The organism is Vibrio intestinalis (genome assembly GCF_025195085.2).
Taxonomy (GTDB): domain Bacteria; phylum Pseudomonadota; class Gammaproteobacteria; order Enterobacterales; family Vibrionaceae; genus Vibrio; species Vibrio intestinalis.
In genome coordinates this window covers 57,672-112,728 of record NZ_JANAVY020000013.1, presented here as the reverse complement: position 1 = coordinate 112,728, position 55,057 = coordinate 57,672, and the positions used below count along the sequence as shown (strand labels likewise).

The 55,057-nt window shown below is 45.4% G+C and carries 49 protein-coding genes and 14 tRNA genes (1 of these 63 running past the window's edge); 15 read left to right on the top strand and 48 right to left on the bottom strand.

Features of this window, described 5'->3' with window-relative positions:
- The 9 genes from MU515_RS15550 to fkpA form a co-directional block, all read right to left on the bottom strand.
- Positions 1 to 160, bottom strand: a 160-nt coding sequence (locus MU515_RS15550) for a GTP-binding protein (RefSeq protein ID WP_241907056.1), incomplete at its 3' end; no start/stop codon positions are given.
- Between the two features lie 153 nt (positions 161 to 313).
- Positions 314 to 2,413: an elongation factor G gene (gene fusA, locus MU515_RS15545; RefSeq protein ID WP_260261320.1), complete on the bottom strand. Its 2,100-nt coding sequence runs from the start codon at positions 2,411 to 2,413 to the stop codon at positions 314 to 316.
- Positions 2,414 to 2,547: 134 nt separating this feature from the next.
- The gene (gene rpsG, locus MU515_RS15540) at positions 2,548 to 3,018 is read right to left on the bottom strand and encodes a 30S ribosomal protein S7 (RefSeq protein WP_004737195.1); all 471 of its coding nucleotides are present in this window, start codon (positions 3,016 to 3,018) and stop codon (positions 2,548 to 2,550) included.
- A 97-nt stretch (positions 3,019 to 3,115) separates the two neighbouring features.
- Positions 3,116 to 3,490, bottom strand: a complete 375-nt coding sequence (gene rpsL / locus MU515_RS15535) for a 30S ribosomal protein S12 (protein ID WP_004399892.1) — start codon at positions 3,488 to 3,490, stop codon at positions 3,116 to 3,118.
- A gap of 181 nt (positions 3,491 to 3,671) precedes the next feature.
- Positions 3,672 to 3,947, bottom strand: coding sequence for a sulfurtransferase complex subunit TusB (gene tusB / locus MU515_RS15530; RefSeq protein ID WP_260261319.1), 276 nt, complete (start codon positions 3,945 to 3,947; stop codon positions 3,672 to 3,674).
- A 21-nt stretch (positions 3,948 to 3,968) separates the two neighbouring features.
- Positions 3,969 to 4,325: a sulfurtransferase complex subunit TusC gene (gene tusC / locus MU515_RS15525; protein ID WP_260261318.1), complete on the bottom strand. Its 357-nt coding sequence runs from the start codon at positions 4,323 to 4,325 to the stop codon at positions 3,969 to 3,971.
- Entirely contained in the window at positions 4,322 to 4,729 is a 408-nt protein-coding gene (tusD, locus tag MU515_RS15520) for a sulfurtransferase complex subunit TusD (protein WP_260261317.1), read from the bottom strand. The genes tusC and tusD overlap by 4 nt, the downstream gene beginning before the upstream one ends.
- Positions 4,729 to 5,448 carry a helix-turn-helix transcriptional regulator gene (locus MU515_RS15515; protein WP_260261316.1) on the bottom strand — a complete coding sequence of 240 codons (720 nt, stop codon included), beginning with the start codon at positions 5,446 to 5,448 and terminating at the stop codon, positions 4,729 to 4,731. The genes tusD and MU515_RS15515 overlap by 1 nt, the downstream gene beginning before the upstream one ends.
- 221 nt (positions 5,449 to 5,669) lie before the next feature.
- Positions 5,670 to 6,461, bottom strand: a complete 792-nt coding sequence (gene fkpA, locus MU515_RS15510; RefSeq protein ID WP_260261315.1) for an FKBP-type peptidyl-prolyl cis-trans isomerase — start codon at positions 6,459 to 6,461, stop codon at positions 5,670 to 5,672.
- 135 nt (positions 6,462 to 6,596) lie between these two features.
- Here fkpA and MU515_RS15505 point away from each other — a divergent pair, with 135 nt between their 5' ends.
- On the top strand, positions 6,597 to 7,574 hold the full coding sequence (locus tag MU515_RS15505) for a WD40 repeat domain-containing protein (protein ID WP_260261314.1): 978 nt from the start codon (positions 6,597 to 6,599) through the stop codon (positions 7,572 to 7,574).
- A 4-nt stretch (positions 7,575 to 7,578) separates the two neighbouring features.
- On the top strand, positions 7,579 to 7,806 hold the full coding sequence (locus tag MU515_RS15500; RefSeq protein WP_260261313.1) for a SlyX family protein: 228 nt from the start codon (positions 7,579 to 7,581) through the stop codon (positions 7,804 to 7,806).
- Positions 7,807 to 7,837: 31 nt separating this feature from the next.
- Here the strand turns inward: MU515_RS15500 and MU515_RS15495 are convergent, their stop codons facing one another.
- From MU515_RS15495 to tsaE, 9 genes are all read right to left on the bottom strand, one after another.
- Positions 7,838 to 8,023 carry a DUF2065 domain-containing protein gene (locus MU515_RS15495; protein ID WP_260261312.1) on the bottom strand — a complete coding sequence of 62 codons (186 nt, stop codon included), beginning with the start codon at positions 8,021 to 8,023 and terminating at the stop codon, positions 7,838 to 7,840.
- A 72-nt stretch (positions 8,024 to 8,095) separates the two neighbouring features.
- Complete coding sequence (gene hflC, locus MU515_RS15490; protein ID WP_260261311.1) at positions 8,096 to 9,067, bottom strand: protease modulator HflC; 972 nt, start codon at positions 9,065 to 9,067, stop codon at positions 8,096 to 8,098.
- 2 nt (positions 9,068 to 9,069) lie between these two features.
- Positions 9,070 to 10,266 (bottom strand): FtsH protease activity modulator HflK, encoded by a 1,197-nt coding sequence (gene hflK / locus MU515_RS15485; RefSeq protein ID WP_260261310.1) that lies wholly within the window; start codon positions 10,264 to 10,266, stop codon positions 9,070 to 9,072.
- A 45-nt stretch (positions 10,267 to 10,311) separates the two neighbouring features.
- Complete coding sequence (gene hflX / locus MU515_RS15480; protein ID WP_260261309.1) at positions 10,312 to 11,601, bottom strand: ribosome rescue GTPase HflX; 1,290 nt, start codon at positions 11,599 to 11,601, stop codon at positions 10,312 to 10,314.
- 44 nt (positions 11,602 to 11,645) lie between these two features.
- A complete protein-coding gene (gene hfq / locus MU515_RS15475) occupies positions 11,646 to 11,912 on the bottom strand; it encodes an RNA chaperone Hfq (protein ID WP_260261308.1) in 267 nt (88 codons plus the stop codon).
- A gap of 187 nt (positions 11,913 to 12,099) precedes the next feature.
- Positions 12,100 to 13,047 carry a tRNA (adenosine(37)-N6)-dimethylallyltransferase MiaA gene (gene miaA / locus MU515_RS15470; RefSeq protein ID WP_260261307.1) on the bottom strand — a complete coding sequence of 316 codons (948 nt, stop codon included), beginning with the start codon at positions 13,045 to 13,047 and terminating at the stop codon, positions 12,100 to 12,102.
- Positions 13,044 to 15,020 (bottom strand): DNA mismatch repair endonuclease MutL, encoded by a 1,977-nt coding sequence (mutL, locus tag MU515_RS15465; RefSeq protein WP_260261306.1) that lies wholly within the window; start codon positions 15,018 to 15,020, stop codon positions 13,044 to 13,046. Before mutL ends, miaA begins: the two co-directional genes overlap by 4 nt.
- 13 nt (positions 15,021 to 15,033) lie before the next feature.
- Positions 15,034 to 16,755 carry a LysM peptidoglycan-binding domain-containing protein gene (locus MU515_RS15460; protein ID WP_260261305.1) on the bottom strand — a complete coding sequence of 574 codons (1,722 nt, stop codon included), beginning with the start codon at positions 16,753 to 16,755 and terminating at the stop codon, positions 15,034 to 15,036.
- Entirely contained in the window at positions 16,749 to 17,213 is a 465-nt protein-coding gene (gene tsaE, locus MU515_RS15455) for a tRNA (adenosine(37)-N6)-threonylcarbamoyltransferase complex ATPase subunit type 1 TsaE (RefSeq protein ID WP_260261304.1), read from the bottom strand. Before tsaE ends, MU515_RS15460 begins: the two co-directional genes overlap by 7 nt.
- Before the next feature lie 200 nt (positions 17,214 to 17,413).
- On the opposite strand from tsaE, the gene queG reads away from it, so the two are divergent.
- Entirely contained in the window at positions 17,414 to 18,535 is a 1,122-nt protein-coding gene (gene queG / locus MU515_RS15450; protein WP_260261303.1) for a tRNA epoxyqueuosine(34) reductase QueG, read from the top strand.
- Between the two features lie 537 nt (positions 18,536 to 19,072).
- Here the strand turns inward: queG and MU515_RS15445 are convergent.
- From MU515_RS15445 to MU515_RS15400, 10 genes are all read right to left on the bottom strand, one after another.
- Positions 19,073 to 19,148, bottom strand: a tRNA-Gly gene (locus tag MU515_RS15445).
- 54 nt (positions 19,149 to 19,202) lie between these two features.
- Positions 19,203 to 19,278, bottom strand: a tRNA-Gly gene (locus tag MU515_RS15440).
- A 32-nt stretch (positions 19,279 to 19,310) separates the two neighbouring features.
- Positions 19,311 to 19,387: transfer RNA gene (locus MU515_RS15435), tRNA-Met, on the bottom strand.
- 56 nt (positions 19,388 to 19,443) lie between these two features.
- Positions 19,444 to 19,519 (bottom strand) — tRNA-Gly (locus MU515_RS15430).
- Positions 19,520 to 19,551: 32 nt separating this feature from the next.
- Positions 19,552 to 19,628: transfer RNA gene (locus MU515_RS15425), tRNA-Met, on the bottom strand.
- A gap of 42 nt (positions 19,629 to 19,670) precedes the next feature.
- Positions 19,671 to 19,746, bottom strand: a tRNA-Gly gene (locus MU515_RS15420).
- A gap of 32 nt (positions 19,747 to 19,778) precedes the next feature.
- Positions 19,779 to 19,855: transfer RNA gene (locus MU515_RS15415), tRNA-Met, on the bottom strand.
- A 42-nt stretch (positions 19,856 to 19,897) separates the two neighbouring features.
- Positions 19,898 to 19,973: transfer RNA gene (locus MU515_RS15410), tRNA-Gly, on the bottom strand.
- Positions 19,974 to 20,005: 32 nt separating this feature from the next.
- Positions 20,006 to 20,082: transfer RNA gene (locus MU515_RS15405), tRNA-Met, on the bottom strand.
- Between the two features lie 42 nt (positions 20,083 to 20,124).
- A tRNA-Gly gene (locus MU515_RS15400) sits at positions 20,125 to 20,200 on the bottom strand.
- 406 nt (positions 20,201 to 20,606) lie between these two features.
- Here MU515_RS15400 and MU515_RS15395 point away from each other — a divergent pair.
- Positions 20,607 to 21,278, top strand: coding sequence for a hypothetical protein (locus tag MU515_RS15395; RefSeq protein ID WP_432816156.1), 672 nt, complete (start codon positions 20,607 to 20,609; stop codon positions 21,276 to 21,278).
- A gap of 49 nt (positions 21,279 to 21,327) precedes the next feature.
- On the opposite strand, the gene orn is transcribed toward MU515_RS15395, so the two are convergent.
- The gene (orn, locus tag MU515_RS15390; RefSeq protein ID WP_260261300.1) at positions 21,328 to 21,873 is read right to left on the bottom strand and encodes an oligoribonuclease; all 546 of its coding nucleotides are present in this window, start codon (positions 21,871 to 21,873) and stop codon (positions 21,328 to 21,330) included.
- 111 nt (positions 21,874 to 21,984) lie between these two features.
- Between orn and rsgA the strand changes: the two genes are divergently transcribed.
- From rsgA to MU515_RS15355, 7 genes are all read left to right on the top strand, one after another.
- Positions 21,985 to 23,040: a small ribosomal subunit biogenesis GTPase RsgA gene (gene rsgA, locus MU515_RS15385; protein ID WP_260261299.1), complete on the top strand. Its 1,056-nt coding sequence runs from the start codon at positions 21,985 to 21,987 to the stop codon at positions 23,038 to 23,040.
- A 99-nt stretch (positions 23,041 to 23,139) separates the two neighbouring features.
- Positions 23,140 to 24,006: an archaetidylserine decarboxylase gene (gene asd, locus MU515_RS15380; protein ID WP_260261298.1), complete on the top strand. Its 867-nt coding sequence runs from the start codon at positions 23,140 to 23,142 to the stop codon at positions 24,004 to 24,006.
- 175 nt (positions 24,007 to 24,181) lie between these two features.
- Complete coding sequence (locus MU515_RS15375; protein ID WP_260261297.1) at positions 24,182 to 25,597, top strand: SLC13 family permease; 1,416 nt, start codon at positions 24,182 to 24,184, stop codon at positions 25,595 to 25,597.
- 287 nt (positions 25,598 to 25,884) lie between these two features.
- Positions 25,885 to 27,765: a methyl-accepting chemotaxis protein gene (locus MU515_RS15370; RefSeq protein WP_260261296.1), complete on the top strand. Its 1,881-nt coding sequence runs from the start codon at positions 25,885 to 25,887 to the stop codon at positions 27,763 to 27,765.
- A gap of 92 nt (positions 27,766 to 27,857) precedes the next feature.
- Positions 27,858 to 28,745: a DMT family transporter gene (locus MU515_RS15365; protein WP_260261295.1), complete on the top strand. Its 888-nt coding sequence runs from the start codon at positions 27,858 to 27,860 to the stop codon at positions 28,743 to 28,745.
- Between the two features lie 272 nt (positions 28,746 to 29,017).
- Positions 29,018 to 30,550: a 2,3-bisphosphoglycerate-independent phosphoglycerate mutase gene (gpmM, locus tag MU515_RS15360; RefSeq protein ID WP_260261294.1), complete on the top strand. Its 1,533-nt coding sequence runs from the start codon at positions 29,018 to 29,020 to the stop codon at positions 30,548 to 30,550.
- 176 nt (positions 30,551 to 30,726) lie between these two features.
- Positions 30,727 to 31,863: a murein hydrolase activator EnvC family protein gene (locus tag MU515_RS15355; RefSeq protein ID WP_260261293.1), complete on the top strand. Its 1,137-nt coding sequence runs from the start codon at positions 30,727 to 30,729 to the stop codon at positions 31,861 to 31,863.
- A 14-nt stretch (positions 31,864 to 31,877) separates the two neighbouring features.
- Here MU515_RS15355 and MU515_RS15350 read toward each other — a convergent pair whose 3' ends face one another.
- The 4 genes from MU515_RS15350 to nudC all read right to left on the bottom strand — a co-directional run bounded on the left by MU515_RS15350 (position 31,878) and on the right by nudC (position 35,884).
- Positions 31,878 to 32,834 (bottom strand): DHH family phosphoesterase, encoded by a 957-nt coding sequence (locus tag MU515_RS15350; RefSeq protein ID WP_260261292.1) that lies wholly within the window; start codon positions 32,832 to 32,834, stop codon positions 31,878 to 31,880.
- A 128-nt stretch (positions 32,835 to 32,962) separates the two neighbouring features.
- On the bottom strand, positions 32,963 to 33,598 hold the full coding sequence (locus MU515_RS15345; RefSeq protein WP_260261291.1) for a TetR/AcrR family transcriptional regulator: 636 nt from the start codon (positions 33,596 to 33,598) through the stop codon (positions 32,963 to 32,965).
- Positions 33,599 to 33,770: 172 nt separating this feature from the next.
- Positions 33,771 to 34,838: a uroporphyrinogen decarboxylase gene (gene hemE, locus MU515_RS15340; RefSeq protein WP_260261290.1), complete on the bottom strand. Its 1,068-nt coding sequence runs from the start codon at positions 34,836 to 34,838 to the stop codon at positions 33,771 to 33,773.
- Between the two features lie 275 nt (positions 34,839 to 35,113).
- Positions 35,114 to 35,884 carry an NAD(+) diphosphatase gene (nudC, locus tag MU515_RS15335; RefSeq protein WP_260261289.1) on the bottom strand — a complete coding sequence of 257 codons (771 nt, stop codon included), beginning with the start codon at positions 35,882 to 35,884 and terminating at the stop codon, positions 35,114 to 35,116.
- 178 nt (positions 35,885 to 36,062) lie between these two features.
- On the opposite strand from nudC, the gene rsd reads away from it, so the two are divergent.
- Positions 36,063 to 36,557, top strand: a complete 495-nt coding sequence (gene rsd, locus MU515_RS15330; protein WP_260261288.1) for a sigma D regulator — start codon at positions 36,063 to 36,065, stop codon at positions 36,555 to 36,557.
- A gap of 190 nt (positions 36,558 to 36,747) precedes the next feature.
- Here rsd and rpoC read toward each other — a convergent pair whose 3' ends face one another.
- The 13 genes from rpoC to MU515_RS15265 form a co-directional block, all read right to left on the bottom strand.
- Complete coding sequence (rpoC, locus tag MU515_RS15325; RefSeq protein ID WP_260261287.1) at positions 36,748 to 40,950, bottom strand: DNA-directed RNA polymerase subunit beta'; 4,203 nt, start codon at positions 40,948 to 40,950, stop codon at positions 36,748 to 36,750.
- A 90-nt stretch (positions 40,951 to 41,040) separates the two neighbouring features.
- The gene (rpoB, locus tag MU515_RS15320; protein WP_260261286.1) at positions 41,041 to 45,069 is read right to left on the bottom strand and encodes a DNA-directed RNA polymerase subunit beta; all 4,029 of its coding nucleotides are present in this window, start codon (positions 45,067 to 45,069) and stop codon (positions 41,041 to 41,043) included.
- A 238-nt stretch (positions 45,070 to 45,307) separates the two neighbouring features.
- The gene (rplL, locus tag MU515_RS15315; protein WP_237485425.1) at positions 45,308 to 45,676 is read right to left on the bottom strand and encodes a 50S ribosomal protein L7/L12; all 369 of its coding nucleotides are present in this window, start codon (positions 45,674 to 45,676) and stop codon (positions 45,308 to 45,310) included.
- 57 nt (positions 45,677 to 45,733) lie between these two features.
- Complete coding sequence (gene rplJ, locus MU515_RS15310; RefSeq protein WP_004415880.1) at positions 45,734 to 46,228, bottom strand: 50S ribosomal protein L10; 495 nt, start codon at positions 46,226 to 46,228, stop codon at positions 45,734 to 45,736.
- Between the two features lie 307 nt (positions 46,229 to 46,535).
- Positions 46,536 to 47,237, bottom strand: coding sequence for a 50S ribosomal protein L1 (gene rplA / locus MU515_RS15305; RefSeq protein WP_053397182.1), 702 nt, complete (start codon positions 47,235 to 47,237; stop codon positions 46,536 to 46,538).
- 4 nt (positions 47,238 to 47,241) lie between these two features.
- On the bottom strand, positions 47,242 to 47,670 hold the full coding sequence (rplK, locus tag MU515_RS15300) for a 50S ribosomal protein L11 (RefSeq protein WP_006957115.1): 429 nt from the start codon (positions 47,668 to 47,670) through the stop codon (positions 47,242 to 47,244).
- A gap of 164 nt (positions 47,671 to 47,834) precedes the next feature.
- Positions 47,835 to 48,383, bottom strand: coding sequence for a transcription termination/antitermination protein NusG (gene nusG, locus MU515_RS15295; protein ID WP_260261284.1), 549 nt, complete (start codon positions 48,381 to 48,383; stop codon positions 47,835 to 47,837).
- Between the two features lie 13 nt (positions 48,384 to 48,396).
- Entirely contained in the window at positions 48,397 to 48,777 is a 381-nt protein-coding gene (secE, locus tag MU515_RS15290) for a preprotein translocase subunit SecE (protein ID WP_260261283.1), read from the bottom strand.
- A gap of 276 nt (positions 48,778 to 49,053) precedes the next feature.
- Positions 49,054 to 50,238, bottom strand: coding sequence for an elongation factor Tu (tuf, locus tag MU515_RS15285; protein WP_260261282.1), 1,185 nt, complete (start codon positions 50,236 to 50,238; stop codon positions 49,054 to 49,056).
- Between the two features lie 133 nt (positions 50,239 to 50,371).
- Positions 50,372 to 50,447 (bottom strand) — tRNA-Thr (locus tag MU515_RS15280).
- Between the two features lie 12 nt (positions 50,448 to 50,459).
- Positions 50,460 to 50,534 (bottom strand) — tRNA-Gly (locus MU515_RS15275).
- A 35-nt stretch (positions 50,535 to 50,569) separates the two neighbouring features.
- Positions 50,570 to 50,654: transfer RNA gene (locus MU515_RS15270), tRNA-Tyr, on the bottom strand.
- Positions 50,655 to 50,690: 36 nt separating this feature from the next.
- Positions 50,691 to 50,766: transfer RNA gene (locus MU515_RS15265), tRNA-Thr, on the bottom strand.
- Positions 50,767 to 50,974: 208 nt separating this feature from the next.
- Between MU515_RS15265 and coaA the strand changes: the two genes are divergently transcribed.
- Entirely contained in the window at positions 50,975 to 51,898 is a 924-nt protein-coding gene (gene coaA / locus MU515_RS15260; RefSeq protein ID WP_260261281.1) for a type I pantothenate kinase, read from the top strand.
- Positions 51,899 to 51,970: 72 nt separating this feature from the next.
- Here coaA and MU515_RS15255 read toward each other — a convergent pair whose 3' ends face one another.
- On the bottom strand, positions 51,971 to 52,396 hold the full coding sequence (locus tag MU515_RS15255; RefSeq protein ID WP_260261280.1) for a DUF805 domain-containing protein: 426 nt from the start codon (positions 52,394 to 52,396) through the stop codon (positions 51,971 to 51,973).
- Positions 52,397 to 52,422: 26 nt separating this feature from the next.
- Entirely contained in the window at positions 52,423 to 52,770 is a 348-nt protein-coding gene (locus tag MU515_RS15250; RefSeq protein WP_260261279.1) for a 5-carboxymethyl-2-hydroxymuconate Delta-isomerase, read from the bottom strand.
- Positions 52,771 to 53,028: 258 nt separating this feature from the next.
- Here MU515_RS15250 and tpiA point away from each other — a divergent pair, with 258 nt between their 5' ends.
- Positions 53,029 to 53,799 carry a triose-phosphate isomerase gene (tpiA, locus tag MU515_RS15245; RefSeq protein WP_260261278.1) on the top strand — a complete coding sequence of 257 codons (771 nt, stop codon included), beginning with the start codon at positions 53,029 to 53,031 and terminating at the stop codon, positions 53,797 to 53,799.
- Positions 53,800 to 53,947: 148 nt separating this feature from the next.
- Positions 53,948 to 55,057, top strand: partial view of an MATE family efflux transporter gene (locus tag MU515_RS15240; protein ID WP_260261277.1) — the 5' portion only. It continues 234 nt past the right edge of the window; the window shows 1,110 of its 1,344 coding nt (coding positions 1-1,110); its start codon is at positions 53,948 to 53,950; its stop codon lies beyond the right edge, outside the window.

The following is a 55,057-nucleotide window of genomic DNA, read 5'->3' as shown; positions in this document are numbered from 1 at the left end:
GAGCGTTATCGATAGATGCGAAGTCTTTAGCTACACCGCCGTAAACTTTAGCAAGAGTAGTACAGATAGCTGCAGTTAGAGTTGTTTTACCGTGGTCAACGTGGCCGATAGTACCAACGTTAACGTGCGGTTTAGTACGTTCAAATTTTTCTTTAGACACGATCGTGTTCCTTCCTAGTTATGATTCGCCACGATCATTATTGATCGAGACGCGCCAGAAATTGCTATTTTATGCGCCAACGTCCGTCAGCGCAATATTTGGACGCATTGATCTTAAAAAAAGTCAGCGACTTTATTAGAACAATCCGTCAGATTAGTAACCACGCTCTGCGACAATCTTGTCAGCAAAGGTTTTAGGTACTTCAGCGTACTCATTAAACTCCATAGAGTAAGACGCACGGCCTTGAGTAGCACTACGTAGATCAGTGGCATAACCAAACATCTCAGATAGAGGTACTTGAGCACGGATGATCTTAAGACCAGCCACACCTTCATCCATACCTTCAATCATGCCGCGACGGCGGTTGATATCACCTACTACGTCACCCATCCAGTCTTCTGGAGTGGTTACTTCTACATTCATCATTGGCTCTAGAAGCACAGGTTGCGCTTCAAGTGAACCTTTCTTGAATGCCATTGAGCCAGCGATTTTAAACGCCATCTCGTTTGAGTCAACATCGTGGTAAGAACCATCAAACAGAGTCGCTTTGATGTCTAGAACTGGGTAACCAGCTACAACACCGCTGTTCATCTGCTCTTCGATACCTTTCGCTACCGAACTGATGTATTCCTTAGGAACAACACCACCCACGATTTCGTCAACAAAGACAAAACCTTCACCTTGCTCAGAAGGCTCAAGTTTAATCCAGACATGACCATATTGACCACGGCCGCCTGACTGACGAACGAATTTACCTTCAACTTCAGCAGAGCCACGAATAGTTTCGCGGTAAGCAACTTGAGGTTTACCCACGTTACAGTCAACGCTGAATTCACGCTTCATACGGTCAACGATGATATCTAGGTGAAGCTCACCCATACCTGAGATCAGAGTCTGACCCGTTTCGTCATCCGTTTCCACGCGGAACGATGGATCTTCAGCCGCTAGTTTACCTAGGGCGATACCCATTTTTTCTTGATCAGCAACAGAGCGAGGCTCTACTGCGATTTGAATTACTGGCTCAGGGAATTCCATGCGCTCTAGAATCACTTTGTGGTTCTGGTCACATAGAGTGTCACCTGTAGTCACGTCTTTAAGACCGATTGCAGCAGCAATGTCACCCGCGCGAACTTCTTTTACTTCTTCACGCTTATTTGAGTGCATCTGTACAATACGACCAAAACGCTCTTTCTTCTCTTTAACAGAGTTGTAAACCGCATCACCTGAGTTTACGACACCAGAGTAAACACGCATGAAAGTTAGCGTACCTACAAATGGGTCAGTTGCGATTTTGAATGCGAGTGCTGAGAACGGTTCGTTGTCGTCTGCATGACGCTCAACTTCATTCTCTTTTTCATCAACGCCCTTGATAGCAGGTACGTCGATTGGTGATGGCAAGTATTCAATTACTGCATCCAGTACCGCTTGTACACCTTTGTTCTTAAACGCACTACCACAAGTAGCCAGTACGATTTCGTTATTTAGTGTGCGAGTACGTAGAGCTTGTTTGATTTCAGCTTCAGTCAGCTCACCTTCTTCAAGGTACTTATCCATCAACTCTTCGCTTGCTTCAGCAGCAGACTCAACAAGATTGCTGCGCCACTCTTCCGCTAGCTCAACCATATCGGCAGGAATGTCTTCGTAAGTGAAAGTCATACCTTGGTCAGCTTCGTTCCAGTTGATTGCTTTCATCTTGATAAGATCAACAACGCCGCGGAATTCATCTTCTGCGCCGATATTCAGCTGGATAGGCACTGGTGTTGCACCTAAGCGATTTTTAATTTGATCAACAACACGTAGGAAGTCTGCACCAGCACGGTCCATTTTGTTTACGAACACTAGACGCGGTACATGGTACTTATCTGCTTGACGCCATACTGTCTCTGACTGAGGTTCAACACCTGATGAGCCACAGAACACAACCACAGCACCATCAAGTACACGAAGAGAACGTTCTACTTCGATAGTAAAGTCTACGTGTCCTGGGGTATCAATGATGTTTACGCGATGGTCTTGGAATTGCGCTTCCATACCGCGCCAGAAGGTCGTTGTTGCCGCAGATGTGATTGTAATACCACGCTCTTGCTCTTGCTCCATCCAGTCCATGGTAGCAGCACCATCGTGAACTTCGCCGATTTTATGAGAGAGACCAGTGTAGAACAGAATACGTTCTGTAGTGGTAGTTTTACCTGCATCTACGTGAGCACAGATACCGATGTTACGGTAGCGCTCAATAGGAGTTTTGCGAGCCACGATTGAATCCTCTTATTAGAGACTTAGGGACTATTGCTATATCAAAAAGTGGTCCCCTAGATATAGCAATAGTTCCTAGCATACGCATAGGAACTAAAAAGTGCTGCAAGGAACCTTGCAGCACTGAAAAGGTATTACCAACGGTAATGAGCGAACGCTTTGTTTGCGTCAGCCATGCGGTGAACGTCTTCACGTTTCTTAACCGCAGTACCTTTGTTCTCAGACGCATCTAGCATTTCAGCAGCTAGGCGTTGAGCCATAGATTTTTCACCACGCTTACGCGCAGCTTCAACTACCCAACGCATAGCAAGTGCGTTACGGCGAACCGGACGTACTTCTACAGGTACTTGGTAAGTTGAACCACCTACACGGCGAGATTTAACTTCTACCGCTGGGCGAACATTTTCAAGAGCTTCTTCAAATACAGCTAAGTGATCTTTACCAGATTTCTCAGCCATAGCATCTAGTGCAGTGTAAACAATTTTCTCTGCAGTAGATTTCTTACCGTCAACCATTAGGATGTTAACGAATTTTGCCAGCAGTTCAGATTTGAACTTTGGATCTGGAAGGATCTTACGCTGACCGATGACGCGACGACGTGGCATGGATTTTCTCCGTTGTCTTCTTCAGGTTATCCAAAACTTTTCAGTTTCTTCAAAAATTAAAATTAATTTAGTGTTTGGCCTTACTTAACGGATACCATTAAGATTTTGGACGCTTAACACCGTACTTAGAACGACCTTGTTTACGGTCGTTAACGCCAGCACAGTCTAGTGCGCCGCGAACTGTGTGGTAACGCACACCTGGAAGGTCTTTTACACGACCGCCACGGATTAGAACAACTGAGTGCTCTTGAAGGTTGTGACCTTCACCGCCGATGTACGAAGTCACTTCGAAGCCGTTTGTCAGACGTACACGACAAACTTTACGAAGTGCTGAGTTAGGTTTTTTAGGTGTAGTAGTGTAAACACGAGTACATACACCACGTTTTTGTGGGCACGCTTCTAGTGCAGGCACGTTGCTTTTAACAACTTGCTTTGCACGTGGCTTACGTACCAACTGGTTAATAGTTGCCATTAACTAGCTCCTGATTTACTTGAAAGTAAGCTTTGTGAAAAATCTAGCCCTAAATGCCATTGGCAATTAGGGACGCAAAATTCTATGCAGCAGTGAGATGTGTGTCAAGAAATATACAGATCTTTTTTACCCAATGGGAAGGCGCTAACAGTAAATCTAAACGCACACCCAATAAAGAGGCTCAATTCCAGGTGAGGGAATTGGCATGATGCTCTGTTAACTCAACAAAGCCTGCATAATCGACTGCAGTAATAGAGGGGCTCAAACGATTATATATACCACGGGCGATTGCATCATTTTCAAGCACGTACACTTGTAATGATTTTAGCAGTGAAAAGAGCCCATGCTGTGAATTAGCCGCGTAGATAGCATCTTCAATCAGCAAGACTTGATCGCCTTCTTGACAAAGTTTGGCCATGTCTTGAATTGCACTGGTGGTTTTTACGATATGCAGCATAGTCTGTAAGAATTGTTTGGCTTAAAAAGAAAGTAACTTACCGGCCTCAGCCAGTTTCTGTTTTAGCGTGTCGAGCGTCATACGCTCAGCGTCAATAATTAGGTCAGCTTGGCTTAAGCCACGCTCCGCTAGAGACTGTTCGCACACGTACACTTGCTCAATGTCGTACAAATCGAACAGCTTAAGCATAGGCGCATAGTCTTTACTTAAAATGCTTTGCGGCTGCTGACCTTGCAGTAACTGATAGACGCCATCGCCTGTAAAAATAACCGTAATATCTTCACAGTAAGCCGAAGCCGCCAGTAGCGCATCAATGCCCTCTCGGCCAGAACTAACGCCATGAGGTGCGGTGCGAAATAGATACGTTAGTTGACTCAAAACTGCACCACTCTATCTTGGGTTAACATGGCTTCCGCTAAGCTTCCCAATCCTGCTTGATGAAAGCCGTGCGCGAGATTGCTTTGAGATAAGCCATGTTGCGTGGCCTCATCTTCACTGACGATGCCACGGCGCAGCGCTGCAGCGACACACGTTTCTAAACGCACATTATGCTTATCAGCTAACTGTTGCCATGCCTGAGTTAGATTGAACTCATCATTAGCGGGTACACTCAGTGCAGTGCCATTTGTCACACCGTCTTGATAAAAGAACACACTGGTTAATGTATGCCCTTTCTCAATTAAGGCATTCGCAAACTGATAGGCACTACGAGCTGACTGACTGCCATACACCGAGCCATTCACCACCAAACTATAGCTGAGTGATTCAGACTGAGAAGCCACTACTCTTCGTCCTCAGTCTTACGTTGACGAATGTAAAGGTAAACGGTGTGCTTAGAGATATTCAAACGGTCAGCCACGCGGTTGATGGCATCTTTAATATCGAAAATACCTTTGTCGTACAGCTCCATTACGATCTGACGGTTCTTAGTATTGTTCGATACCGATTTATCTGCGTTGATCTCTTCAATCGTGCGTTCAACCGTTTGGTCCACCAGCTCTTCTACGTCACTTGCAAAGTTTACTGATGAAGCCGCTTCTTTGGCTTCTTGCGTTGGCATGAACGACTGCAGCACTTGTGAGAAAGGCGCATCTAAGTTGACGTTAATACACAGCAGACCAATCACTCGATTTTCACCATTGCGGATCGCAACAGTGATCGACTTCATCAATACGCCGCCTTTAGCGCGAGTAAAGTATGAACGTGAAAAGTTACGTTCAGAGCCTTCGATATCTTTAAGCATCTTCAGCGCCAAGTCGGTAATCGGAGAACCAACCTGACGACCTGTATTCTCGCCGTTAGCAATTTTGATAGCTGAGGTATTGAGATCTTCTAATGAGTGCAGAACGATTTCACAGAAAGGGCCAATTAGGCTCGCTATTCCATCTACGACTGCTTCATAGGATTTTAGAATGATCTTATCGTGCTCACTAAATGGCATCACGTTGACGGATTCCATTTCGAGCAACATATCCGTATTTAGGTTTTCTGTCGTCGTCACTTTATTTAGCCTTCGAACGAAAAATCAACAAATTGATGTAAGTTTATCAGAAATTTTGAATAGAACATCTAGCAATGCGATCAACTAGTGATTTAGAACAAACATTTACCACACTTTAGCTAACGTTTTAAGCAATTTACTGGGATGACATCGCTTTGCGAGCAACCAAAACGAAAAAAGGCTCGGTAGTCCGAGCCTTTTGATAAGGATAAACGCAAAGATTATTGCGTTACTTGTTCCGTGTTATCGATGCTTAGTAATTCAACTTCGAAAATCAACGTCGAGTTTGCAGGAATCGTCGGCGTATCTTGAGGACCGTATGCCAACTCTGGCGGGATAACAAACTTAAACTTAGAACCTACAGGCATTAGCTGAACACCTTCAGTCCAACCTGAAATCACGCGGTTAAGAGGGAACGAAGCGGATTCGTTACGATCGTATGAGCTATCGAACTGAGTACCATCAATCAATGTACCTTTGTAGTGTACTTCAACTGTATCAGTCTCTTTCGGCTGTTCACCTTGAGTCGGCGTTAGAACTTGGTACATCAAACCAGATTCAGTTGTTTTCACACCTTCTTGCTTAGCGAACTCAGCACGGAAATCATCACCCGCTTTCTTGTTTGCAGCTGCTTTTTCTTCCGCTAGCTTTTTCATGGTATCCGCTACGCGCTTATCAAGACCTTCTAGCGCCGCACGAGTTTGCTCTTCTGTTAGCTCGGCTTTGCCTTCAAATACGTGCTCGATACCTTGTAGTACCAATTTCTTGTCTAGGTTGATGCCAATTTCACTTGGCTTATCTAATGATGCGCTTAGGTAGTTAGCAAATGAAACACCAATCGCGTAAGCCGCTTTGTCATCGTCATTTTGGAGATTCACTGACTGAGTTGTCGCAACTTCGACTTGCTCAGTGGCGGCTGGAGCTACTTCAGCTTTAGGCTCTTCTTCTTTCTGACAGCCTACTGCTAGCATAACTGTGGCCGCAAGCAGCGACACTTTAAACATTGATTTCATTGAATTCTCCATTTAATGGGCATTTTGTCTTTGCGCACAAATCTCAAATAAAAACTGGTGCGTATCTGTATGTTGTTCCAATATAACCAATATGGCAGCAAATAAATGAAATCCAAGTGGATATTTGGAACTTGAATGCGATTATTTTTTAATATTCTTCTGGGTGCTTTTGTCAGCATAGCGTTAAATGGCTGCTTTTTCTCCGCAAATAATGATCAACGCTGGGAGCTTGAGCCACAAGGCACAACAAGTTTTGCATTAAGCCGCGACGCTCGCTTTGCACTTATCTATTCAAAGCAACACCAATTGGTTCTTTGGGATCTCGATGAATCAAAAGAACTGGCCAAATTAGGCGCTCAAGATCAGCAACAAAACCCAGTCTCTCGAATCCGAATTTCAGACAATGGCCGTTACGCCATTACTGCTAGCCAAATTAACTTCGCCGTATGGGATCTCGCATGGACCCAAGCACAAGGTTTGTGGTCTATCTCCGATGGTCTCATTCGCGATATTGATATTTCAAGCAATGGCGAACAAGTGCTACTTGGTCTATCCAACGGTAAAGCCATCCATGTCAATTTAGTCACCGGACGCCGTTTAGAGTTCCTTGCTCACCGAGAAAAAGTCAATTCCGTTGCCCTTTCACCTAACGGCAAGTTTGCCTTGACCGGAGGTAATGACTACCACGCTTACTTATGGGACACAGAGACAGGGCAAATATTACGTGATTTCGAGCATGAGCAGAGAGTCAACCGTGTAGCTCTACAACGAGATGGTCTTTACGCCTTCACCTCAGATGGAGGCAACCAAGCGGTGGTATGGGATTTAACAACTGGTGAGCAAATCAGCCGATTAAGCAGCCTATCACGCCAACTGATTTTTTCTGCCGCGCGTTTTTCCGATGACGGCGCTCAGCTCATTACGGGTACGCCATCGAGTCGTATCATGGTATGGAACACTGACACCGGAAAAAGAGAGTATGGATTTGAAGCAGAACCATTAAAAGATGCTCGTCCTCCTCGCGCGGTAGTGTATGATGCGGCCTTTGATGATCAGAACCGAATAGTGACTGGCACCTCTGCCGGTATCGCTCAGGCTTGGAAGTTAGATTAAGACCATGACAGAGACAAAAGTTGAAAAGTTAGAACTGCGCATTGACGATTTAGAGTGTCAATTGGCATTTCAAGAGCAAACCATCGAGTCACTCAATGAAGCCTTGAGCCAACAGCAGCTTTTGATTACTAAAATGCAAGATCAGATGAAGTATGTGGTCGGTAAAGTGAAGAATATGGACTCTTCTAATCTTGCTGACCCTTCAGAAGAAGCGCCACCGCCGCATTACTAATGCGCACTACCATCTAGCAGTAGTAAAGCGGTTACGAAAAACAGTACGCAATCACCACGCCGGCAACAACTAAGCACCCGCCAATACGACGCAATTGATTGTCTGGCTGACGACTTAGCTCAGCCACCATATTGCGCCAACCATTAGGCGCAATTAATGGCCCTAGCCCTTCAACGATCAATACCAACCCAATCGCTAACCAAATTGAATTCGACATCTTGTCTTCCGAATAAATAGAACAAAAAAGAAAGGCTCCTAGTATAGGAGCCTTTCTGCTATCGGTTTGCGATTACTTCGCGCCTTTCGCATCATTCATATATTGGAAGAACTCACTGTTCGGATCCAATACCAGAATGTCACTCTTCTCGCTGAACGATTTCTCGTACGCTTTTAGTGAACGAAGGAAGCTAAAGAATTCAGGATCTTTACTGTAAGCATCAGAGTAAATCTTCGCAGCTTGAGCGTCAGCTTCACCACGAGTCACACGAGCCGTTCTATCTGCTTCAGCTAGAATTTTCGCGACTTCAAGCTCTGCTTGAGCACGGATAACTTCTGCTTTCTCACGACCTTGAGAACGGTGCTTACGAGCCACTGATTCACGCTCTGCGCGCATACGTTTGTAGATAGAATCACTGATGTTATCTGGCAGGTTGATTTTCTTCATACGGAAATCAACAATCTCAACGCCCAAGTCAGTCATCGCACTTTCACGGGTACCCAAAAGCACATTTTCCATGATCTTGTCACGTTCACCATCAATCTCTAATGCTTCTTTTGCCGCTTCAGTGGTTACTTCTTCACTGTCAGCACTATCTGGTAGTACGTCAACATTACGCGGGCCTGAAACAATCTGCTTAATCTCGCGAGCACCGATTTCAGAACGAAGCACGTTGGTAACCTTTCGCTCTAAAAGGTTCTCAGCATTGAGTGCGTTGCCCCCTCCAGTCGCTAAGTAGTAACGGCCAAAGTCTTTGATCTTCCACTTAACATAAGAATCGATGATCACGTCTTTTTTCTCAGACGTTACAAAACGATCTGAACGACCATCCATTGTCTGAATACGCGCATCAAGTGTTTTTACGTTATCGAAAAATGGCATCTTAAAATGCAATCCAGGCTCGTAGATACGAGATACACCATTGTCGTCAAGTACACGACCAAAACGGATAACAAACCCGCGCTCGCCTTCAGGAATCACAAATAGTGACATCAGCATAACTACAAGAGCAACCACCAATACAGGGATCGTTAACTTACGCATTATTAATATCTCCCTTGACGAGAACTGTCGCCACGGCCTTGAGAGCTACTCGATGTCTCTGGCTGTGTTTCCAGCTCAATTTGATCGTAAACTGAGGTCTGCTTAGTTTGATTTTGTTGAGGCTTAGAAGACGATGAGCCTTGGCCAGCCAACTTATCGATTGGCAAGTAAAGCAAGTTGCCACTTGATTCTGAATCAATCAGCACTTTCGACGTACTTGTGTACACTTTTTCCATCGTATCTAGATACAGACGATTACGCGTAACCTCTGGCGCAGCTTGATATTCAGGTAATAGTTTCTCAAACTGTGCTACTTGACCTGTTGCACCATTTACAACACGCTCAGAGTAACCTTGAGCTTCTTTCTTCAAACGCTCTGCACGACCCGTTGCTTTAGGCAAAATATCATTGCTGTAAGCTTCAGCTTCACGCTCAAAACGCTCTTCATCCTCACGAGCTGCGATGGCATCATCAAATGCATCTTTAACTTGCTCTGGCGGACGTGCTGACTGGAAGTTCACATCAACAATCGCGATACCCATATCATAAGATTGGATAATCTCGTTAAGAGTATCCTCTGTACTTTGAGTAATCTGCTGACGACCACTGGTTAAGATGCTATCCATTAAAGAATCACCAATAACCGCACGCAATGCCGAGTCTGTAGCTTGGCGTAAGCTATCATCCGCATTCGTTACTACAAACAAGTATTTGTACGGATCAGAAACCTTGTACTGAACGTCCATACCAATAGTCACTACGTTTTCATCTTTGGTCAGCATTAGACCCGATGCACGTAAAGAACGAATTGCTTGTACGTTAACTTTGGTGACTTCGTCGATAAAACGAGGACGCCAGTTCAGACCAGGATCAACCACGCGGTCGTATTTACCTAGACGCTGAACAACACCACGCTCGGCTTCACCAACAGTGTAAAAACCAGCAAAGAACCAGATCGCTACTGCAATAGCTGCGATTACACCAATACCTAGTGCACCACCACCGCTACCAATAGACGGCCCATTGCCACCTTTACCACCAAACTTTCCACCCAGTTTCTGACTCAGTTTATTAAACACTTCGTCTAAGTCTGGCGGTCCTTGTTCACGGCCACCTTTATTGCCACGATTATTGTTACCCCAAGGGTCATTATCGCGGCCGTTGTTGCCGTTGTTATTACCAGGCTCATTCCACGCCATTAGAAAGCTCCATCATTTGATATGACGTTATACTGTAGCAGTCATTTAAGTAACTATAAAGTCACGTAAAACTGCCCCTTCTCTTTTTTCAAGTCTAGACCAATCTACCTGTTGCATGCGGATATTAATCAACAAGTTTCCGTCTTGGTCATATTCTTCTTGCTGAATACACTTCATTTGGAAGAATGTACTACGCAATCGCCCTTGATGTTGTGGCGGAATGCACAGTTGGTATTGAACCATTTGACTAGCGAGTCTTGCGGTTAGTGCTTCAAACAGAAGCTCAATACCTTGGCCTTCCATTGCCGAAACCCAAACAGCGCGAGGAACACCTTCCTCATCATGTTCTATACGGGGTTTCTGACCTTCAAGATTATCAATCTTGTTCATCACGACTAGGCTCGGTACCTCGTGGGCATCGATCTCTTCTAGCACGTCTTGAACTGCTTGCATGTTCTCACGAAAACGCTCATCACTGGCATCAACAACATGTAACAAAATGTCAGCTTCTTGCGTCTCTTGTAACGTGGCCTTAAATGCCGCAACAAGATCGTGAGGTAGATGTCGGATAAAACCTACGGTATCCGCCAAAATGGCTGGTCCAACATCGTCTAATTCAATTTTCCGCAAAGTTGGATCTAACGTTGCGAATAGTTGATCGGCTGCGTATACCCCAGCCTCGGTAATGCGGTTGAACAGGGTAGATTTACCTGCGTTGGTATAACCCACTAACGATATGGTTGGGATTTCTGCGCGATTTCTCGCTCGGCGACCTTGTTCACGCTGTTTTGCAACCTTGTCTAGTCGGCGCAAAATAGCTTTTATACGGTCACGCAATAAACGTCGGTCAGTTTCTAACTGAGTTTCACCTGGACCACGTAAACCGATACCACCTTTTTGTCTTTCTAGGTGAGTCCAGCCACGAATAAGACGGGTAGAGATATGACGAAGCTGAGCAAGCTCAACTTGTAACTTACCTTCGTGGGTACGAGCACGTTGGGCAAAGATATCGAGGATCAAACCTGTACGATCTAATACGCGACATTTACAGAGTGCTTCGAGGTTACGTTCTTGGGCAGGAGAGAGGGCGTGATTAAAAATCACAATATCAGCACTGGCCAATTGCACAGCTTGAGCAATTTCTTGTGCTTTACCCTCTCCGACATAGTATTTAGGGTGTGGTGACTGACGACTACCCGTTACAACTTGTAACGACGAGACACCAGCCGAAGACACCAGCATTTCAAACTCGCTGAGATCTTCCCACTCCCCTTCTTGCGTGAAGTTGATATGAACAAGTACGGCTCGCTCACCGGCTTCATAACGGTCAAACAAGCAATCAACTCCTTAATGTAAAACTAATTGGTATCTTCAGAGAATTACTCTTCAGATTTGTCTACCTGACGATCACCGCCTTGAGGACGGTCACCACTGTGGTGGCTCACTGGACGTGCAGGTACAACGGTAGAAATCGCGTGCTTGTAAACCATTTGGTTAACTGTGTTTTTCAGCAAGATAACGAATTGGTCGAACGACTCAATTTGACCTTGTAGTTTGATACCGTTAACTAGGTAAATTGATACTGGGATACGTTCACGACGTAATGCATTTAAGAATGGGTCTTGTAAAGACTGCCCCTTAGCCATTTTATTTTCCTTATTTTGTAATTTTGTTTTAGTTATTTAGCTAGTGGTAAGCTGCAAATTTTGGCGCGCCGTTGCATCTGAGCTAAACGAATAAAAAAACACCCCTGAGTTACTGTTATGAAGCCTAATGCAACAAAATTCAAGTAACAGATCCTTTACAGGGCACATTCACGCAAAAGCGATCACATTATACACAGCTAGAAGCGTCCGATGCTATGGCATTTGAAACAGTTTCTAGTGATTGTTCAATGTTTTCACTATCTAACCAAGTTAAATTATCCCAGCTGCGTAACCAGGTAATTTGTCGCTTGGCCAATTGACGAGTCGCACACACTCCACGGAAAACCGCTTCATCTAACGTGCACTGACCGTCCAAATAGTCCCACATTTGTCGATACCCAACACAGCGAATCGATGGTAGATCCGGGTGAAGATCATCACGCGCATACAGCGCTTTCATTTCATCTTCAAAGCCGGCATCGATCATTTTTTCAAACCTAAGTTCGATACGACGGTGGAGCTCAGCCCTTTCCTTGGGAGCTATTGCAAATTGTTTAACGTTAAACGGCAGGCTCTCGCCTTTGGTTTTCGTTAACTCAGTAAGAGTTTTACCCGAAATTCGATAAACTTCCAACGCTCTAGACAACCTTTGTGGGTCATTAGGGTGGATGCGCTGCGCAGAAACGGGATCTATCTCTCGTAATTGATCGTGCAGCACGTCCCAACCGAGAGTCAATGCTTCTTGTTCAATTTGTTGGCGAATCTCAGGATCTGCCGCAGGAAGAGGTGATAAACCTTCTAATAATGCTTTGTAATACAGCATAGTTCCGCCAACCAAAAGCGGGATCTTCCCCTGTGCAACGATATCATTCATCTCTTTGAGCGCATCACGACGGAAGTCTGCCGCTGAATAAGCCTGTGCAGGGTCAAGAATGTCGATCAATCGGTGCGGTGCAAGCACCTGCTCTTCGGCATCGGGTTTGGCCGTACCAATGTCCATACCTTGATAGATCAAAGCTGAATCGACTGAAATGATCTCGACGGGATATTTCTGACGTAGGCGAATGGCTAATTCCGTTTTACCTGATGCGGTTGGCCCCATTAAAAACAGAGCTAAAGGTAATTCTTTTTTCATAGATTAAAAGCTGAAATCGTTGCAGTAAAATCGATTGGTCGAACAAACTTAGGATCGTCTAGCGGTAACTTGTCCTGCCAAAGCTGCTCTATTTGAGCAACAATTTGAATGGCTTCCGACAAAGTGTAGTCGCTTTTTACGCTTGTCACTTGATTTGCTAACCATTGTGACAACGCATCGACAGGCAAGTTCTGCTCACTTTGCGATGCGCGAGCCGCGTAAGATAACAGATCTGGAATCAACTGTTGTAAGTTTTGTTGTCTCAATGGCTGAGGGACACCCATCACCATCAAAGATTGGTGATTACGGCTCTTAAGCTCGATACCAAGCTGAGTGAACGTACTATTAAGCCGCTGGGCTGCGTCTACTAACTCAGCCTCCAATTTTAGGGACAATGGTACCAATAGAGGCTGAGCTTTCAGTGGCTCTTGCTTAGATGGTACAAGCTGCCCTAAATTCTTTAACCATTCAGCCTGAGCCATAGAGACTAAACGCGCGCCTTGTTTATCCGCCATCATGACAAAGCGCCCAGACGCCATGCAAATGGCCTTGCCTAATGCCTCAATCGGAGGATTTGCGCTAGCTGGTTCATTCGCGGTTTGCTCAGCAACAATCGGTGATTCAATCTCTGGTGTCTGCATAAGCTCTTGATAGGCAGCGACCTCTTGCTTTGAAGGCGCTGGTTCACTGTAGCGCTCTTGGCTCGATGGCTTTTTGCTTTGTTGAGCAGGGCGAGATTCAACCCAGTCACGGCGCGGCGCACTTTCTCGCACATTATGTTTGGTGTCTGAATTGGACTCACTAACGGCTTCAGATACATATTTGCCCGGATAAGCAGGCTCACGCTCAACGGCCTGATAGGTTTGTTCTGCCACATTTGAGTGTGGCAGCGAGCTCACACCTTGCTGATCTTGTATTACTGGCGCACTCGGCTCATGAAACGCCGATTGGTTTATCTCTGGCTTATCAATGTGACGACTTTGCGCCAAGGCATCACTCAATGCTTGATAGATGAAGTCATGAACAAGGCGAGCTTGATGAAAACGCACTTCGTGTTTCGCCGGATGCACGTTCACATCCACCTGATGTGGGTCGATTTCAATGTAGAGTACGTACGTGGCAAATTGATCCGGACGCAGGCTGGTTTCATAGCTTTGGCGAATCGCATGATTGATCAATTTGTCTCGCATCATACGGCCATTCACATAGCAGTATTGCAGATCGCTTTGCTGACGGGCACCCTCCGGCGTAGTGATCCAGCCGTGAAGTTTTAATCCTTGATGCTCAAGTTCAATTTTCAGCATGTTACGCACAAAGGCATTACCGCATACCGCTGCTATACGTTTTTCAGCTTGAGCTTCCGTTTTTGAGGCGCGATATTGCTTCATCATCTTACCGTTGTGACGCAAGTTAATCGTCACATCAAAGCGGCTCAACGCAATGCGTTTTAATAACTCATCAATATGAGCGAATTCGGTTTTTTCCGTGCGGAGGAATTTACGTCGTGCAGGGGTATTGAAGAATAGGTCTAGAACCTCAACGGAGGTACCAATTGGGTGCGCGGTAGGTTGCAGTTGCACCTGCATATCTCGGCCTTCACTGTAGGCAGACCACGCTTGATCTTGCGTCGCAGGACGTGACGTCATGGTTAAACGAGACACTGACGAGATACTGGCGAGCGCTTCTCCGCGGAATCCCAAACTCATGATCGCTTCCAGATCATCAAGAGTGTGGATCTTAGATGTCGCATGACGGCTCAGTGCAAGGCTCAGTTCATCTTTGACGATCCCCTTACCATTATCTCGCACACGGATTAGCTTAGCGCCACCTTTTTCTATGTCGATATCGATGCGAGTTGCACCTGAGTCCAAACTGTTTTCAACCAGCTCTTTGACTACCGATGCAGGCCTTTCCACCACCTCACCTGCCGCGATTTGGTTGGCAAGTCGAGCAGGTAAGATTTTGATCGTCATTGCTGTACGCTCACTAATTGTGTGGAATGATCAATATCTGGCCTACGGCCAACTGATCCGATTTAAGGTTATTCGCTTTACGCAAACTGCTTACGCTCACGCCATATTTCTTGGCGATCTTACCTAAGAACTCACCACGTTGAACTTTATGTTTACGTAGTGGCTGATCTTTCAAACTCACGGTAATTTTTAGCTTTTGGCCAAGTTTCAGCGTATCTGACTTCAGCCTATTCTCGCGTTTGATCGCAGCGACTGAGACCTTATATTTGCTGGCAATCTTACCCAGATATTCCCCTCGCTGAACAACGTGGGTAATGGTCTTGGTTTCAACTGGATTTTTCACTGCTGGTACTGAAACAGAGCCTTTAGCCCCTGGAATAGTCAGCACTTGGCCAATTGCTAAGCTGGTACTCTTAAGCTTGTTCGACTGCATAATAGCTTTGGTGCTAGTGCCGTACTTTTTCGCAATCAAAGAAAGAGATTCACCTTTCGAAACCTTGTGTTTAATGGTTTTACCACGGTTGGCAAATAGTGTGCCTTCAGGCGGATTCGCTTCAAAATATTGAACGATCGCCTTGGTCAGCGCTCTAGCCAATTTATCTTGGTGGCTGCGTTGGAACAGCAGTCTTTCTTCTGTCGGGTTGGTAATAAAACCTGTCTCAACCAGTACCGATGGGATATCAGGTGATTTCAATACCGCGAGACTCGCGTTAACTGGCTCTTTCTTGTGTAAATGAATCCCAGCAAGTTTCATCTCACGCAATATCTTAGTTGCGACTTTATAGCCTTCTTTTTGCGAGTGACTAAATTGCAAATCAAGCAAAGTTTGGCTGACGTTTTTATCGTTGGTGTTCTTAGACAACAAATCACCTGCACCGCCAAGTAGCTGCGATTGTTGCTCGTGGTTTTCGACCCAACGGGCAATTTCTGTATTCGCGCGGCGAGTGTTCAATACAAACACTGAGCCACCACGCGGTTTTGAGGTTCTAAAACCATCAGCGTGAATAGATACCAAAAAGTGCGCTTTGTTTTTACGTGCGATCTCAGAACGTTTGTTGAGGTTAACAAAGTAATCACCGCGACGAGTCAGTACCGCTTTCATTCCCGGTACTGCATTAATTTGGCTAACGATCTTCTTCGAAATCGCTAACGTTGCATGCTTTTCATATTTACGTGTCGGGCCGATAGAGCCAGGGTCTTCACCGCCGTGGCCCGCATCAATCGCGACGACAATATCAGCTGTACCCGATAACTGGGATGCATCTCGGCTGACTTGAGCCGTACTTGACGAGCTTGTAGGCGTACTACTGGTTTCCCCTTTGCCATGAGCAATATCGACCACTAAGCGATGACCATATTGCCCACCTGGAGTTGGTGCAAGCTTGAAGATTTGAACCGGTGTTTTCTTCTTTAGCTCAAACACCAAACGGTAGGTACTGCTCTCTGGAGGCGAGCTTTTACGTACCTTCTTCAACACGGGGCTATCTTTAACCGTTAAAGGAAGCTTGGTGCTCAACGTGGTCTTTTTTAGATCCACAACTAAACGATCTGGGCTTGAAAGGGTGAAATAGCTAAATTCCGCCTCAGTTTTCAGATCGATCACAACTCGAGTTTCATCTGGCGAGGGCCAGACACGCAAGCCTTCTAACGCATTTGCCCACACTGAAGTTGGAAGAAGACAAAGGGCAAATGCAAAAGAGACACAGACAGCGCGAAAAGATTTAAGAATCAACATAACTCCAACTGATCTAGCAAACGACATCCATATTCATTATTGGCAGAAAGTGAGACTATTCGAGATTCGCCTTGATAGCGCAGTTCTATATCGAGATCTGCACCCGGCAACAAGCCTTCCCCTTTCTCTGGCCACTCAACTAAGCAAATCGCATCCGGAGTGAAATAGTCGCGAATCCCCATAAATTCTAATTCTTCTGGGTCCGCCAAGCGATACAAGTCAAAGTGATACACCTGCCATTGATCTAACTGGTAAGGTTCAACCAATGTGTAAGTTGGGCTTTTCACATTGCCTTGGTGGCCTAATGCTCGCACAAAACCACGACTAAATGTCGTCTTGCCCGCTCCCAAATCGCCATGCAAGTAAATGGTGGTTTGTTGAGAGCATAGATTGGCTAGAGCCGTCCCTAGTTGAATCGTTGCTTGCTCATCTTTAAGGGCGAATTGTTTTGTGCTCATGAATAAATTTCTCGATAAATGACTATATAAAAATCAAAAGAACAGGAATAGTAAACTGGGTTGGAATTGAGAGACAAGATCTCTTATGCAAGTAAAAGGAAAATAATCGTAAATATGGCCACTTTTTTGCGAATTTCGTTGCTAGATTCAAACTATAAGATCTTGTAAGATCCTGCCCCCTTTCATTGAGTGTCGCTAGCATGAACTATCAACAACTCGCTAATCAGATCAAACTTTGGGCCAAAGAGCTGGGTTTCCAGAAAGTTGGGATCTGTGATGTCGATTTAAAACAGCATGAAGCGATCCTGCAAAATTGGCTAGATAATGGCTATCACGGTGACATGGATTGGATGGCGAGACACGGCATGATGCGAGCTCGTCCTGACGAACTATTACCCGGTACAGTGCGTGTGATTAGTGCCCGCATGGATTATCTGCCACCGGAAGCTGAATTTGCTTCCAACTTATCCGATCCAACTCAAGCTTATGTTAGTCGTTACGCGCTAGGCCGTGACTACCATAAGCTGATCCGCAATCAACTAAAAAAGCTCGGCCAGAAAATCGAACAAGAAGTTGGCCAGTATGGCTACCGCCCCTTTGTTGACTCAGCCCCGATTCTAGAAAGACCACTGGCACAAAAAGCCGGATTAGGTTGGAGTGGCAAACACTCACTGATTCTTGATAAAGAATGTGGCTCTTGGTTCTTTCTAGGTGAGCTGCTGATCGATTTACCACTACCAGTGGATGAAGCGAGTGAAGACCAATGTGGTAAATGCACCGCTTGTATGACGTCATGCCCAACCAATGCCATTGTTGAAGAAGGCATCGTAGATGCTCGCCGCTGCATTTCATATTTAACCATCGAGTTTGATGGTGTTATCCCTGAAGAATTTCGCCGTCCAATGGGTAATCGTATTTATGGCTGTGACGATTGCCAGCTAGTGTGCCCATGGAACCGCTTTTCTTCATTGACCGATCAAGATGACTTCCACCGCCGAAACGCACTTCAAAGCCCCGACTTACTTAACCTATTCCTTTGGGACGAAAGTACCTTTCTAAAAAATATGGAAGGCTCAGCAATTCGACGCATTGGCCATCTACAGTGGTTAAGAAATTTATCGATTGCGATTGGTAACGCCCCATACTCTCATGCGCTTGTTGATGCACTAGAAAGTCGTAAAGGTCTAAGTGAAGTGTTAGATGTACATATTGAGTGGGCGTTAGAACAACAAATGGCTCAGTTGTCAGAAAAGCACACAATCAACAACAAACATGCTCGATTGATTCGAATTGTTCAAAAAGGGATGCCTCGAGATGCATAACAATTGCAGCAATTCTAACGAAATAGTTTGATTTTGGTCTAAAAATTCTGAATGTGGAAAAACAACACGCACGATGAGCATTTGTGGATTTATTTGAAAGTTAACCACAATAGTAATAAATGACTAGGATCAAAGAATTGCGAGTTAATGATCCAACCAGCCATGATAGGCACGGTGCTAAATATCAATAAATCACTTTAAAAACATACAGTTAATAAAATGTCATTTAAAAAAAACTAACGCTTAGAGCAAAAAGATCTTTCTAGTTGTAGGTTATTAAGAGCAATAAATCAGGTTACCCACCAAGTTATCCACACTTAACTTTTTGTGGATAAGTCTGTTGATGGATAGCAGAAAGCCCAAAGAACAGGCGTTTGTGGCTGATCGACAGATGGTAAACCCATCACTAACAGACATAAAAACGCCCACCTAAGACTAGGAGGACTTAAATTTTTGGGGATTGATGCTTCTCAGCATTAGAAAGAGCGTGGCGATAATCTTCGCCGAATCAAATGAAATAATCATTTGAAAGAGAGTTGGAGCGACACACGAGGTTCGAACTCGTGACCTCAACCTTGGCAAGGTTGCGCTCTACCAACTGAGCTAGTGTCGCATTTTGTCACTGTTAGAGCACAATGAGAGCTATTTAACCACTTAAGAAAGAAAGTGGAGCGACACACGAGGTTCGAACTCGTGACCTCAACCTTGGCAAGGTTGCGCTCTACCAACTGAGCTAGTGTCGCATGATAAATCGCATCAGCAATTCATCTAAATGTGGTTGCGGGAGCTGGATTTGAACCAACGACCTTCGGGTTATGAGCCCGACGAGCTACCAAGCTGCTCCATCCCGCGTCCGGATGTCATTGTTAAGTACAATGAGAACTTTCCCTCTCTCTTCGAAAAGAAAGTGGAGCGACACACGAGGTTCGAACTCGTGACCTCAACCTTGGCAAGGTTGCGCTCTACCAACTGAGCTAGTGTCGCATGATAAATCGCATCAGCAATTCATCTAAATGTGGTTGCGGGAGCTGGATTTGAACCAACGACCTTCGGGTTATGAGCCCGACGAGCTACCAAGCTGCTCCATCCCGCGTCCGGATGTCACCATTTAAAGCATGATGATGGCTTATTAATTTGGAGCGACACACGAGGTTCGAACTCGTGACCTCAACCTTGGCAAGGTTGCGCTCTACCAACTGAGCTAGTGTCGCATGATAAATCGCTTCAGCAATTCATCTAAATGTGGTTGCGGGAGCCGGATTTGAACCAACGACCTTCGGGTTATGAGCCCGACGAGCTACCAAGCTGCTCCATCCCGCGTCCGGATGTCACCATTTAAAGCATGATGATGGCTTATTAATTTGGAGCGACACACGAGGTTCGAACTCGTGACCTCAACCTTGGCAAGGTTGCGCTCTACCAACTGAGCTAGTGTCGCATGATAAATCGCTTCAGCAATTCATCTAAATGTGGTTGCGGGAGCCGGATTTGAACCAACGACCTTCGGGTTATGAGCCCGACGAGCTACCAAGCTGCTCCATCCCGCGTCCGGATGTCACCATTTAAAGCATGATGATGGCTTATTAATTTGGAGCGACACACGAGGTTCGAACTCGTGACCTCAACCTTGGCAAGGTTGCGCTCTACCAACTGAGCTAGTGTCGCATCAACAACGTTTCCGTCGTTCAGGGCTGCGAATTATAAGAGCATTTTTTTGTGATGCAAGTCCTTCCTGCAAAAAACCTTACTTTTTTTTTCGTTTGATGAAAAAGCACACAAAAGCGTATAAGGCTTATACATTTTGCTTGATTGATGAACGGCTTAATCCTGCAAAAACATTCCTGATTCCAAAGACTTTCCACACATTTGAGATCAAGAATTAGCACCAAATGAGATATGGAGCTGTAAATAGATTCTCTAAACTTATCTAAACTGGTGAAATGCGTACATTTTATATATAACGGGTTGCTTATTTTCGGACATCTCTCTTGTTGTCCACTTGCAATTGCATTTGATGGAGCAAGCAATGGCATTAACTTTTTCGCCGCGACTTTTAATCAGCGCCTTGGCTATGTTACTGATGTTCTCACTATCTGGCTGTGGGTCTATGCCCAAGCCAGTCCGTAACTTAGGTAAAACTGACGTCGACTTCGTCATGGACGTTCATGTAAAACAGCAGAAGTTTCTGTTGATGGAGTTAACCAGAAAGCTTTACGTCCGTAACCCAGATGAACTGCAAAAAGCAGAAGGCGTCAGTGTAGAACAACGGATGAAACAAATTTTTGGTGAGGCTGATGCTATCGACCTCCCCCCACTTGTATTTGACGAGCTCGAAGGAAAAACCGGCATAGAAGCAATTTTACTCTCTTTTGATGAGAACTTTACCGGAGACAGAGTGTTTGCTGCGATAGTCGGTTTATCAGAAATGTTGCGCCGCTCTTACAACCACCAGCAAGAGTTCTTCATTATCGATTCATTGGATGAGCAAGCTCTTTATAACAGTGCTCGAAACATTGAGGTGTTTGTCTGGCGCTTATATCACCGCAAAGATGCTAATGGAGAGCTGTTCCTACTCACTAATGATGTCAGCGACGGCCAATTTGATACGAGCTTTGATCGTATTTTTTCTAAAATGGTAATGGTCCAAGAGATGATGGCTTATATCGTAGCCGATAAAACCAACCGCAGTATCACCAAAGTGGCTCACGGCGTCGCTCAATTTGTCTTCTTACCTATCCCTTAAGCAATAAAAAACGCTGCCATTAGGCAGCGTTTTAAAATTCAACTTTCAATCAAATACTAAAGATCGTTTGGCGATAGTATTTCAGTTCAGCAATCGATTCACGAATGTCATCTAGCGCTAGGTGACTGCCTGATTTAGAGAAACCCTCTAATACTTCTGGCTTCCAACGGCGGGTCAGCTCTTTTAGAGTGCTAACATCTAGATAACGGTAGTGGAAGTATTCTTCTAGCTCCGCCATGTGCTTGTACAAGAAACGACGGTCTTGACCAATACTGTTACCACAGATTGGCGACTTGCCTTTTGGAACCCAATTTTCTAAAAATGCGATGGTTTGACGAATCGCTTCTTGTTCATCAACTTTGCTGTTGCGAACGCGTTCTACCAAGCCACTATTGGTGTGAGTATTGGTACACCAATCATCCATCTTCGCCAGTTCTTCTTCTGGTTGATGGATGGCAAGCACCGGCCCTTCCGCCAGAATATTCAATTCACTATCGGTGACAATAGTGGCAATTTCGATAATTTTATGGGTTTCTGGATCAAGCCCAGTCATCTCAAGATCAACCCAAATTAAGTTCTGATCGTTAAAGGACATAAATCGTTGCCTATTGGTTTTTCGCTAAAAAAGGTACTATACCCAAATTCGGATACCCAAGATAGCAATCTACGGTATCGAACCTAAGAGAAACAGATTAAGTAGATCATCGTGGCAAAAAAGAAAAAGCTAACTAAAGGTCAGGTAAGACGAGTGCGCAGCAACCAAAAAAGGAAGCTGACAAAAGACGAGAGCATCCAATGGGATGAGTCGATGCTAGGCTCAGCGAAGAAAGGCCTAGTAATAACTCGCTTTGGCCAACATGCTGATATTGAAGATACTGAGACCGGTGAAATTCAGCGCTGCAACTTGCGCCGCGGTATTGAAACCCTTGTGTCGGGCGATAAAGTTATCTGGCGCCCAGGCCACGAGGCGATGGAAGGTATCTCTGGTGTAGTGGAAGCGGTAGAGCCACGTCACTCAGTACTTACCCGTCCTGATTACTATGATGGTCTGAAGCCTGTCGCGGCAAACATCGATCAGATGATCATTGTTTCTTCAGTGCTACCAGAACTATCACTCAACATCATTGACCGTTACTTAGTCGCGGCTGAAACATTAAAAATCGCTCCACTACTAGTACTAAACAAAATTGACCTACTTGACCAAGAGCAGCGAGAGCTGTTCCAAGACTGGATGAGCGAATACGAACATATTGGCTACAAGGTTCTTTTTGTCAGTAAAGAGAGTAAAGAAGGGATTGCCGAGTTAGAGCAAGAGCTGCATGGCCGAATCAACATTTTTGTCGGTCAATCTGGCGTAGGTAAATCAAGCTTAGTGAATGCGTTAATGCCAGAGCTTGATATTGAAGAAGGGGCAGTTTCTGAAAACTCTGGCCTTGGTCAACACACCACGACAGCCGCGCGCTTGTATCATATTCCGTCTGGCGGCGACCTAATAGACTCCCCTGGAGTTCGTGAGTTTGGCTTATGGCATTTAGAACCAGATGAAATTACCGAAGCCTTTGTTGAGTTCCGTCCTTATCTTGGCGGATGTAAGTTTAGAGATTGTAAGCACCTTGACGATCCTGGCTGTGTATTGCGAGAAGCTGTGGAAGAGGGTGAGATAAGTGAAGTTCGCTTTGAAAACTATCACCGCATTCTGGAAAGCATGCTTGAGAACAAAGCAAACCGTCAGTACTCTCGTAACAAGAAAGCGGATCTTTAACGCAGCGACTATCGGCAACTGCTGACTTTTGTTGTTTTTTTGAGTAACATCTCGCGCCCTAAAGTTTGAAACAGACAGTTAACATTGGAATTGAACACAATGGATAAGATTAAAGTTGGACTGCAATACTGGATTCCACAACACGGTTTAACCCGACTAGTGGGTAAACTGGCTTCAGCAAAAGCTGGCGGTCTAACCACAGCGATCATCCGCTGGTTTATCAAACAATACAAAGTAAACATGGATGAAGCGCTTCATTCAGATCCAAAGCATTTTAAAACTTTTAATGAGTTTTTCGTTCGTGAGCTAAAAGAAGGCGCGCGCCCTATTACTGAAGGTGAATCAGTGATCACGCACCCAGCTGATGCTTGCGTAAGCCAATTCGGCCCAATTACTGATGGCAAGCTGATTCAAGCCAAAGGTCATGACTTTACTGCTCAAGAACTACTTGGTGGTGATGCTGAAATTGCAGAAGAGTTCACCGATGGTGAATTTGCTACTCTGTACCTATCACCAAGCGATTACCACCGCGTACACATGCCATGCGATGGTGTATTGCGTCAGATGATCTACGTGCCAGGTGACCTATTCTCTGTAAACCCATTAACAGCAGAAAACGTGCCTAACCTATTTGCTCGCAACGAGCGTGTAGTATGTATCTTTGATACCGAGTTTGGCCCAATGGCACAGGTATTAGTTGGTGCAACTATCGTGGGTAGCATTGAGCTAATTTGGGCAGGTACGGTTACACCACCTCGCGGCAACACAGTTTATCGTTGGGACTACCCAGCAGAAGGTGACAAAGCGATTGTATTGAAGAAAGGCGAAGAAATGGGCCGCTTCAAATTAGGTTCAACCGTTATCAACTTGTTTGCTAAAGATAAAATCCGTTTTGATGATTCTATGCAACACAATCAACCAACGGTGATGGGTACTCCTTACGCTCACCAAGTTGACGCTGAATAGTATGCTAAAAAATCCCCGAATTATTCGGGGATTTTTTTGACCAAAGACAAATCAACTGCAACATTTTTAACCACTTTTTCAAAACTATAACCTCAGTCTAAGACCCTAATTTGGTTATCTTTTACTCTACACCTCTGTCGTATCTGAAAGCATAAGTGTGAGGGTATAATTGCCTATGACCAAGATTCATCCCGGCATGATAATAAAACTACTGGTCTGCTTCGGGCTTCCTATTGGTGTGCTGTTTATGCCCATCGATTTAATCCCGATTGATGACCTGACGTTGATCCAACATCGATTACTCGCCATTTTTCTACTCGCTGCTCTTTTGTGGGTGTTGGAACCTGTCCCTGTTTTTGCCACTTCCATCCTGATCATCGCCCTTGAATTGGTCATGATCTCTGATAAAGGCTTACATCTATTTCGTAATCCACCAGCCGGTCATGATCTGGGGGAGTTGATGGTGTACACCGATATATTCAGCGCCTTTTCCTCACCTATCATCATTCTGTTTATGGGTGGCTTCGCACTGGCGATTGCAGCGTCAAAATACGAGCTGGATAACAACCTTGCGCGAGTGCTGCTTAAGCCATTTGGTACACAACCCAAATTCATCATGCTGGGGTTGATGTTAATTACCGCCGTGTTTTCAATGTTTATGTCAAACACAGCAACCACAGTAATGATGCTCGCTTTATTGGGCCCAATTGTGGCGTCTGCGCCGAAAGGTGATGTCGGTGTTAAGGCTTTAGTGTTGTGTATTCCAATTGCCGCTAACACTGGTGGTATTGCTACGCCAATTGGTACCCCACCCAACGCCATCGCCCTTCAGTATCTAACCGGTGAGAACGCCATCGACTTTCTTTCTTGGATGATGATGGGTCTACCTTTTGTGATAATCCAACTGACCATTGCATGGTTCTTATTACAAAAGCTGTTCCCTTCTCAACAAGAAAAAATGGTGCTGAAGTTGGATGGGCAATTCCAAAAGAACTGGCGCGCTATTGTGGTTTACATTACGTTCGCAGTGACCATTCTGCTATGGATGACCACCAAACTGCATGGCATGAATACCTATGTAGTTTCAATCATTCCACTCGCGGTATTCACCTTAACTGGCATCATGGGTAAACCTGAACTAAAGCAAATAAACTGGGACGTGTTGTGGCTTGTGGCCGGTGGTATTGCGATTGGTATTGGCTTAGATAAAACAGGCTTGGCGGAAGCACTGGCTCACGCAATTGATTACGAGTCTCTCTCTCCAGCCGCGGTCATTGTTACGCTATCGATTGTTTGTTGGTTGATGGCTAACTTTATGTCCAATACCGCTACTGCCAACTTGCTTATGCCTATCGCAGCCGCGATTGGTGTTTCAATGCAAAGTTTAGACAGCGTTGGTGGCTTACAAGGCCTACTTGTCGTCGTCGCCTTCTCTGCTTCTCTGGGTATGATTTTACCCGTATCGACGCCGCCAAACTCACTGGCCTATTCTACTGGCTTGGTAGAAAGCAAAGATATGGCGAAAACAGGTGTCATCATCGGTGTTATCGGCCTAATGATCGTCTACTTAGCCGCTTGGCTATTCACCTAACCCTTCCTCTACCGCCATTCCATTCACTCGAATTGAATGGCGGCTCAGTTACCTCTAGTAACATTTTGGCTAAAGATCACGCTTTTGATAAATAGCTTTATATAAAATAGGCTTTTTTGCGACCAAGTTCAGGAATGATCGTTCAGTTCAAGTTATTGCATACGGTTTTTATATAGCATCGTGCTACAAAAAGGCGATTTACAAATCAAATACTTACACTCAATCAGCCTTGATAATAACAACGACAATCGACATTCTTACCATTGTCTCTCTTACGGAGTAACACAATGAGACGCACCATTAAACTTAAGATTCAAATAGCCATTGCTATCATTATTGCCATAGTAAGTGGCGTTCAAGCCTACATTTCGATTAGCCAACTAAAACAAGAAACCTCTTCTGCTATTCATAGCGAAATGTCTAACGTTAGTGTAGCGACCACGCGCTACATCAGTGATTGGTTAGCCATTCGCAGCAATATGATGTTGGCGAACGAAAAAACCATTTTAGATTCTCCTGATCACGAGCGTGAAATGCTTATCACCAAGCGCGCTGGTAACTTCCTATCCGTTTATGCGGGTTTTGAAGATGGCAGCATCTCTTACGGTGATAAAACGGAAGATTGGCCAGCAGATTACGACCCACGTACTCGTCCTTGGTATCAAGATGCGAAATCGTCAAACGGATTAGTACTGACCGAACCTTATCAAGACTTTGATGGCAGCATCGTTGTCAGCTTTGCTAAAGCATTCAGTGGCGCAAGTAACGGCGTATTGGCTGCAGACTTAACCGTGACTAACATCATCGATGAAGTATTGAACGTAAGCCTAGATAACGATGGTTTTGCTTTCCTAATTGATGGCAGCAATAACATTGTGGCTTATCAAGATGAAAGCCTGACTCAAAAGGCGATTACCGATCTCAACCCATCGCTAAATAAAGAGAAAATCGCACAACTTATCGATAACTCTTCCCTCTCAACCATTAGTTGGCCAAACCAAGGCGATAAGCTGATTTATATGGATCGCGTGCCAAACACCCAATGGTCACTTGGTATTGTTGTAGATGAAGGCATGGCGTTCGCCTCTGTTTCTGAGCAAGTGCGTTTCACGACGATAGCTTCAATCATTCTTTACATCATCATCGCTTCAATCAGCACCTACGTGATCACTAAGCTGCTTGCGCCACTGCAAGTATTGTCGAGTGCATTGAAAGAGCTTTCTCAAGGTGAAGGTGACCTAACTCAGCGCATCAAAATTGAACGTATGGATGAGATCGGCGAGCTGGCTGAGCACGTTAACCACTTCTTAGAGCAGATGCAGCAAATGATTAAGAGCATCATTAGCCGCAGTGATAATCTGGCGAATTTAGCCGATCAAGCGAACCAGCTGTCACAACAATCTAACCAGCAAGTAGAAAACCAGCAGAACGATGTTAACCAGATTGCGACGGCTATCCATGAAATGTCAGCAACCGCTGCTGAAGTCGCAAACCACGCAGAGCTTACAGCAAGTGCATCACAAAGCTCGTCAACGGCTTGTGAAGCTGGCCAACAAGTGATTCAGAAAAACCGTGAAGCCATTGTTGATCTTGCAGAGCAAGTTACTGCCGCAGCTGGAGTTATCTCTGAACTCGAAAACAATACTCAGAGCATTAATCAGATCCTTTCGACCATTCAAGAGATCGCTGAGCAAACTAACTTGCTTGCACTGAATGCGGCGATTGAAGCAGCGCGTGCTGGTGACCAAGGCCGTGGCTTTGCTGTCGTTGCGGATGAGGTTCGCGTATTGAGCCAACGTACCCACGGATCAACCGAAGAAATTCGTACTATGATTGAAACGCTGCAAAGCAATACTAAGCAAGCAGTAACAAGCATGCAGAGCAGTACTTCTTTGGCTGACACCAGTGTGGAGTACGCACAGCAAGCGTTTGAGAGCTTAAGTGAAATCACCTCTGCGATTAGCCAAATCAACGACATGGCACTGCAAATCGCAAGTGCAGCCGAAGAGCAGCGCGCAGTAAGTGAAGACATCAGCCGTAACACCCAAGGCATTAAAGATGCCTCTGATGTGCTATCGCAACAAGCGGTTTCAAGCAGTGAAAGTGCTACCGACATGTACCACTCAGCACAAGAGATGAGCCAAGCAGTCGCCCGCTTTAAAGTCTGATCTATCTATCCAATCTAAATTAAGGCATATTGTCAGCCTCGCCCATGTAACACCCCGTTACATGGGCATCCCAAACATGGATGAGTTAATCAATGGGATACGAATGGCTGGCACTTGCTGCCGCATTTCTTTGGGCTATCGCCAGTTTACTTTCGGTCGCTCCTGCTCAACATCTAGGTACCTTTTCCTATAGCCGCTGGCGTATGGGATGCACTAGCCTAATTCTCGCCTCTATGGCTTGGTATACCGGTGGCTGGGATAGCGTCACTGTGTCTGCGTTATCTGCCATGCTACTCTCAGGCCTTATCGGTATCTTCATTGGTGACACTGCATTATTTGCTTGTCTCAATCGAATGGGGCCTAGGCAGGCCGGTTTACTCTTTTCATGCCATGCAGTTTTCTCTGCCGTATTAGGCTATTTTCTTTTCACTGAACGTATGACGCAATGGGAGTTCATTGGCGCCAGTCTAGTATTTGTTGGTGTGGTCACCGCGATATTTTTTGGCCGCAGAGGGCAAGACAGTAATCAGCTAGAAACCATCAAAGGCAAGGTGAGTATTGGGGTTGGACTTGGCCTACTCGCCGCACTTTGCCAAGCGCTAGGTGGTATTATCGCAAAACCTGTAATGCAAACAGACATCGACCCTGTCGCCGCTTCCGCATTAAGAATGATGACCGCATTTAGTGCTCATTGCTTGTTCTTCTTTACCGGAGCGAAATTGGCGCGCTCACATAACGCCATGACCGTAAAAATCTTTGTCATCACGGCACTCAATGGCTTTCTTGCCATGGCGGTTGGCATGACATTGATCTTGTATGCCTTACAAGAAGGCGATGTGGGCATGGTTGCGCTACTGTCTTCTACAACACCGATTATGCTTTTGCCTATACTTTGGATTTACACCAAACGCAGACCAAATCGGTATGCTTGGTTAGGAGCAATATTGGCTGTCTGTGGCACAGGGATCTTGGTTCAGTAGAAGATATATTACGCAAATTGCTATCGATTCAATCGGTAATTTCATCTTTACATTCTTATCTTTTGGGTGAGAATAATACCCATTATCAATGTAGTCTTAAGAAAAATGAGGCTACTCAATGAAAGATAGCTACGCGAAATCACAAACAATATTTGATCTTAACCTACAGTTTTGGTTAAAAAGTGTAGTAAAATTACGCTAGTTTTGTTTCAAGGCCATTGGGTAACTATGCCCAATACCAAAAGTTACTTAAATTTGACGAGGTTTTATCTATGTCTGCTAAGAAGCCATTGGCTCTAGTAATTCTTGACGGTTACGGACACCGTGAAGATACAGCAAATAACGCGGTTGCAAATGCGGAAACTCCAAACTTGGATAAGCTATTTAGCAACAACCCAAACACTCTAATCGCTGCTTCAGGCATGGACGTAGGTCTACCTGATGGTCAAATGGGTAACTCTGAAGTAGGTCACACAAACATCGGTGCAGGCCGCGTTGTATACCAAGACCTAACTCGTATCACTAAGTCTATTGCTGACGGTGAGTTTGCTGAAACAGCAGCACTTGTTGAAGCTATCGATGCAGCAGTTAAAGGTGAAAAAGCCGTACACATCATGGGTCTTATGTCTCCAGGTGGCGTACACTCTCACGAAGACCACATCTACGCAGCCGTTGAAATGGCAGCAGCACGTGGCGCAGAGAAGATCTACCTACACTGCTTCCTTGACGGCCGTGACACGCCACCACGTAGCGCAGAGAACTCTCTGCAACGCTTCCAAGACCTATTCGCTAAACTAGGCAAAGGTCGTGTCGCATCTCTAGTAGGTCGTTACTACGCGATGGACCGTGACAACAACTGGGATCGAGTTCAAGTTGCTTACGATCTAATCACTCAAGCGAAAGCTGAGTTCACTGCTGAATCAGCAGTTGCTGGCCTTGAAGCGGCTTACGCACGTGAAGAAAACGATGAGTTTGTTAAAGCGACAGCAATCAAAACAGCTGACCAAGAAGACGCGATCGTTGAAGACGGCGATGCTGTTATCTTCATGAACTACCGTGCTGACCGTGCACGTCAAATCACTCGTACTTTCGTACCAGCATTTGATGGCTTCGAGCGCGCTGTATTCCCAGCAATCAACTTTGTTATGCTAACGCAATACGCAGCGGACATCCCACTAGCGATCGCATTCCCACCAGCATCTCTAGAGAACACTTACGGTGAGTGGTTATCTAAACAAGGTAAAACTCAGCTACGTATCTCTGAAACTGAGAAATACGCACACGTAACTTTCTTCTTTAACGGTGGTGTTGAAAACGAATTTGAAGGTGAAGATCGTCAAATCGTTGCTTCTCCAAAAGTTGCAACTTACGACCTACAACCAGAGATGAGCTCTCCAGAGCTAACTGACAAGCTAGTTGAAGCTATCAAGTCAGGTAAGTACGACACTATCATCTGTAACTACCCTAACCCTGACATGGTTGGTCACACTGGCGTTTACGAAGCAGCGAAGAAAGCTATTGAAGCTATCGACGAGTGCATGGGCCGTGTTATCGAAGCGATCAACGAAGTTGATGGTCAACTTCTAGTAACCGCTGACCACGGTAACGCAGAAATGATGATCGACCCTGAAACAGGCGGTATCCACACTGCGCACACTAACCTACCAGTGCCTCTAGCATACGTAGGCAGCAAACAAGTTGAGTTTGTTGAAGGCGGTAAACTGTCTGACCTAGCACCAACAATGCTAAGCCTTGCTGGTCTAGAAATCCCAGCTGAAATGTCTGGTAAAGTTATCGTTAAATAACCTTATCATCCAGCTTAAAACGCCCGAGCACTGCTTGGGCGTTTTTGTATCTACACCTGTCATCGATATCGATTATTAATAGGAATCCTGCGACAAGTTTTGACTTTGTCCTTTCTTCCTTAGAAATTCTTTATGTATACTGACAGCCAATCAACCAGTTAGGATCGAACGGTCGAATGTCGCTAAGAGCAAACTCTTTATTCAAACGCAAACTTGTACAGCCACTTGCGCTGTTCTTTTGCCTTGCTGCATTCTCTCCTGCTTCTGTTCACGCCACTTCTAACAATGAGCTTAAAGGGGTATCCAGTGAGATATCTCGCCAGAAACAAGCGCTAAACTCGCAGAAAAACAAACTCGATCAACTGCAAAAGTCACTCAAAAGCCAAGAGCTATCGATCAATCAGCTTGAGCGTGACATTAAGCAAACCAAAGCATCACTGAAAAAATCCGATGCCAATATCAAAGCATTAACCAAAAAAATAGATGCGTTAGAGAGCGATAAAGCCAAGCAAAGCGAAAAGCTTGAGCAGTTATTGCAAACTTATTATATGACCCAGCGAGCGAAGTCTTCGGCCAACATCTTAAATCAAGGTGTTGAGGAAGACCGCATGAGCCAATATTTCCAGCACTTGGCCAAGCAGCGTGCGGCGACCATCGCTGAGCTTGAGCAAACGGTGTCCGAGCTAGAACAAAGTGAACAGCAACTCACTTTAGAGCAGCAACAAATAAAAAAACTACTGACTCAACAGACCAATAAGCGCAATCAACTGAGTAAAACTCAGTCGCAACGTAAAGGAACCGTCAGTAAAATTAGAAAAAGCATCTCAAGTGACAAAGTTTACTTGTCTGAACTCCAACGCAATGAAGCCCGCCTAAAAGCCGAGATTGCCAAAGCAGCGAAACGCAATGCCGTTCCTATGGATGGATTAAGCCGCCAAAAAGGCAAGCTGCCATGGCCTATCAAAGGCCGCATACTGCACAACTATGGCACCAGCCAAACCGGACAGATCAACTGGAAAGGTATGGTGATCAAAGCGAACTATGGCCAATCGGTCAAAGCGGTATATTCGGGTACTGTGGTATTTGCCGATTACTTACGCGGCTATGGATTAGTAGTGTTACTTGACCATGGTAAAGGCGACATGACGTTATACGGCTTCAACCAAAGCTTACTCAAGAAAGAAGGCGACAAAGTGACTGCTGGTGAGTCTATTGCATTGGCTGGCGACACAGGCGGTCAGGACCAAGCGGCGCTCTATTTCGAAATCCGCCGTAATAGTAAGACTCAAAACCCGAAGCGCTGGCTCAAATAGCGTAGCTTGAACCATTAAGCATAATAGCTTTCTACCTTTTGAATAAACGCCTCGACTTGCTGGGCGGGTAAGCAGTTAATCCCGCCAGCCGCAGCTCGTCCACCACCGGTTTCAAACTGAGCACATAGCTCCCCCGCCCCCTGTTTGTTAGCAAGTGGAGCGCGTAAAGAAACCACAAACGTCCCATCGCTATTTTCAGTCAGCACAGCATGAGCACGACTTGGCGTTTGATTGGCTAATTCATTGCCAAAGACACCTGAAATACGGCGCGAGGCGGCGCAATCAGCCAGTCGGTACAAAGCAAATTGCTTGGTTTGGTGAGTCGGTGCCATCGACATGGCTTTATCCATATCCACTTGATAGGCAGATTTAAGCTGATGAAAGGGAGAGGTTTGATCAGCAATGACAGCAAAAGGATCATCATAAGCCAAAAGCTCTTTAAACAGCTCAGCTGGGTGAAAATGCAAATCCTCCACCTGACTGCCATAACCATTGTAATTAATCAAAGTGCCTAGCTGTTTCAACTGTTCACTCTGCCCAGCGGTTAAGCCTACGTCTCTTGCTAATCTATCCGCCTTAGCAATTAAATTATCCCCATACGCGGCAGCTATAGCCCAGTGATGAAAACGACCATTAAGCAGTTGATCGATGATCAGCGCGGTACAGGTATTGGCATCCAAATCAATGTGAGCGGTTAAATTGTCACGCTGAGGAATGCGGTCAGCTTTATGGTGATCAGCGTAAAAGACCTTTGCACCGATATTTAAAGCCTTCTCCAATGCATCTTGGTTTCGATTCATCGAAATATCCAGCACGGTTAAGGAGTCATCAGCGGTAATAGCAAGGGGTTGGAGCAACTGAATATCACGCTTAACCCCAGTGACGAGAGTTGCGGATTTAGGGGAGGCTAATCGAAGCTGCAATAACGCGATAATGCCATCGGCATCACCGTTAAAAACATCATAGTCCATACTGTTACTTTCATCCCTTCGCCATTTTCCTTGATGGGAGTAAAGTAACCTGTTGTTGTCAAACAAACAAAGAGCGAAAGGTTATAAACCCTTGCCAACCATTATATTGATCAGCAAAGGCTTACTTGTTAAGCATGCATAGCTTTAACGCCATCTTCGAGTAATTGCAGCTGCTCGACACCCATCGCCGTCGCACGGGGTTTCACCACCGCGATCATTTGCAGCATACCTTGATGAATCACTTCTTCGGTAATGTGCGTTTTTGGCGACATCGCGGATTGATAGCCTAACCAGCTAGTTGCAATAAGGTGCAAGGTGCTCACTAATGGCTTCATTTCCGCTTTGGTAACGTTTAGAAGACCAAGGCTTACGAATGCAGCCATAATATTGACTAAGTTAGTCTGCAACTTTTCTTGCACGCTGATGTAATCATCATGCAACTGTTCGTCGCGTTGCAAAATTTCCGGCAAATTCGCGTAGAAAAAACGGTACTTCCACATCAATGTAAAAATCGAGTTTAAGTACAGCTTAAGCAATACAAGACTTTCTTGTTGCCCTTGAATAGGAGAGAAACGCTCAAGCAGCTCATCGGAATAGAGAGTAAAGATCTCGCGCACAATCTCTTGTTTGTTCGCAAAGTGGTAGTAAAGGTTGCCGGGGCTAATATCAATATGCGCCGCGATATGATTGGTTGTGATGTTTCGCTCACCATGCTCGTTAAATAGCTCTAATGCGGCTAGGACAATTTTATCGCGTGTCTTCATTGTTTATTTCGTATCCCTTACTGTTTACTACCAAGTATAACGAGGCTCTTTTGACCTTTCGAACTAAATTTGCAAAAAGTCAGTTAGGCGAGTCAACTTTAGTTGATGTTATACAGTGTACCGGATAACAAAAAGCGCCTGGTCTTATCAGGCGCTTTGAGTTTTCTATGTCTTATTTGTGGTACGGTTTCGACAAATCATGAACCGCTTCTACAAACACACCAGCATTTTCTGGCGGCACATCAAGGTGAATACCGTGACCGAGGTTAAATACGTGGCCTGTACCTTCATCACCGTAGCCTTCAAGAATTGTCGCTACTTCTTCGCGGATACGCTCAGGGGATGCATAAAGCATTGATGGGTCCATATTGCCTTGCAGCGCAACTTTATCGCCAATACGCGCTTTGGCATCAGCAATGTTAATCGTCCAGTCTAGACCAACAGCATCACAGCCTGTTGCTGCGATTTGCTCTAACCACATACCACCATTCTTAGTAAACAGAGTTACTGGTACGCGGCGGCCGTCGTTTTCACGAATGAGACCATCAACGATTTTGTGCATGTACTGCAGTGAGAACAGGTTGTAATCACGAGGGGTAAGTACGCCACCCCATGTATCAAACACCATCACAGATTGCGCACCCGCTTTGATCTGTGCGTTAAGGTATTCAATTACGCTGTCTGCTAGCTTATCAAGTAGAAGGTGCAGCGTTTGTGGCTCTGCGTACATCATCTTTTTGATCTTAGTGAAGGCTTTAGAGCTACCACCTTCAACCATGTAAGTTGCCAGTGTCCACGGGCTACCAGAGAAACCGATCAGCGGTACATCACCGTTAAGATCCTTACGGATCTGACGCACTGCGTTCATTACATACTGCAGTTCACCTTCTGGATCAGGAATGCCAATCTTATCGACATCGGCTTTGCATGTAATTGGCTTATCAAATACTGGGCCTTCGCCCGTTTCAAAACGTAGACCCAAACCCATCGCATCAGGGATAGTCAAAATGTCAGAGAATAGAATGGCAGCATCTAAAGGGAAGCGACGTAATGGTTGAAGTGTCACTTCAGAAGCAAGCTCTGCGTTACGGCATAATGACATGAAGTCACCCGCTTCTGCGCGAGTTGCTTTGTATTCAGGTAAGTATCGGCCAGCTTGGCGCATCATCCATACTGGGGTGTAATCTACTGGTTGCTTTAAAAGCGCACGCAGATAACGATCATTTTTAAGTTCGGTCATTATGCTTTTCCAATCGTTAGGCCTTATTTTTTGAGGCGCTATTCTAACACTGTTTCGCTCGCAAAATCCGGGTGCTTTGCAACCCAGATCAAGTTATCAACTTTTTATTAAATAGTTAGTTTGCGCCTATCTTCCAACAGTGTTACAAATTCATCGCTAGCGAAAACTACAATTATAAACTGAACACTCAGTGTTCAGCATCTCATAACGACATCTTACTTACCCCCTCCCTCTCGGAGGGTTTTTTTTGCCGTTTATTCAATAAATTTAGTCGCTTATTCTGATACCGTCAGATCAATTAATGATCGTGCAATCGTACCTTTTGGCGCAACAGGTGGCAGTTGATCAAATGCAAACCACTGAGCATCGGTCAATTCGCGGTAATCCGGAGTGAGCTCTCCGCTTGCATACTCTGCGGTAAAGGCCATCATCATACTGGATGGAAACGCCCAAGGCTGGCTACCAAAGTACTCAATATTTTTTACTTCAATGCCCGTTTCTTCTTTTACTTCTCGCGCGACACAATGCTCTAGGGTTTCACCTACTTCTAGGAAACCCGCAATCACGGTGTACATGCCATTACGATGGCGCGGGTGTTGAGCAAGTAAGATCTCACCTTGTTTGCGAACAGCGACGATAATACAAGGGAAGATACGCGGATAGTGTAACGTGCGGCACTCGCCACACTGCATAGCAAGTTGGTTATGATTTAGGTGATTTCGACCACCACACTGCGGGCAGAAACGTATGCTCTGCGTCATATGGCCATACTGAACGGCTTTACTCATCAATAAAAATAAAGGCTCAGGATACTCTAAACAATCCCTAAGAGAGCCCATAGGCAGCGTCTGTTCGACTTGCTCATCATTCAGCCACATCACAGGCTTGTCCTGATACGTTCCCACACAGATCGCTTGTTGCTCGGGTAAATTAAAAGCCTCTGCTGAACCAAACGGTAGAGCGCCATTATCTAGCCAAACGTCACTTCCTGACACAACACACCAATAAGCATCCTGCGTACGGATTATGTCACCTTTCTTTAACATTACCACCCCTCATTGCTTGCAGTTCATCCATTTTACTGGCAATCTAATTTCATACCAGAGTTTGTAGAAAAACGAGTAATAAACTGCAAGCTCTTGTAAGGACAATAGGTTGTTTATCTATATTCGCTTTGCTAAACAAAGTTTAATGATCACATGTACGTGATCCGATCATGAGGGCATGGTCATGCTAAATAAATTCAAACAAACGCAGCAGCAATGGGGTGGCTCAAGTGAGGTCATCGACCATTGGTTGGAAACCAGACAGAAGTTGATTGTTGAATATTGCCAGCTAGCCGCACTTCAACCCGCAACTCAAAAAGCCGCTCTTTCTTCTCTTCCAACGCCACTTGAACTTCAAAATTTCTGCCAGCAACTTGTCGACTATATCTCTGAAGGCCATTTCAAAATTTACGATATGGTGATGGATCAATGGCGCTCAACAGGTTTTGAAGCAACTGACGATATTAATAGCACTTACGCTAAAATCGTTCTAACTACCGACCCATTACTCAATTTTACTGACAAATATGCCGCGGTCGATAAAGACGATACCTTAGATGATTTTGATAGTGATTTGTCGGCGATTGGCGAAATCATTGAAGTGCGATTTGAAGTAGAAGATCATCTTATTCAGCTTATTGCTGATAGCTTAGCGGTGCCGCCGGGCGCATAAGTAGGCTTACATCATTATCGTATAAAGGGTTGGCACGATAGTGCCGGCCTTTTTACGTTTTGGGGATAACAAAAATCGCCAAAACAAAGGCTTACCTCTACACGTCTTCATTTTAGGTAACAAAAAAGGCACCCTAAGGTGCCTTTTATCATTTTAAGCTAGTGCTCTTTACGATTACTCGTTAGAAGGCTTATTCTTCTGAAGAAAATCCTGCATTAAGCAGTGCTGCAAGGTTGTCTGTCGCTTGTTCAGCTGATGGACCTTCTTGCTCTTCAACACGCTTAGCTTGACGATCTTGGTGGTAAGCGAAACCTGTACCCGCTGGAATTAGACGACCAACGATTACGTTTTCTTTCAGACCACGTAGCTCATCACGCTTACCAGAAACCGCAGCTTCTGTTAGTACGCGAGTTGTCTCCTGGAACGATGCCGCAGAGATGAACGACTCAGTTGCTAGAGATGCTTTAGTGATACCTAGTAGTTCACGTTCGAAACGTGCAGGCTCTTTGCCTTCAGCTACTAGTTCACGGTTAGCAATCTTAACTTGTGAGTATTCTACTTGCTCACCAGGTAGGAACTCAGAGTCACCTGCGTGAGTAATAGTACACTTACGTAGCATTTGACGAACGATAGTCTCAATGTGCTTATCGTTAATCTTAACGCCTTGCAGACGGTATACTTCTTGAACTTCGTTCGCGATGTATTGAGTCACAGCGTGGATGCCACGTAGACGTAGGATGTCATGCGGAGACTCTGGGCCATCTGCAATAACGTCACCACGTTCGATACGCTCACCTTCAAACACGTTTAGCTGACGATGCTTAGGAATCATTTCTTCGTAAGTCTCGTTGCCTTCGCGAGTGATCACTAGACGACGCTTACCTTTCGTTTCTTTACCGAAGCTCACAGTACCTGTGTGCTCAGCAAGGATCGCAGGCTCTTTCGGCTTACGAGCTTCGAATAGGTCAGCTACGCGTGGTAGACCACCGGTGATATCTTTGTTACCGCCAGATTTCTGAGGGATACGAGATAGAGTATCACCAACGCCTACTTCTGCGCCGTCTTCGATGTTAACGATCGCTTTACCAGGTAGGAAGTAGTGAGCTGGCATTTCAGTACCAGGGATCATTACATCGTTACCTTGCTCATCAACAAGTTTGATAGCTGGACGCATATCTTTACCTGCAGATGGACGAGCCGCAGCATCTGTAACTTCTGAAGAAGATAGACCTGTTAGATCATCAGTTTGACGAGAAACAGTCACACCATCAATCATATCTACGAACTGGATGCGACCAGCTACTTCAGTGATGATTGGCATTGTGTGCGCTTCCCAGTTCGCTACTGTATCACCAGCTTGAACTGCGTCGTTGTCGCCTTTGCTTAGTAGAGAACCGTAAGGCAGTTTGTGTTTCTCTTTCGTACGGCCGAACTCATCGATGATGGTTAGTTCAGATGCACGAGAAGTGATAACAAGCTTGCCATCTTTGTTCGTTACGAACTTAGCGTTGTGAAGCTTAACTGTACCCGTTGTCTTAGCTTGGATGCTGTTCTCAGCTGCTGCTGTAGATGCCGCACCACCGATGTGGAACGTACGCATCGTTAGCTGTGTACCCGGTTCACCGATAGACTGAGCAGCGATTACACCAACTGCTTCACCTTGGTTCACTAGGTGACCACGTGCTAGGTCACGACCGTAACACTGTGCACAACAACCGAAGTCTGAATCACAAGTAACTACTGAGCGCACTTTCATGCTATCTACAGAGTTCTCTTCCATGATCTGACACCACTTCTCATCAATTAGAGTGTTACGTGGGATCAGAACATCTTCAGTACCTGGCTTAAGAACGTCTTCAGCAACTACACGACCAAGAGCAAGCTCAGCTAGAGGAACTTTAACATCACCACCCTCGATGTGAGGCATCATGTCAACACCCTCGTGAGTGCCACAGTCATGTTCAGTTACTACTACGTCTTGTGCTACGTCTACTAGACGACGAGTTAGGTAACCCGAGTTCGCTGTCTTAAGTGCTGTATCCGCTAGACCCTTACGAGCACCGTGGGTAGAGATAAAGTACTGTAGTACGTTTAGACCTTCTTTAAAGTTCGCAGTGATCGGCGTTTCGATGATCGAACCATCTGGACGAGCCATCAGACCACGCATACCAGCTAGCTGACGAATCTGAGCTGCAGAACCACGAGCGCCCGAGTCAGCCATCATGTAGATGCTGTTGAATGACTCTTGTTGCTCTTCTTCACCGTCACGGTTGATAACCGTTTCAGAAGATAGGTTCTCCATCATCGCTTTCGCTACGCGATCGTTGGTCGATGCCCAAATATCGATCACTTTGTTGTAGCGTTCGCCCGCTGTTACAAGACCAGATTGGTACTGTTCTTGAATTTCGCGTACTTCTTCTTCCGCTTCAGCGATTTCAGTGTATTTCGCAGGTGGAACAACCATGTCGTTGATACCTACAGATACACCAGAAAGTGCCGCGTATGCGAAACCTGTGTACATGATTTGGTCAGCGAAGATTACTGTGTCTTTAAGACCTAGCTTACGGTACGCCTCGTTTAGAAGGTTAGAGATCTGCTTCTTACCAAGTTTTTGGTTAACGATACTGAACGGTAGACCTGCTGGAACGATTTGCCATAGCATTGCACGACCGATAGTTGTATCAACCATCTTAGTCTCAGTTGTGCTGTTGCCATCTTCGTCTTTAACTGTTTCAGTAATACGTACTTTAACGCGTGCGTGTAGCTCAGCGCTCTTAGTGCGGTATGCCTTCTCAGCCTCTTCTGGGCCAGCAAGGTACATGCCTTCACCTTTCACGTTGATCTTGTCACGTGTCATGTAGTACAGACCCAATACAACGTCCTGAGAAGGTACGATGATCGGATCACCTGACGCTGGCGACAGAATGTTGTTTGTCGACATCATCAGAGTACGAGCTTCAAGCTGTGCCTCTAGAGTTAGAGGTACGTGAACCGCCATTTGGTCACCATCGAAGTCCGCGTTGTACGCCGCACACACAAGTGGGTGTAGCTGAATCGCTTTACCTTCGATTAGTACTGGTTCGAACGCCTGGATACCTAGACGGTGAAGTGTAGGTGCACGGTTCAATAGTACTGGGTGTTCACGGATAACTTCGTCTAGGATATCCCAAACGACAGCTTCTTCGCGCTCTACCATTTTCTTAGCAGCTTTGATTGTAGTCGCAAGACCACGAGTCTCTAGCTTGCTGTAGATAAATGGCTTGAATAGCTCAAGTGCCATCTTCTTAGGAAGACCACACTGGTGCAGACGTAGGTATGGACCAACTGTGATTACAGAACGGCCAGAGTAGTCTACACGTTTACCTAGAAGGTTCTGACGGAAACGACCTTGTTTACCCTTGATCATATCAGCAAGAGATTTCAGAGGACGCTTGTTCGAACCTGTGATCGCACGACCACGACGACCGTTATCTAGTAGCGCATCAACAGACTCTTGCAGCATACGTTTTTCGTTACGTACGATGATGTCCGGAGCCGCTAGCTCTAGAAGACGCTTCAAACGGTTGTTACGGTTGATCACACGACGGTATAGGTCGTTCAGATCTGAAGTCGCAAAACGACCGCCATCTAGAGGTACTAGAGGACGTAGATCTGGCGGAAGAACTGGAAGTACAGTCAGGATCATCCACTCTGGGTTGTTACCAGATTGAATAAACGCTTCTACCAGTTTCAAACGCTTAGTGATTTTCTTACGCTTAGTTTCAGAGTTAGTTGTTTCTAGCTCTTCGCGCATTTGTTCTGCTTCAGCGTGCATATCCATAGAACCTAGTAGGTCCTTGATCGCTTCTGCACCCATCTTAGCAGTGAACTCATCACCCCACTCTTCTAGACGATCCAGATACTCTTCTTCAGTAAGCATCTGAGATTTTTCTAGATCAGTCATACCTGGTTCAGTTACTACGTACATTTCGAAGTAAAGCACACGTTCGATATCACGTAGAGGGATATCCATTAGTAGACCGATACGAGACGGTAGCGATTTTAGGAACCAGATGTGAGCAACTGGTGATGCAAGCTCGATGTGGCCCATACGGTCACGACGAACTTTAGTTTGTGTAACTTCAACGCCACACTTCTCACAGATAACACCACGGTGCTTCAGGCGCTTGTATTTGCCACAAAGACATTCGTAGTCTTTTACTGGACCAAAGATACGCGCACAGAACAGACCATCACGTTCAGGTTTGAACGTACGGTAGTTGATCGTTTCAGGTTTTTTAACTTCACCGAAAGACCATGAACGGATCATGTCTGGTGAAGATAGACCGATTTTGATTGCATCAAATTCTTCGGTCTTATGCTGCGCTTTTAGAAAGTTTAATAAGTCTTTCACAATCAGCTCCTGTAAGGAGTTAAAAGGGGCTCACCCGCAAAAGTGAGCACCTTCAACCAAATAATCAGCTTTCTCTATAAGAAAAAGGGATTACTCTTCGTCTTCTAGCTCGATGTTGATACCTAGCGAGCGGATCTCTTTCAACAGTACGTTGAATGATTCTGGCATGCCAGGTTCCATGCTGTGGTTTCCGTCTACGATGTTTTTGTACATCTTAGTACGGCCGTTAACGTCATCCGACTTAACAGTTAGCATTTCTTGAAGCGTGTAAGCAGCACCGTATGCTTCTAGTGCCCATACTTCCATCTCACCGAAACGCTGACCACCGAACTGAGCTTTACCACCAAGTGGTTGCTGAGTTACTAGGCTGTACGAACCAGTTGAACGAGCGTGCATCTTGTCATCAACAAGGTGGTTTAGTTTCAGCATGTACATGTAACCTACAGTTACAGGACGCTCAAACGCATCACCTGTGCGACCATCAAATAGCGTTAGCTGACCAGACGTTGGTAGGTCTGCTAGCTCAAGAAGCGCTTTGATTGATGATTCAGGAGCACCGTCAAATACTGGAGTCGCAATTGGTAGACCGCCACGTAGGTTCTTGATCAGTGTACGAACTTCATCATCCGTTAGTGCTGCAACATCTACTTTCTGGCGAGTATCGCCTAGAGAGTAAACTTTCTGCAGGAAGTCACGGAATTTCGCAAGTTCTTGCTGCTCTTTCACCATCTGGTTGATCTTGTCACCGATACCTTTCGCTGCCAAACCTAAGTGTACTTCTAGGATCTGACCGATGTTCATACGCGATGGTACACCCAGTGGGTTAAGTACGATGTCTACAGGCTGACCTTTCTCATCGTATGGCATGTCTTCAACAGGGTTGATCTTAGAGATTACACCCTTGTTACCGTGACGACCGGCCATCTTATCACCAGGTTGGATGCGACGTTTAACCGCTAGGTAAACCTTAACGATCTTCAGTACGCCCGGCGCTAGATCATCACCTTGAGTGATCTTGCGACGCTTAGTTTCGAACTTCTTATCGAAGTCAGCTTTAAGCTCGTCGTACTGCTCAGCAAGTTGCTCTAGCTGAGTTTGTAGTGCGTCATCTTCTAGCGTTAGCTCTAGCCACTTCTTACGATCAGTCGTGTCTAGTTTAGCTTCAGCGTAACCACCTTCGATTAGTACAGCGCGAACACGGTTTAGAAGGCCACCCTCAAGAATCTGGAATTCTTCAGTTAGGTCTTTCTTCGCTTCTTTCAGCTGCATCTGTTCAATTTCAAGTGCACGTTTGTCTTTTTCAACACCGTCACGAGTAAATACTTGAACATCGATGATAGTACCTGAAACAGAGTTAGGTACGCGTAGAGACGTATCTTTAACGTCTGATGCTTTTTCACCGAAGATAGCACGTAGTAGCTTCTCTTCAGGAGTTAGCTGAGTTTCACCTTTAGGCGTTACTTTACCTACAAGGATGTCACCGCCTTTCACTTCTGCACCAATGTAAACGATACCTGACTCATCTAGTTTAGATAGAGCAGACTCACCTACGTTTGGAATATCAGCAGTGATCTCTTCAGCACCAAGCTTGGTATCACGAGCCACACAAGATAGTTCTTGGATGTGGATAGTCGTGAAGCGGTCTTCTTGAACTACGCGCTCAGATACTAAGATCGAGTCTTCGAAGTTGTAACCGTTCCAAGGCATGAACGCGATACGCATGTTCTGACCAAGCGCTAGTTCACCAAGGTCTGTTGAAGGACCATCAGCAAGAACGTCGCCACGTGCTACAGGTTCACCCGGCATCACACATGGACGCTGGTTGATACACGTGTTTTGGTTCGAACGAGTGTATTTAGTTAGGTTGTAGATATCGATACCTGCTTCACCAGGTACTAGCTCGTCTTCGTTAACTTTAACAACGATACGAGAAGCATCTACAGACTGGACTGTACCACCACGTTTAGCTACCGCTGTAACACCAGAGTCAACTGCGATGTTACGCTCGATACCAGTACCAACTAGAGGCTTATCAGCCTTAAGTGTTGGAACTGCCTGACGTTGCATGTTCGCACCCATCAATGCACGGTTCGCATCATCGTGTTCTAGGAACGGGATAAGCGATGCAGCAATAGATACTACTTGGTTTGTTGCAACGTCCATGTAGTTAACATGTTCGCGTGGGTGAAGACCAGATTCACCTTTCTGACGAGCTGTGATTAGCTCTTCAGCAAATGTGCCTTCTTCAGTCAGAACCGTGTTCGCCTGAGCGATAACGTACTGACCTTCTTCGATTGCAGATAGGTAATCTACTTCGTCTGTTACTACGCCATCTACTACACGACGGTATGGAGTCTCTAGGAAACCGTACTCGTTACAACGTGCAAATGCAGATAGTGAGTTGATCAGACCGATGTTTGGACCTTCAGGCGTTTCGATCGGACATAGACGACCGTAGTGAGTTACGTGTACGTCACGTACTTCGAAGCCTGCGCGTTCACGAGTAAGACCGCCTGGACCCAATGCAGAGATACGACGCTTGTGCGTAACTTCTGATAGAGGGTTGTTTTGGTCCATGAACTGTGAAAGCTGTGAAGAGCCAAAGAATTCTTTAACCGCTGCTGAAATAGGCTTAGCGTTGATTAGATCTTGAGGCATGATTGCATCAAGGTCACCAAGGCTTAGGCGCTCTTTCACTGCACGTTCAACACGTACAAGACCAACACGGAATTGGTTCTCAGCCATTTCACCAACAGAACGGATACGACGGTTACCTAGGTGGTCGATATCGTCCACTTCACCGATGCCGTTACGGATAGCGATAAGCTTCTTCATCACTTCGATGATATCTAGCTCATCTAGTGTGCCTTGCTCTAGTGCATCTTCACGACCGATTGAGCTGTTGAACTTCATACGGCCAACAGTTGATAAATCGTAACGCTCTTCAGAGAAGAATAGGCTTTCGAATAGAGCTTCCGCAGCTTCTTTCGTTGGTGGCTCGCCAGGGCGCATCATGCGGTAGATTTCTACCAGTGCAGAAATACGATCAACAGTGCTGTCGACACGTACAGTTTCTGACATGAATGGACCATGGTCTAGATCGTTAGTAAATAACGTCTGTAGAGCTTTGTGACCAGCTTGAGATAGGTTCGCAAGAGCTTCCAAGCTAATTTCTTGGTTAGCGCCAACGATGATCTCGCCAGTGTCTTCATTGATGTAATCTTTCGATGCAACTTTACCAACGATGTACTCTACTGGTACTTCGATGTGCTCAACGCCATCTTTTTCAAGCTGACGAATGTGGCGTGCAGTTACACGACGACCAGTCTCAACGTAAGTTTTGCCGTTTGCTTCGATGTCGAATGACGCAGTTTCACCACGTAGACGATCAGGAACAAGCTCCATAAGTAGAGTTTGATCTTTAACTTCGAAGTTCACCTTCTCGAAGAAGATGTCCAGGATCTCTTCTGTCGTCTTACCTAGTGCGCGAAGAATGATAGATGCTGGAAGCTTACGACGACGGTCAATACGTACGTACAGGTTATCCTTAGGATCAAACTCGAAATCAAGCCATGAACCACGGTAAGGAATAACACGTGCGTTGTATAGAACTTTACCTGATGAGTGGGTCTTACCTTTATCGCTGTCGAAGAAAACGCCAGGGCTTCTGTGCAGCTGGGATACGATAACCCTCTCGGTACCATTAATTACGAAGGTACCATTGTCTGTCATAAGCGGAATTTCGCCCATGTAGACTTCTTGTTCTTTGATGTCTTTAACGGTGCCTGCTGGCGCGTCTTTATCAAAAATAACTAGACGTAGTTTTACGCGTAGTGGTTTTGAGTACGTTACGCCGCGGATTTGACATTCTTTAACATCAAATACTGGCTCACCAAGACGGTAGCTAACGTATTGCAGCTCAGAGTTGCCGTTGTAGCTCTGGATAGGGAATACAGAACGGAAAGCAGCCTCTAGACCGTACTGCCCTTCAGGATCCTGTTCGATAAATTTTTCGAACGAATCGAGCTGGATCGATAGCAGGTATGGAATGTCCAAAACTTGTGGACGAGTACCAAAGTCCTTACGGATGCGCTTTTTCTCGGTATAAGAGTAAACCATGGGGTTCCTCAGCTCGCTGATAAGTGACCCAAACTGTCCGTCTCGCCATGTGAGATGGGGGGACAGTGACTAACGACTGTTTAAGGTGGTGACATCAAGTTCGTCAGAACTCAATGATTTTTGCTCGGGCAGTGGTGTTTAAACAGCGGGAAAATTCACCAAGACCCTACAGCGCAAAAAGGCCGGTGGTTATAAAACCACCAGCCATTAGCCGTTCGGCTAAGAAATTAAGTAATAATTACTTAACTTCAACAGAAGCGCCTGCTTCTTCTAGCTGTGCTTTAAGAGCTTCAGCTTCAGCTTTGTCAACGCCTTCTTTTAGAGGTGCTGGAGCTGAGTCTACAAGACCTTTAGCTTCTTTAAGACCTAGGCCAGTTGCGCCACGTACTGCTTTGATTACAGCAACTTTGTTACCGCCAGCAGCAGTTAGGATTACGTCGAATTCAGTTTGCTCAGCAGCAGCTTCGCCTGCAGCAGCGCCGCCAGCTACAACAGCAGCAGCAGCAGAAACACCGAATTTCTCTTCCATTGCTTCGATTAGTTCAACAACTTGCATTACAGACATTTCTGCAACTGCGTCTAGGATTTGCTCGTTAGTAATAGACATAACAATTCTCTTTTAAATCAACAATAAGTTTAAATAGCAACCAGTGAAAAGCAAGGCTTAAGCCGCAGCTTCTTCTTTTTGGTCGCGTAGTGCAGCGATAGTACGTACCAGCTTGCCTGCAGAAGCTTCTTTCATGCACATCATTAGGCGTGCAATTGCTTCGTCGTAAGTTGGTAGTGTCGCTAGTACTTCAGCGTCAGTTAGCGCGCCTTCAAATGCAGCAGCTTTGATCTCGAAGTCTTTGTTCTCTTTAGCGAAGTCTTTGAAAAGACGCGCTGCAGCACCTGGGTGCTCGTTAGAGAATGCGATTAGAGTAGGACCAGTGAAAGTGTCAGTTAGACACTCGTAGTCTGTACCTTCAACCGCACGACGCATAAGCGTGTTACGAACAACACGTACATAAACACCAGCTTCACGAGCCTGTTTACGTAGTGAAGTCATAGCACCAACTTCAACGCCACGAGAATCAGCTACAACTGCAGAAAGTGCACCACTGGCAGCTTCGTTGACTTCAGCAACAATTGCTTTTTTGTCTTGAAGGTTTAAAGCCATCTTGGATTTACTCCTGGTTGTCGTTACACCACTCACTATCATCACGACAGTGAGAGCTATTGAGGTGCTTCCCAGAAGAAAGGTAACTATTAAAAATAGAGCTTTCTGTCAGTTCGGGCACCATCTACGTAGGAGAATTAAGTCTACTTATAGCAGACACCTACGGTCTTGGACGGAGACTGGGTCATAATTCACAGCAAGTTCATGAAGAACTCAATGAACCAAAGTTCAGCCCCAACCACAAATATTAGGCGCAAAATTATACGAGAACTCTGCGCCTAAGTAAATAAGTGTGTCGTAAAATTAATTACGCAACTGTGTTCAGGCTAGCCTGATCAACAGCAACACCAGCACCCATAGTAGTAGAGATGCTTACTTTCTTCAGGAAAGTACCTTTCGCTGAAGATGGCTTAGCTTTCTTAAGAGCAATTAGAAGAGACTCTAGGTTCTCTTTGATTTGCTCAGCAGAGAAGTTTGCTTTGCCGATAGTAGTGTGGATGATGCCGTTTTTGTCGTTACGGTAACGAACCTGACCAGCTTTAGCGTTCTTAACTGCTTCAGCAACGTTAGGAGTTACAGTACCAACTTTAGGGTTTGGCATTAGACCGCGAGGACCTAGGATAGTACCTAGTTGACCTACAACGCGCATTGCATCTGGAGAAGCAACAACTACGTCGAAGTTCATTTCGCCTTTCTTCACTTGCTCAGCAAGATCTTCCATACCTACGATGTCTGCGCCAGCTTCTTTAGCTGCTTCAGCGTTTGCACCTTGAGTGAACACTGCAACGCGGATTTCGCGGCCAGTACCGTGAGGTAGTACAGTTGCACCACGTACGTTCTGGTCAGATTTACGAGCATCAATGCCTAGGTTAACTGCAACGTCAACAGACTCAACAAATTTAGCAGTTGCTAGTTCTTGAAGAAGAGCAACAGCTTCGTTGATTTCGTATTCTTTAGTTACGTCAACTTTTTCGCGGATTACGCGCATGCGCTTAGTTAGTTTAGCCATCTTATTAACCCTCTACCACTAGGCCCATTGAACGAGCAGTACCAGCGATAGAACGCTTCATTGCTTCGATGTCAGCACCAGTCATATCAGCAGCTTTAGTTTCTGCGATTTCTTGGATTTGAGCGTCAGTTACAGTACCAACTTTTTCAGTGTTTGGACGACCTGAACCAGACTTAACGCCAGCAGCTTTCTTAAGAAGAACAGCAGCAGGTGGAGTCTTAGTGATGAACGTGAACGAACGGTCGTTGTAAACAGTGATAACAACTGGAGTAGGTAGACCTTTCTCGATAGATTCTGTTTTCGCGTTGAACGCTTTACAGAATTCCATGATGTTCACACCGTGTTGACCTAGTGCAGGACCAACTGGTGGACTTGGGTTCGCCATACCAGCAGCAACTTGTAGCTTGATGTAAGCTTCAACTTTCTTAGCCATGATAATTCCTAAATTTTGGGTAGTAACGCTAATCGGCTGATCAGCTCCCCGTTGATTAAAATCTTTTTACTTCGAAAGAAGTAAAAAGGCGCGAAATTATAGTCATAATTCGCGCCTTGTACAACCCTAAAAAGGTGATTTTTTATACTCTTTAAATAAGAGTCTTAGTCCAGTTTTTCAACCTGACCAAATTCAAGCTCAACAGGTGTCGCACGACCAAAGATCGATACAGATACCTTCATGCGGCTCTTTTCGTAATCCACTTCTTCAACGGTACCGTTAAAGTCAGCAAATGGGCCGTCAGTAACACGAACCACTTCACCCGCTTCGTACATAGTACGTGGACGAGGAGCTTCACTTGCTTTCTCAAGACGGTTAAGGATCGCATCTGCTTCTTTATCAGAGATAGGAGCAGGACGATCAGAGGTACCACCAATGAAGCCCATGACACGCGGAACACTGCGCACTAAGTGCCATGATTCATCGTTCATAATCATCTGAACCAGAACGTAACCAGGGAAGAACTTACGCTCAGACTTACGACGTTGCCCAGCGCGGATCTCCACTACTTCTTCAGTAGGGACTAGTACTTCACCGAATAGCTCTTCCATGCTGTGCATTTTGATATGCTCGCGAAGAGATTGAGCTACACGACCTTCAAATCCAGAGAAGGCTTGAACTACATACCAGCGTTTTTTTGGAGCTTCACTCATGAATAAAAACCCTCTATACCCCAGTCACTAGTGCGACAAGACGAACCATAATGCCGTCAATGCCCCAAAGTGCTAGAGCCATTACAATACTTACAGCTAAAACAATCAGTGTCGTTTGTAGAGTTTCTTGGCGTGTTGGCCAAACCACTTTACGAACTTCCATGCGAGATTCTTTCGCAAAACTGATTGCTGCTTTACCTTTCGTAGTCGTAGCTGCAACACCAAGTGCCGCGGCAATGGCTACAACTACACCTGCAGCGCGAATCACTACAGACATTTCACCATACAGGTAATTACCCACAACAGCGGCAGCGGCTAGAGCAAAAGTGATGATCCACTTAAAAATGTCTGCGCCATTTGAGCTATCAGGAGTTTCAGCATTATTTGCTTTCATAAAACCAACCTGTCACAAGTCTTAATATAGACGACAACAACCCCGCTGTTGCAGGGCAAATCCATGAAACGGCAATTCTTACGAACCGACGTACTCTTTTTTATTAATTAGCGGATAAAAAACCACCAATTAATCCTGCTTCACATCTGCTTGGACAAGAAATCAGCAAACATTATGCTTAGCTAAGAAAAAGGGCATCAAATGATGCCCTTTTTGCTACTGGTTCGTCAAATCTTATTCAAAGATTTTACGAAGACTTCAGCTAATCCCTAGGAATTAAGCGAAGATCTTAGCAACAACACCAGCACCTACTGTACGGCCACCTTCACGGATCGCGAAACGAAGACCTTCGTCCATTGCGATTGGTGCGATTAGCTCAACAGTCATCTGGATGTTATCGCCTGGCATTACCATTTCTACGCCTTCTGGTAGAGAGATATCGCCTGTTACGTCAGTTGTACGGAAGTAGAACTGTGGACGGTAACCTTTGAAGAATGGAGTGTGACGGCCGCCTTCATCTTTAGACAGTACGTATACTTCAGACTCGAATTTAGTGTGTGGGTTGATTGAACCTTTAGCCGCTAGTACTTGACCACGTTCAACTTCATCACGCTTAGTACCACGTAGAAGTGCACCAACGTTCTCACCAGCACGACCTTCGTCAAGAAGCTTACGGAACATCTCAACACCAGTACAAGTAGTAGTTGTAGTTTCTTTGATACCTACGATTTCTACTTCGTCACCTACTGTTAGGATACCGCGCTCGATACGACCAGTTACAACTGTACCACGACCTTGGATTGAGAATACGTCTTCAATCGGCATTAGGAATGGTTGGTCTACTGCACGCTCTGGCTCTGGGATGTAAGTATCTAGAGCTTCAGCTAGTTCAACGATTTTCGCTTCCCACTGCTCTTCGCCGTTTAGTGCGCCTAGTGCAGAACCTTGGATAACTGGTAGGTCATCACCTGGGAAGTCGTATTCAGATAGAAGTTCACGAACTTCCATTTCTACTAGTTCTAGTAGCTCTTCATCGTCAACCATGTCACATTTGTTCATGAATACGATGATGTATGGGATACCAACCTGACGGCCTAGTAGGATGTGCTCACGAGTTTGTGGCATTGGGCCATCTGTTGCAGCAACTACAAGAATACCACCGTCCATCTGTGCAGCACCAGTGATCATGTTCTTAACGTAGTCCGCGTGTCCTGGACAGTCAACGTGTGCGTAGTGACGAGTTGGAGTATCGTACTCAACGTGAGAAGTTGCGATTGTGATACCGCGCTCACGCTCTTCTGGAGCGTTATCGATAGATGCGAAGTCTTTAGCTACACCGCCGTAAACTTTAGCAAGAGTAGTACAGATAGCTGCAGTTAGAGTTGTTTTACCGTGGTCAACGTGGCCGATAGTACCAACGTTTACGTGCGGTTTCGTACGTTCAAATTTTTCTTTAGACATGAGTTGTCCCTCTAGGTACGGATTTAGGTGGCTTTGACGACCACGCAACCAAAAAGTATTGGTATAAAATTTATTCTCAACTAAACGTAGTTTAGTAAAAAGAAAGTATCAAAAGGAAAAGTCTGCTGAGAGCTGGTGCTGATACCCAGAGTCGAACTGGGGACCTCATCCTTACCAAGGATGCGCTCTACCGCCTGAGCTATATCAGCATCGTTTTTGAGTGGAGCGGGCAGCGGGAATCGAACCCGCATCATCAGCTTGGAAGGCTGAGGTAATAGCCATTATACGATGCCCGCAACACGTAACTCTGTGAGCTATTTCCTAAAGAATATGGTGGAGGGGGACGGATTCGAACCATCGAAGGCAGTGCCGGCAGATTTACAGTCTGCTCCCTTTGGCCACTCGGGAACCCCTCCAAATTTTTAAGCCATTCTCACTGCTAGTGGAGAGAATGGTGCCGACTACCGGAATCGAACTGGTGACCTACTGATTACAAGTCAGTTGCTCTACCTACTGAGCTAAGTCGGCATAAGTGGTGCGCATTCTATTGAATGATTTTCTGCCTTGCAATAGCAAATTCAAAAAAAGTAAACTTTTTCCTCTCTTTCTGTTCATTTGCTGAATTTTCGCACAATTTCAAGCAATAAAAACAAATCTGCAGCGTCAGCCATTTGCTTTCTTTTCGGGTTGATGTATTTTCGCTGCTCGCATATGAAGAACCTGAGTTAGGAAGACCATGACACCGTATCTCTCTTTTAATAGACAGCAATGGGCTGAACTGCGTAATGCCGTGCCAATGACGCTGTCAGAAGAAGACTTAAAAGAGCTACAAGGCGTAAACGAAAGCCTAACCATGCAAGAGTCGGTAGAGATCTATTTGCCACTCGCTCGCCTACTCAACCTTTATATCGCGGCTCGCCAAAGCCGTAACTCAGTGTTGCACAGTTTTTTAGGCGGCCAAGATAGCGCGCCCCCTTTTATTATTGGTATTGCTGGTAGTGTCGCGGTAGGCAAAAGCACAACGGCTCGCCTACTCAAAGCCCTACTCTCGCGCTGGGAGAATCATCCAAAAGTTGAGCTAGTCACCACCGACGGATTTTTGTATCCCAAAAAGGTGTTGGATGATCGCGGTATCATGCACCGTAAAGGCTTTCCGGAATCTTACGACATCAAAAGCTTGGTGGAGTTTGTCTCCGACGTGAAAGCCGGTAAACCGAACTTAACTGTGCCGGTTTATTCTCATATCACTTACGACATTACTGATGAAGTAAAAACCATCGATCGCCCTGATGTACTGATTATTGAAGGGTTGAATGTTTTACAAAGCGGTATGGATTACCCGCAAGAGCCTCACCGAGTGTTTGTATCCGACTTTCTCGATTTTTCCCTGTATGTCGATGCCGATACTGACGTTATCGAGAATTGGTACATCCAGCGATTCTTAAAGTTTCGCCAGGGGGCCTTCTTAAAACCGGGGTCGTACTTTAGCCATTACACTCAATTGAGTGAGCAGCAAGCAATTACAAAGGCGAAAGATATCTGGCATTCAATCAACGGCCTTAACCTCAACCAAAATATATTGCCAACCAAAGGGCGAGCGCAGTTGGTATTAAAGAAAGGGCCAGACCACAGCGTTGAAGAGATTTTACTGAGAAAGTAATTTGCTATCCTCTAGATAAACAAAAACCAGAGCATAGACTCTGGTTTTTACTTTGTAGGTTAGTGAGTTGGCTTATTTAGGCTCTGCGCCATATTGGTTATCACCTGACTGACCTTTTAAGAAGCCACACTCCACCAAAATCCATGCCCCACAGACTAATGCAGCAAGTGAGCTCACCATTTGTAAAGTGCTCGCAGGGCCTGCTGCTGCAGATTCACCGACAGGTACTGTCATGCGGCCAATCACTAGCGGCAAGTTCATTAATAGCCACCAGCTTGATTTACCACGGTCATGCCAACGTTTTGCCGTAATCGCTAAATCAGGAATCAGGACAAAAATGAGAAATACCGGCAAAATCAGATGCGCTTGAGCTGGAAACAAAGTATTCATGCCTACGGCAAAGCCGACGATCATAAGGTAGTAAACAGCATTCCAAATCCAAAACACTTTTCGGCCAATACGACCCTGAAAAGAAAACAGCAGTTCTTTAATCGACATTTCTCTTACCTAAAAAATAACGTGGTTCAATTCACCACTTTTTGAAAACAATCTATATCCATATCACGGACATTGACGGTCAAACTTCGAATATGACTCGCCTGCTCTTGCAGTATGTTCATTAACTGGCGGGAAAGCTCGCGCTTTTGCTCTTGAGTTCGGCCACTCAATAGCTCAAAAGTGATATGAATAAAATCAACACTATTGGCCTCTTCACCGATTAGCCAATCATGGTAACGCGTCGCTCGCGATTTTACCGAAGCAACATCAAACAAACCCGATTGTAATGCGACATGATGTAGATCTTCCAGTAGGCCTTGTACATTGACGCGCTCATCGACCGAATTCGAGTATTCCATTACTAAGTTTGGCATGCGATTCCTTGCTCAATAGCTGATAGAGCCCACAGTATTACCAATTTCACCGTCAGATTCCGAGTCTCATACTATTATTCTGTTTGTCAGATCACTGATCCTCTCTTTATCGGCCTTTGTTTAGTAAATTGCTCCGACCATTGATTGAGATTCGATCAAGAAATGATTCGGGTCATGATCTGCTGGATTTATTCTGTTATATTCCTACGTAGATTTTTTACATTAACGCTTTAATTTAAATAATACGGAGATATTCCTATGCGTCGTCCTGTAGTGATGGGTAACTGGAAACTTAATGGCAGCAAAGAAATGGTTAAAGAGCTGCTAACTGGTCTTAATGCTGAACTTGAAGGCGTTGAAGGTGTAGACGTAGCAGTAGCTCCACCGGCTCTATACATCGACCTAGCTGAGCGTCTAATCGCAGAAGGCGGCAACAAGATCATCCTTGGTGCTCAAAACACTGACCTAAACAACAGCGGTGCATTCACTGGCGATATGTCTCCAGAAATGCTGAAAGACTTCGGTGCTACTCACATCATCATCGGTCACTCTGAGCGTCGTGAATACCACGCTGAGTCTGACGAATTCGTTGCTAAGAAATTCAAATTCCTACAAGAGAACGGCCTGAAGCCAGTTTTCTGTATCGGTGAATCAGAAGCTCAAAACGAAGCTGGCGAAACTGAAGCAGTATGTGCACGTCAAATCAATGCAGTTATCGACGCTTACGGTGTTGAAGCTCTAAACGGCGCAATCATCGCTTACGAACCAATCTGGGCTATCGGTACTGGTAAAGCAGCAACAGCTGAAGATGCACAGCGCATCCACGCATCTATCCGTGCAATGATCGCAGAGAAAGACGCAGCAGTAGCTGAGCAAGTAATCATCCAATACGGTGGTTCTGTTAAGCCAGAAAACGCAGAAGCTTACTTCGCACAACCAGACATCGATGGTGCTCTAGTTGGCGGTGCAGCTCTTAACGCAGCTGGTTTCGCAGCTATCGCTAAAGCAGCAGCTAAAGCAAAAGCTTAATTTTCAACTTAGTTGAAAACATTTTTAAAGGTCAGCTTCGGCTGGCCTTTTTTGTTGCCGCTATAATTTGTTCGCCAAAAATCGTCAATCACTACCCCATCCATCCGTAATCAAGTACTCTAGCCTTTTCCATCAACTTGATAGTGTTATGCAAGATAAACACGGCCTACTCAATGGCCCTATTCCTCAAGTATTGCGCCAGATGACCATCCCGATGACGGTTGGGCTTATTGCAATCTTGATGTTTAACTTGGTGGATACCTTCTTTATCTCTCTGCTTGGTACAGATGCCCTTGCCGCCGTCAGCTACACCTTCCCTGTTACCTTCGGGGTTAACTGCATCACCATGGGCATCGGTATGGGTCTTTCAACCAATATTGGTCGTCTATTGGGTAAAGGCCAATCACAAGATGCTGCGCGCTTATCAACACATGGCCTTATCCTTGCTGTCATCTTAGTGGCACTCGCCTCAACATTAGGCTTGTTTACCATCGAGCCTTTGTTTTTATTGCTTGGCGCAGAGCAAAACTTGATTCCGATGATCGAGCAATACATGGCTGTTTGGTATATGGCGATTCCTTTGCTTGTACTGCCAATGGCAGGTAACGCCGCAATTCGCGCAACAGGCGATACGAAAACCCCAGCGAAAATCATGATGACAGCAGGTTTGATTAATGGCCTTCTCGATCCACTGCTGATCTTTGGGTATGGCCCTTTCCCTGAGCTTGGTATTCAAGGTGCAGCGATTGCCAGTGCGTTTAGCTGGCTAGGCGCTTTGTGTGGCTCACTGTATGTTTTGATTAAGCGCGAAAAGCTCCTCACCTGGCCAAAAGTGCCTTTCATGGTGCAAGATTGGAAAAACATCCTAAAAATCGGTACGCCTGCAGCACTCTCTAGCGCGATGTCGCCACTTTCTGGCGCGCTGCTAATGATCATACTTTCTCAGCATGGCACCGTGGCCGTTGCAGCTTATGGCGCAGCACAACGCATCGAATCAATTTTGATGCTAGTGCTTATGTCACTAACATCTGCACTGACCCCTTTCATGGCGCAAAACTTTGGCGCGAATAACCCCGAGCGTAGCTTCGCAGGCATGTTCCTTGGGATGCGTTTTTCAATTGTGTTTCAGTTCATGATTTTTATTATGATGGTGCCACTGAGCATTCCACTTGCTGCACTCTTCTCTCAAGAGCAAGCCGTGCAAGATATGCTGTGGCACTACTTATTGGTCGTGCCATTCAGTTACGGGTTCCAAGGC

Excerpts from the sequence above, each read along its gene's own strand:
- coaA (WP_260261281.1), top strand. The coding sequence starts at position 50,975 with ATGACACCGTATCTCTCTTTTAATAGACAGCAATGGGCTGAACTGCGT.
- rplL (WP_237485425.1), bottom strand. The coding sequence starts at position 45,676 with ATGTCTATTACTAACGAGCAAATCCTAGACGCAGTTGCAGAAATGTCT.
- rpsL (WP_004399892.1), bottom strand. The coding sequence starts at position 3,490 with ATGGCAACTATTAACCAGTTGGTACGTAAGCCACGTGCAAAGCAAGTT.
- tsaE (WP_260261304.1), bottom strand. The coding sequence starts at position 17,213 with ATGAGCACAAAACAATTCGCCCTTAAAGATGAGCAAGCAACGATTCAA.
- asd (WP_260261298.1), top strand. The coding sequence starts at position 23,140 with ATGGATAAGATTAAAGTTGGACTGCAATACTGGATTCCACAACACGGT.
- MU515_RS15345 (WP_260261291.1), bottom strand. The coding sequence starts at position 33,598 with ATGAAGACACGCGATAAAATTGTCCTAGCCGCATTAGAGCTATTTAAC.
- tuf (WP_260261282.1), bottom strand. The coding sequence starts at position 50,238 with ATGTCTAAAGAAAAATTTGAACGTACGAAACCGCACGTAAACGTTGGT.
- MU515_RS15370 (WP_260261296.1), top strand. The coding sequence starts at position 25,885 with ATGAGACGCACCATTAAACTTAAGATTCAAATAGCCATTGCTATCATT.
- MU515_RS15365 (WP_260261295.1), top strand. The coding sequence starts at position 27,858 with ATGGGATACGAATGGCTGGCACTTGCTGCCGCATTTCTTTGGGCTATC.
- hfq (WP_260261308.1), bottom strand. The coding sequence starts at position 11,912 with ATGGCTAAGGGGCAGTCTTTACAAGACCCATTCTTAAATGCATTACGT.
- secE (WP_260261283.1), bottom strand. The coding sequence starts at position 48,777 with ATGAAAGCAAATAATGCTGAAACTCCTGATAGCTCAAATGGCGCAGAC.
- MU515_RS15495 (WP_260261312.1), bottom strand. The coding sequence starts at position 8,023 with ATGTCGAATTCAATTTGGTTAGCGATTGGGTTGGTATTGATCGTTGAA.
- hflK (WP_260261310.1), bottom strand. The coding sequence starts at position 10,266 with ATGGCGTGGAATGAGCCTGGTAATAACAACGGCAACAACGGCCGCGAT.
- MU515_RS15460 (WP_260261305.1), bottom strand. The coding sequence starts at position 16,755 with ATGTTGATTCTTAAATCTTTTCGCGCTGTCTGTGTCTCTTTTGCATTT.
- orn (WP_260261300.1), bottom strand. The coding sequence starts at position 21,873 with ATGTCCTTTAACGATCAGAACTTAATTTGGGTTGATCTTGAGATGACT.
- hflC (WP_260261311.1), bottom strand. The coding sequence starts at position 9,067 with ATGCGTAAGTTAACGATCCCTGTATTGGTGGTTGCTCTTGTAGTTATG.
- hemE (WP_260261290.1), bottom strand. The coding sequence starts at position 34,838 with ATGACCGAACTTAAAAATGATCGTTATCTGCGTGCGCTTTTAAAGCAA.
- MU515_RS15350 (WP_260261292.1), bottom strand. The coding sequence starts at position 32,834 with ATGGACTATGATGTTTTTAACGGTGATGCCGATGGCATTATCGCGTTA.
- rsd (WP_260261288.1), top strand. The coding sequence starts at position 36,063 with ATGGTCATGCTAAATAAATTCAAACAAACGCAGCAGCAATGGGGTGGC.
- fkpA (WP_260261315.1), bottom strand. The coding sequence starts at position 6,461 with ATGAAATCAATGTTTAAAGTGTCGCTGCTTGCGGCCACAGTTATGCTA.
- tpiA (WP_260261278.1), top strand. The coding sequence starts at position 53,029 with ATGCGTCGTCCTGTAGTGATGGGTAACTGGAAACTTAATGGCAGCAAA.
- rplJ (WP_004415880.1), bottom strand. The coding sequence starts at position 46,228 with ATGGCTTTAAACCTTCAAGACAAAAAAGCAATTGTTGCTGAAGTCAAC.
- MU515_RS15375 (WP_260261297.1), top strand. The coding sequence starts at position 24,182 with ATGACCAAGATTCATCCCGGCATGATAATAAAACTACTGGTCTGCTTC.
- rpoB (WP_260261286.1), bottom strand. The coding sequence starts at position 45,069 with ATGGTTTACTCTTATACCGAGAAAAAGCGCATCCGTAAGGACTTTGGT.
- MU515_RS15255 (WP_260261280.1), bottom strand. The coding sequence starts at position 52,396 with ATGTCGATTAAAGAACTGCTGTTTTCTTTTCAGGGTCGTATTGGCCGA.
- MU515_RS15250 (WP_260261279.1), bottom strand. The coding sequence starts at position 52,770 with ATGCCAAACTTAGTAATGGAATACTCGAATTCGGTCGATGAGCGCGTC.
- nusG (WP_260261284.1), bottom strand. The coding sequence starts at position 48,383 with ATGAGTGAAGCTCCAAAAAAACGCTGGTATGTAGTTCAAGCCTTCTCT.
- gpmM (WP_260261294.1), top strand. The coding sequence starts at position 29,018 with ATGTCTGCTAAGAAGCCATTGGCTCTAGTAATTCTTGACGGTTACGGA.
- MU515_RS15395 (WP_432816156.1), top strand. The coding sequence starts at position 20,607 with ATGTTACTGATGTTCTCACTATCTGGCTGTGGGTCTATGCCCAAGCCA.
- MU515_RS15505 (WP_260261314.1), top strand. The coding sequence starts at position 6,597 with ATGCGATTATTTTTTAATATTCTTCTGGGTGCTTTTGTCAGCATAGCG.
- MU515_RS15355 (WP_260261293.1), top strand. The coding sequence starts at position 30,727 with ATGTCGCTAAGAGCAAACTCTTTATTCAAACGCAAACTTGTACAGCCA.
- rplA (WP_053397182.1), bottom strand. The coding sequence starts at position 47,237 with ATGGCTAAACTAACTAAGCGCATGCGCGTAATCCGCGAAAAAGTTGAC.
- nudC (WP_260261289.1), bottom strand. The coding sequence starts at position 35,884 with ATGTTAAAGAAAGGTGACATAATCCGTACGCAGGATGCTTATTGGTGT.
- rplK (WP_006957115.1), bottom strand. The coding sequence starts at position 47,670 with ATGGCTAAGAAAGTTGAAGCTTACATCAAGCTACAAGTTGCTGCTGGT.
- queG (WP_260261303.1), top strand. The coding sequence starts at position 17,414 with ATGAACTATCAACAACTCGCTAATCAGATCAAACTTTGGGCCAAAGAG.
- tusB (WP_260261319.1), bottom strand. The coding sequence starts at position 3,947 with ATGCTGCATATCGTAAAAACCACCAGTGCAATTCAAGACATGGCCAAA.
- MU515_RS15500 (WP_260261313.1), top strand. The coding sequence starts at position 7,579 with ATGACAGAGACAAAAGTTGAAAAGTTAGAACTGCGCATTGACGATTTA.
- mutL (WP_260261306.1), bottom strand. The coding sequence starts at position 15,020 with ATGACGATCAAAATCTTACCTGCTCGACTTGCCAACCAAATCGCGGCA.
- miaA (WP_260261307.1), bottom strand. The coding sequence starts at position 13,047 with ATGAAAAAAGAATTACCTTTAGCTCTGTTTTTAATGGGGCCAACCGCA.
- rpsG (WP_004737195.1), bottom strand. The coding sequence starts at position 3,018 with ATGCCACGTCGTCGCGTCATCGGTCAGCGTAAGATCCTTCCAGATCCA.